The sequence below is a fragment of the Anaeromassilibacillus sp. Marseille-P3371 genome (genome assembly GCF_900169665.1).
GTDB lineage: Bacteria > Bacillota > Clostridia > Oscillospirales > Acutalibacteraceae > Anaeromassilibacillus.
Genome location: NZ_LT835157.1, coordinates 2,438,768 through 2,496,438 on the forward strand (window position 1 = coordinate 2,438,768; position 57,671 = coordinate 2,496,438).

Sequence of the window (57,671 nt, forward strand, 5' to 3'; positions counted from 1 at the left end):
GCTTCCGTTGCCCACTGTGAAGCTCGGTACCAGTCCGTTTCCATTGACCACGGTCATCTTGAAGGTGTACATGCTTCCTCTGTTCAGCGTGATGGCATTTGCCGCATCACTGCGCACACTTGCCGCTGCACTCTGGCTTGCGGAAACCACACCCGCTGCTCCATATGTGTTGCTTACATTTCTCGATGTGGAGCCGCTCTTCTTCGCTGTCGTCGTCTTTGTCTCCAGGTTCTGGATGCTTGCTTCCAGTGCTTCTACGGCACTCTTGACCTCTTCTTCGGTCGCTGCTTCATTGTTCAACACAACCTTTGCGTTGCTCAATGCCTTCTGCATCGCTGCCACGCTCTTTGCTGTGTACTTGCTGGTGTTCACTGCCTCTGCTTTTCCAATCAGGTCTTTCAAAGCGTCCTTGTTCGGAATCATACGCAGTGCTGTAATCGCATTGAGCAGTTCTTCAGCCTTCTCATCCACTGCCTCCTGGGTTGCATTGTCATTTTCCAGTAGATCTTCTGCTTCTCCCAGGACGGTTACAAATACACTCCATTCATTATCCTGGATGTACTTCGAAGCATTCTTTACAATCTCTTTGCCTTCTGCTACCAAAGCTTCCAGATCCGTCCTATCTGCACGGAAGACCAGGTTGTCAAGCGCTTCATACAGTGCTTCTGCCGCTGCCTGGATGTCTGCTTCCAGTACTTCCTCGTCGTCCATCAGGTCCTCTGCCGCCTTGTATGCGTCGTCCAGCGCCTGTACGCTCTCCGGCGTGAAGTTCTCTCGATTGATGCTCTCTGCAATCTCCATCGGGATTTCCAGCTGGCTCTTGTCGCCCGCTGTAAAGCTCAGATACTGCAATGCCTCGATCAGCTCAAACATCGCGTTGTTGATCTCGTCCTGGCTTGCGGTCTTCTTTTCTTCGATCGCTTTCGCTGCCTGCAACGCTTCCTTGTACTTCTTCTGTACCGACGGGACTGCCGCCTCTACCTGCGCTTTCACGTTCTCGCTCTCTGCGATTGTGATCACTTCGCGCAGATTTTCCTTATCCACGATCGTGAAGCCCAGTTCAATCGTGGTGTCTGCATTCGGCATTGCCAGGCTGTAGATATACTCGGCAACGTCAAAGTTCTCTTCTGCTACGGCTTCGCCGTTCACGGTGACGCCTGCGATCTCTCTTCCTTCGACTCTCGGCTCAAAGGTCAGATCGAGCGAAGTTTCTGCCATCACGACGTCTTTATATGCGCCGGTCAGGTTTGCAATCGTCTGCTCTTCTCCATCGATCGACAGCTTCACCGTTGTCGGGTAGCTTACTGTCAGGGTATGTTCGCTCGGAATCACCGGTTCGTCGGGAATATCCTCCGAGTTCGGCGTGGTCATCGCTGCATAGAGGATATTCTTTGCAACCCCTATCGCCATCTGGCTGGCATCTTCCGGAAGCGCTTCTGCATCCGCGATGGCACGTTCCAGGCGTTCCAAACTGGTTTGTGTAAAGTTTGTGGTATCCGTTGCCTTGGCCTGCGCCAAGATTTCTGCTAGTTTCTCACGATCCTCTGTCGTATCGGCCCGGAAATCGGTCCTAATTTCCAACTCTTCGGAAGTTGCGATCACTTGCTCATCCTTGAGAGCAACGAGCTTGACATAATAAGTTCCCGCTTCTGGAACGGTAAAGGCTACCTTATCCTTGGCATGGCTTCCATGATACCGGATATTGGTTTCTTCATGTGTATATATACCGGGTTCTATACCATAGAGCACCTTGTAGCCATTTGCACCGGAATTCAACGGATAATAGGCCAGTAAGGTATTATATGCGGAAGTAATGTCCACTTCCAAAATAATGGGCTTTTGCAGTTCTGTCAGTTCCTCGTCGTTCAAAGGCCGCACAAGAACATTGTCGACGTCAAAACTACGCTGATAACTCCGTACACCAATCTTACCTGTCTGATAACGGCTATCAGCATCAGTCCATTGATGCACCAGTTTTCCGTCAATGTAGAACTGGAAGGTATCATGCCATACAATCACTTGAAGGGTATAAGTTTTCCCAACTTCAAACTGGAAGCCTGCCTCCCTGGCGACTTGATGCCAGCTCCCATCACCATAACCCATGATCCAATAATCATGTCCTATGCCAAAATAATAACCATGGAAATTATCTGCACCGGAACCTTCGTTTGTGCTACGGAAGATGATTCCTGCGTTCTGATCGTTTTCCTGGGTTAAGGTAATGTCCGCCTTGACGACATAATCACTCCATGCATCATCTCCAGCCATTGCTTTGACATCGTCGTCCGTGCCAAAATGCATGACACCGTCTGCAACCTGGATCTTATCGACCGTACCATGTTTGGTCCACACAGCATTGGAGGCATCCGCATCAGAAAAATCATCTGAGAAGTTTGCCTCTATATAAGGTGGATACTCAGATCCTGTTTGGCCGTCACCGTCCTCAAAGTCCGCAAAGACTTTCAGATCTTCTTCCGTCACCGGACGGACGTCAATTCCGTTGGCAGTAAATGCTTCCTTCCAGGAACGGAAGCCGACTGTTCCCACTGCATAACGGCTGTCGCGGAAACGATAGACAAGTTCATTATCGACATAAATCGCAAAATATTCACCGCGGGCAACCACCTTAATGGTATAGACCTGTCCTGCCTGGAAATCATGTGGAATCCCAATCAGCTGGTTCCAGCTTCCATTGGCAAAGCCTACGACGATCCCGTTCTTTCCAATACCTGCATAGTATCCATAGTACTCATCCGCGTTATTACCAAATTGGGTTCCACGGAAAATCAACCCAACATCCCGGAATTCATTTTTATCAATTGTGACCTGTGCTTCAACAACATAGTCAGACCAATCATAGGCTTCTTCTAAGTCCAAAACTGCCTTAACACGTTCTCCCGAGCCAAAGTGAATCTGGGACGCGCTGTCCGACACCTTTTGAATCTCCACCAATCCCTCTGGATCATACAGAAGCCAATCGCGTTCTGTCTCTTCTACTGTTCCAAATCCAGAATACGAAGCCTGAGGCACATTGGGATCTGGCTTTGAAATATCATCCGAACCCGGCTGAATAACGCACTCTTTCGCAGTCTCTTCCCCTTGAATCATCGCAATGACCCGGACATAACAAGCTTTTGACTCATCAATCCCACGCAGGGTAATTGTTCCTGTTTCAAAGCCTGTGACCGTATTGGTATATGCGCCTTCCTGTGTACCATATTCAACGCGGAACGGCGTTTCCTGTGCATCAAGATTGGTGATTACCGTCACAGTATCGTCTGAGCGCTTGGTATGTACAATCCGAATCTCGTCTACAGAGCGGCGAACTGGTACCACTTCCAGCTGATCGGCACGAGCATCCACTAAACGGATGTTGTTGTATTGACCAGCATCGAACCGGAGGTCTCCGGAAATCAAACTCTTCAAATTTTCAACTGTTGCCGAACCGGTCGAGAGATCGATTTCTTGGGAGTACTTTCCATTGATTACCAGAAGTCCCTTTCCCTCCCCGCGAATTTGCAGGGTATAATCGCGCGCTTCAGGTACTACCACATTGTCAAATTCCTGATAGGTTGTTCCATGAACCGTGATTTCCTTTGAATCTACGGCGGCTGTCTTTACGATGGTAGCAGAGGGTTCCCCTATCTTCGGAAAATGTGTGATGCGCAGTCGGCCACATCCATACGGAATCAACTCGATATCCTCCACCAGACTCTCGTCGTACGGGGTCGGTCCAAAGGGTTGTGGTCCAGCCATATTGCCATCCAAGGTCCAAGAGGGGATGATCTGGCCTTTGCCTTTTAAGGTAACCGGAGCATTGTCCACAGAAAAGGGTTGAAGCGCCACTTCATTCGTCTCAACGATTTCAAAACTTTCCTCCGGATTCTCGCGATTGACAACCAGGCCATAATTCCAGCGGCTAGCTGGATAGATTTCGCGCAATGGGGACTGCTCTTGATGCGCCTGTTGGATGTCGCGTGCGTCGTTGCTATCTTCTGTTCGCCAATCTTCTTCGATCTTAAGGCTGAAAATCAGAGGACCTTTTTCCACAGCAACCGAGTCGTTGTACCATGTTGAGGTTTCTAGTTCACTCGGAAGGCGCAAATCCACCTCGTCTCCTGCCTGCCAATCGCGTTTGATTGTATAATATTCACCGGTAATCACGCCTTCTTGTTCTTCTCCATTGACAGAGACTGCCGGGGCCTCACACCACTCTGGAATACGCAGTTTTAATTCAAATTCTGCGGTTTCACCGTTATATGTCAGATGAACAGCATCCTTAAAAGGATAATCTGTTTCCTGAACAAATTTAGCTGTTTTTCCATCCGCTACCTTAGCTGTCACACTGTTCGGTCCATAGGCAACCAGTGCCAGTCCATTGTCCTCGGTCGCCATCCACATATTCTGGACAAATTTAGGCCAACCCATGTGACAATTCGGGAAACAGCATTCAAATCCCGCCGGAGCGCCGTAGGCAATGTCGTCTCCATGGTCACAGTCGAATTCATGATACCCCACCGTGGAGATCACCTGGTTTTGCAGCTGATAGTAACACTGCCCGCTAAAATCGGGAGTAAAACAAGCGGGTAAAGAATTGTAGGCGAGGCGTTCCATATGGTCTGCTGTCCAGACATCCCCAAAGATACGTTCGGAGATTTCCGCAGTCAACAGGCCTTCCACCACGCTACACGTCTCAGTGCCGCGGGTGGAACGGTTGTCCCGTGCCGCTTCATCTGCATTGGGTTGATTGTCAATACGGCCGTGGTCTACGCTGTAGTTAAAAATACCATTGCGATAGGCTGTCTTGTCCGCCTCGTCACGGCTCAGCTGATAGTAGACCGGTGGAGTCTTCATCCCTTGTGTGGTATTTACAACATGTTCACGCACAGTCGTATTATTACATTTATCCTGCCAATCCCAAGACTGTTCATAAAGCATGGTTCCCAAGTCCAACAGCCACTGACTCTCCTCCGGGTTGGACGGGTCATATACCTGGTTGTAGAACCAAAAGACACATTCAAGGTTATCTCCTCCACGTGCATCGCCCCAATCACTAAGCGGACGGTTTGGCAGTTCTTTTTCCTGATACCGATAATACTTTTCAAAAAATGGGAGCACTCGTTCATCCGGATTCCCCTGTTGTACTGTGGCCTCATAGTAGTCACGCATCCCCATCAGAGCAGGCATGCGCGACCACCAATTTTCTAAACTGCTATTCGGGCCAAAGGCACCGGATTCTGTTTGACTGCTGAGAATGGCCTCTACCCATTGCTGCGCTTCCTCTTTCAAGGCCGCATCGTCTAGCGCATAAGCCAAAGCGACAAGCCCCCGGAAGAAATATGTCCCTTTCTCCCAGTTGTCTCCGCTTTGATGGTTGAGCCATTCGCTGGTCTCATAGTTGTAATTGTTGAATTTCTTCATGTTGCCGGTCAGATTATCCTTTTGTAGCAAAAGCTGATTTTCCAACCAATCACGCGCCTTTACTGCCCCCAACGGTAATTGTACCAGTGGGGTTTCCAAAAGCTCTCCCTGGTTGGATACATAGTTTTGATTTCCTCTCCGGGAAGGCTCCTCTTTGGCGGAAACAGGCATCGCCATACTGCACAGCATCGAAACTGCTAAAACACAGGCTGAAACCCGCCGCCAAAGCTTTCCGGTTCGTTTCATAGAATTGACTCCTCCTATCCAGTCTGGCATCCTTTGGCCATTTTTACATTTATCAGTATACCAAACTCATCTATGCAAGTATTTACAATTTTTCGATATAATTTTATATTTTTTTAATATTAATTCTAAAATTTATATTATTATCGCTCGACGATACTTTTGTCGATAGCAATATATTTATAGAATAGTAACACTGTATTTGGTTGCCTTTATTTTTTATAATTTTTAATATCCATCAAAACAAGTATTTTTTAATACCGTTTGATAAACAGCCGATAGCGCAAAAATTTTTATTTTAGCTGCTAACTTCTGTTTTCACAACATCTTGCAGGAAAATAATAGGCTTTTACTTTTGTACGTTGTATCCGTTCAGCCTTTCTAGTGCTTAAACGCAAAAATACCACCTCAGATTTTCTAAGGTGGTGTTTTATTCTCTCTATTTGCTTCTAGCTTTTGTTCGTAACTTTAACGGTATCGATCGATCTGGATTCCACCAAGCATCACCAGAATAATTTTTCCAGTCTATTTTCCAATGGTCCACTTGTTCGTATTGTTCTACTCCACATGTTCATGCCAATCGGATGCAATCCAGGTTTTACCCGATTCTCCTGGCGTCTCACTAGCGGACCCATACGCTTGTGTCTTCCATCCAACATTTTCTCATCTAAAGGTTTCGGTCACGTCACCACAATTCATAAACTTGTCTAGGAAAACCATAATTTTTCCAAATCTCTGCATTCTGCAGAAAGACCCAATCCTATTTCAAACCCTGATTGACTGTATTGCTCCAACCTTTTTCCATAAAAAACTATCCATGATTTAGAATATCACGTTGAAGGCTCATATTCGCTACGAGCATATAATCGTCTTTCCATGCCGTCCCATCTGGAACTCTCCAGGTGACAGACATCTTTGGGATTCTGCTTTTAATTCGTCAGGAATTCAATCGGTTGGTATATCAATCTGATAGGTATTGGTCTACGTTTACTAAACGTTCACTTTTACTGATACAGACAACTCTTATATCAACAGGAATGGGGGCACTACTAGGGAAATTCAATATTTTCTTCTCTTAATAATATATCCTTTTGCTCCACACATTGTACACCCTTTCTGCCTCCCGTGGCTCTCTTCAAGCAGTTTGATAAAGATGCCACTAGTCGAATATATGTAACGAAACATATATGCTATTGCCCAAAATCAATTATCCGAATCTAGTATTATGAAATATATTTCATAACATTTTTTACCTTTTACATATGAAGGATAACAAAATTTTGTTATCGGATTAGAACTTAACCTTGCATTTCAATTTAAACTCTAACTTATTGCATCCTTTGGATATACAATTTAAAACTTACTTTGATATTTAATAGTTTCCACAATATTGGGAATTATATAGAATTACATATAAATTTAAGCACAAACACAACACTTTTACATGTATGGCATGTATTTAACATACTTCAATTAACCATTCGTAGATTCCTTTCCTTGTTTCCAGCCTCCTTCATCAACTGGAATAAAATCATCTATAAATGACGAAACTGTTTCTAAACGATTTGGGCCATGTTGTATCCGTCGTCTTGGTATCCGTCGCATCATTCCTCGGCTGGATTGGAGGATCATTTCGCATGGAGAAACACATTTTGATCCTGGCAACCACCCACGATTTCCTCTGGAAATTCGAACGGGAGGATGTCAATCTGTTACAGCAAATGGGGTTCGTGATTCACTATGCGACGAATATCAAAGAGCCCACTTATGTCTCCTATAAGAAAGACATTCAAAGGATGGGGGTACAAATTCACCACATCGAAATTGCAAGGTCTCCCTTTTTGCTTCGGGATAACTGCAAAGCGCTCCAGCAACTTCTACAGCTGATTGATCGGTATTCTATCCAGGCCATCCACTGCCACACACCCGTCGGTGGATTGTTGGGCCGGCTCGCCGGAAGACTCTGTAGGAATCTTTCTCCCCTGATCCTCTACACTGCACACGGCTTTCATTTTTACCGGGGTTCTCCTTTATTTAACCGCTTGGTCTACTATCAAGTGGAAAAAAAATTGGCGAACGACACGGATGTACTGATCGTCATCAATGGGGAGGACTTTAAAGCCGCTCAAAAATTTCACCTTAAACCGGGAGGCCGTCTCTACCAAATTCCAGGCGTTGGGTTAGATCAGAATGTTTTTCACCCGCTCCCCGATCAACGGCGAAATGTCCTCCGGGATCAACTTGGAATTGGAAATCACGATTTTTTTCTTCTCTCCGTGGGCGAACTCAATGAAAACAAGAACCACCGTGTCGTTTTGGAAGCTCTGGCAGAAATGAAGCGCCAGCATAAGGACTTGTCACACATCCGCTATGGAATTTGTGGAGATGGCTTTCTCCACGGACGCATTCAACAATGGATACAAGAATGGGGCCTTGAGAAGCAAGTTATACTCTTTGGGTATCGTACACAGGTTTCGGAAATTCTCGGTTGTGCCGATGCCTCTGTTCTTTCGTCAAAGCGAGAGGGACTTGGAATGGCAGGACTGGAATCACTGGCCATGGGAGTCCCCGTCCTTGCTGCTGATAACCGCGGAACACGCGAGTACATGGTGCACGGCCAGAATGGTTTTGTTTGCGAGCGTAACGAAGCAGCTGCATTTATCGAAGGCATTGAATTTTTTCTGCGGTTAGGCCCAGAAGAACGCGCAATGATAAGGGACCGTTGCTGTGAATCCGCAAAACCCTTCGCAAAAGCTTATACCAACGCCATCATGCAAGAAATCTACGCCGAGGTGAATCGTAGGATTGAACAACGTATGTATAAGCCGTCCTATAAAAATCAGCATCATCATGGGGGTATTTAATCCACGTGTCAAAGAACGATTTTTTCGTTCGATTCAATCTATGATTGTACAAAGCTTTTCTGCCTGGGAATTGCTCCTGTATGACGACGGATCTTCGGAGCCCTATGCCACTGCGATCCGATCCGCAGCAGACCTGGATTCCCGGATACTGCTCATTCGGGCCCCGCAAAACCATGGGCTCGCTGATGCACTGAACACCTGTATACGGACTGCCAAGGGAGACTATATCGCCCGAATGGACGACGACGATTTTTCCACGCCCGACCGGCTTTACAAGCAATATCGGTTCTTAGAGGAACATCCAGAGTATCAATGGGTGGGAAGCTATGCAGAACTTGTGGATTCACAAGGAAAATGGGGGATTCTGAGAGTTCCAATCGTTCCACAGGCCCGCGATTTTCTCCACAATTCCCCATATATCCATCCATCCGTCCTGTTTCGCAAAGAGGTACTCATCCGCAATGGAGGATACAACCCAGCAAGGGTATTTTTTCAATGTGAGGATTACGAGCTGTTTATGCGTCTGCATCAAAACGGGGAGCGAGGATATAATCTTTCGGAACCGCTTCTAGAATATTGGGAGGATCGGGACTCCTATCGAAAGCGAACGTATCGGCGGCGCATCCGCGAGATGAACCTACGTTACCATGGCTTTCAAGCATTGGGTATTCTCCATACCTCGACATTTTTCTATGTCCTGAAACCGCTACTGGTCGGGGCGCTTCCTGCTTCCCTCCAATATTCCATCAAACGTTGGGAACAGCAAAAGCGCATCAACGGCAAAAAAGGGAGGTAAGCGAAGTCCATGCAGGATGACCGGCTCGCGCTGTATCAGCGCGAATGTCAAAATAGTCCCCAAATTGTGCACGCCCTTCAGGAACTGCCTCTCATAGGAGAGGATGCCATCTCCATCGTTTGCCGGTATGTGTTGGCTCCAGCATTGGGCGGGTTTACTCAGTGGCTTCTCAAGGAAGCCTGTAAAGCACAAAAACAGCGGCTCTACTTCTTGGCGCGGGACGGATATTTGATGTATCGTGCCGCGCTTCTTTTCTGTGAAAAGCAACGGCTTCCCATCGAATGCCGCTATTTGAGCTGCTCTCGTTATTCTCTTCGGATTCCAATTTTTCATTTGGATACAGAGGCCGCCCTTGCATACCTCTGCCGGGGTAGCTTACAAATCAGCCTGGAACGAATTCTCACACGCGCAGGGCTTACAGCCGATGAAAAGGAGGCTGTTTTCCAAGAACTCTCCCTACCCTATGGGCCAACAGTACGTCTCTCTCATACCAGGTTGGCGCAAATTCATGAAAGTCTGCGTCAATGTAGCACATTTCTCGCGGCCATGAACCGCCATTCAGCGGAAGCGATGCCAGCGTTAAAGGGGTATTTGTCCCAGGAAGGGCTTTTGGAGGACAGAACCGACGCCATTGTTGACAGTGGGTGGACAGGTTCTATGCAGATGGTCCTAAACGAAGTTCTTTCCCACATGGGACGAATTCGGCCGTTGAGTGGATACTACTGGGGACTTTATGAGTTACCTGTCCATGCAAATCGCACATTGTACCATTGCTATGATTTTTCCCCCACATCGCCTCTCAAAGCGAAAGTTTTTTTCAATAATTGCTTATTTGAGGCCATTTTTACCGCTCCACACGGTATGACAACCGGATACCGAAAACTTGGGGACCAATATGTCCCCCATTACGGATTCTCAGATGCACGCCGGAATGCATTTGTCGAACGTATAGAAGCGGAGATATTCCCCTATATCGAGCGGTTGGCGGAACATACACAAATATTGGAGCTTTCATCTGAAGACCTATACAAGGACCGAACCATTATACAACGGCTCCTCCAACGGTTCATGGCGGCCCCTTCTCCAGCAGAGGTTGCATGCTTTGGGTCCCTTCCCTTCTCCGATGACGTATTGGAAGGCGAGGAGCAACCTATCGCCTTCCCACTAACCGAGAAAGAATTGACACAAAGTCACCCGCTTCACAAACTCGTTGCCATATCCGGACGCGGGAAGCTCCCTCCCCGCGAAAGCGCATGGTATGAGGGAAGTGTGGTTCGCTGCGGAAAGCATATCCGGTATCATCTGTGGCAGTATACCCTGTATCAATGGATGCGGTATAGTCGAAAACGCCTTATGTATATGAGGGGAAAAAGGAGGGACAGCCGATATGGTTGATACAAAGCAGAGCAAGCAATATGCATTTGTCGTCCAGCAACTGACAGCCAGGGAAATCAAACGAAAATATGCCCGGTCGTATCTTGGAATTCTGTGGAGCGTCCTGAACCCTCTCCTCTCGATGGTGGTTCTTTCCCTGATTTTTTCACAGCTATTCCGGCGTTCCATAGACAATTATCCCATCTACTACCTGACAGGTTATCTCCTATGGCAAACCTTCACAGGGGCAACCACCGCCGCTATGACCGCCCTTGTAGACAACAAGATGCTATTGCTTAAAGTAAAATTCCCCATGGACCTGTTTATCCTCACAAGAGTTTACACCGCCCTAATCAATCTGGGCTATTCTGTCATCGCCTATATCATCATGCTTTTTGTATTCCAGGTTCCTGCGAAGTGGACTATGTTTCTGTCCCCTTTGATTGTTTTCTTTCTCTTTCTCTTTTCACTCGGGATTTCCTATATACTGGCTACTGCTTATGTATTCTTTGGCGATATAAAGCACCTGTACACCGTTTCGCTGACAATATGGATGTACTGTTCTGCCATCTTTTATCCGGTCGAGCAGCTTCAGGGTATGATTCGCGTCATCATTTGGAACAATCCTATTTACACCTACATCCACTGTATGCGAAAAGCGGTGATGGTAGGCGAACTGCCGACTCGCATCGAATGGATACAGATGCTTTTTTGGAGTGTGGGTATCTACTTGATCGGCTATCTGATTTTTAAAAAAAGCCGAAACCGAATCATGCAAAAAATCTGACGGAGGCGTCTGAAATATGCCATGGCAAACGAAAACAGCCACCCCGCACCAAACACCCAATGAACCGTCTCCTGCCATTGTGGTCAGCCATGTGACCATGCAATTTAAACGAGCAAAAGATGAAGCAACCAGTCTCAAAGAACTGCTTGTACGAACGCTGCGCAGGCAACACCGCTACGAAATCTTTCTGGCATTGGACGACATCAGCTTTACCATTCAGCCCGGCGAGGTAGTTGGTATCATTGGCACAAATGGCTCTGGGAAAAGTACCCTTCTCAAGATCATCTCCGGCGCCCTGATTCCGACCTGGGGCAGAGTACAGGTCGATCGAAAAAAGGTTCAACTTTTAACACTGGGAACCGGTTTTGACCCGGAACTGACCGGAAGGGAAAATGTCTATCTAAATGGAGCAATCATTGGATACCCTCAAAAATTCATCGATCAAAACTACTCCGCCATTGTGCGCTTCGCGGAGTTGGAAGGCTTTATGGAGGAAAAGGTGCGAAATTATTCCTCTGGAATGGTTTCGAGGCTTGGCTTTGCGATCGCCACGATCCGGGACACCCCCGAAATCCTCATTTTGGATGAAGTATTAAGCGTAGGAGACATGTTCTTCCGGCAAAAAAGCGAAGCCCGCATTCGAGAAATGATCCATGGCGGTTCCACCGTTCTGCTGGTGTCCCACTCCACCTCCGTCATCGAAAACAATTGTACCCGGGCTATTTGGATTGAAAAAGGCCATCTTCGCGCTTCTGGCGCTCCCAAAGAGGTTTGCCGCGCGTATGAAAAACTGAAGGAGATGTGAGCGTTGAAGGACCGGCTCTATGAACTCTTTGTAAATCGTGTTCCAGGAATCCGTGACCGGTATCGCAAAAGCCGGGAAACAAAGGCAGCACGCTGGAAATCGCTCCTACTCTTGTTGGGACTCAACCTCCAGTATTATGTATTCTTTCGCAGAAGCTTGGCATATCCAGAGCGGAGTCCCATGTATGAAGAAAAACGTCTATACAGCAGCGGAAGTGAGTCGTCCCTCTCACAGCGGGAGGCCCCCGAGGCATTCGCCGCAAGGCTAGCTTCCTTTGATGTTATCTCCTTCGATGTGTTTGACACCCTTCTTTTTCGGCCATTTTCCCACCCAACGGATCTCTTTTATTTGATGGGTATGGCGTTGTCCTATCCAGACTTTCGTCAAATTCGTATTGACGCCGAAAAACAGGCTCGGAAAGAAAAAAAGAATAACGCCAATACGTTCGAAGTATCTCTGTCCGATATTTGGGAGATTATGGAGCGGGAAACTGGCATCCCCCAAAAATATGGGATGCAGGTGGAGGAGGAATGGGAACAACGGTGCTGTTTCGCCAATCCATATATGTTACAAGTGGTCCATGCGCTGCTAAGGCGTGGCAAGGTGGTAATAGCTACCTCGGATATGTATCTACCTGCTGCCTTCATCCAAACGCTTTTGAGCCGCTGTGGTTATCGCTCATTGGTCGGTTGCTTTGTCTCCTGCGAATTTGGAACATCCAAGGGAGATGGCCGCCTTTATGAGGTACTCCGCCGTTCCTTCGGCCAGACAAAGACATATGTGCACGTCGGAGATCACCCCGAGGCCGACTATCAACAGGCTATGCGCCATCACATGCAGGCCATCCTTTACGCCAACGTCCACCATATGGGAAACCTTTACCGTCCGATGGATCTCTCCGCCATTGTTGGCAGCGTGTATCGTGGAATTATTAACACCCATATACACAATGGGCTCCGGACTTACTCACGCGAATACGAATATGGTTTTATTTATGGCGGCCTATTCGTAACCGGTTATTGCCAGTTTATCCATCAATATGTCCAAGCGCACAGTATAGAGAAAATCTTATTTTTATCCAGAGATGGATTTGTCCTTCTCCAAGCATACCGGCAGATGTATCCAAAAGAGACTACTCGAACCACATATGCGCATTGGTCTCGGCTGGCAGCGATCAAGTTATGCGCCAACGATTACCGCTCCGAATACTTTCGAAGGTTTCTTACCCACAAAGTCGATCAAAAGTACACCATCCAGCAGATTATAAAAAGCATGGAACTGGATCGTCTGCTTGATACGCTCTGTCAAACAGTGAAGGTGGAGCCGGATACGGAATTGACGTATAAAAATGTGGGAACCATTCAAAAATATTTGATGAACCACTGGGGGGACATCCAACATCTCTATCAAGAGCAGGTGGAAGCTGGCAAAGTGTATTATTTCCAACTTTTAAAAGGGTGTCACCGTGCTGTGGCCGTGGATATTGGCTGGGCGGGCAGTGGCGCCATCCTGCTCGACCATGCAGTCAATCGCCTTTGGCTTCTAGATTGTCCGATCACCGGGATTCTCGCCGGGACAAATTCCTGTTACAGTCCAGAGATAGATGCGAGCGAACCGTTCTTGTTCGCAGGCAAACTGGTCAGCTATCTTTATTCCCAAGGCGTGAACCGCGACCTTTGGAAGTATCATGATCCCGCACAAGGCCACAATCTTTACTGGGAACTCCTGTTGGGCGCTCCAGAAGGTAGCCTGAAAGGGTTCTATTGGGATCAATCGGGAAACTGCCAATGCCGGTTCAAAGAAAATGTTCCAAATCCAGAACGAATTCACGAGATCCACCGGGGAATTCTGGATTTTGTAAAACAGTTTTTAGCTGTGGAAGACCGCTTTGGTTGTGACATTCCCATTCCTGGAAGGGACGCCTATGCGCCCATGGTGAGTGTCTGTAGCCGAAAGAATAAATCGTTTCGAGAAGGTCTGGAGGGGTTACTGGATGAAACACATATTGCATAACGGGTCCGATAAACCGCTTGTTTTGTATCACGCTATCAGTTCTTATCAGCTTCTGGAAGTGATTCTCCACCGCTTGACCTATCACAAAAAAGAGTGGGCTGTATTGATTCTGCCGGATTTTATCCTACAAAAATATCCACAGTACAAACGATTAGTTACACAGCATCTTTTCGATGAAGTGTATCTCTTTCCCTATCTGCACATCCTGCATCGCACGGAAAAGCAGATTCTCGAGGATGTAAAACAATGCTACGAACAGATCGTCCCCTACCCCATCGCCGACTTTTCCGAGGTTTATGTTGCAGGAGCGCATTTTTACTTTTCCTTGTATCTCATTCAAAACCGGATTCCTTTCTATTTTTTTGAAGATGCTGCCGGGATGTTGAGCAAATCGCAGGAACTATATGAAACTTTGGCGGCCAGCTTTCCTACACATGCAAAAATTGCCCGGAAATATCGACTGTTCAATGGAGAAAATCCCTACATTTACCGGGTAATCTGTTTGAAGAAAGCACAGACCATCGACGTCTCCGACGAACGATACCTGGATTTTTCTGTGGAGGAAGCCTTACAAAATCTTCCGGAACGGGAGCGAAAAAACCTGATTCATTTTTTCTTAAAGCATCGCCTTTGGACAAAAGCTGAAGCCATTTTATTAACCCAACATTTTGCCAATCTCAATATGATGAGCGAAGAAGAGCAAATTCGCTCGTACAAGCTCCTTCGGGTCAGCGCCCTTCAGGATGTACGCCTCATTATTAAAAAGCATCCGGACGATTATTTAAACTACCGGAAGATCTTCCCTGACGCAGAATTGATCAAAGAAATCTTTCCAGCAGAACTTCTCCCCTATGTTTTTTGGCGAAAGCCCACCTCCATCTATACGTTTGATTCCACCAGCTGTGAGAATCTTGGTAAACACTTTTTGATTCAGAAGATCGAGAGGAAATCCTATGCAGAATAATCTGGTTTTGATTGTTGTCAATTCGGTATACCAACTTTTTACTGCAGTACACATGCGAAGAAGCCTTCTTGCAGACAGATTGGTCGACCTTCTGGTCACGGACGTCACTTCCGTTCTGAATGAAACAATACCCCGGCTGCAAGAAACAGGATTGTTTGAACGAGTGATCTCCGGGACTACCAAGGAGCTCAACAAAAAATATGCGGCTGCTCCAGCAGACGTACTCAATGAAGGTTTTCAAAATATTGATCGGACGTTGCGTTGGAATCTAAATGAGGAACTCGCCAGTTATTCGGAAATTTACTTTTCCAATTTTGATCCCTTTATCCGCATGTTGGCCTGCCTATACGAGGCCTCTCCCTGCGAATTCATCTGCTATGAGGATGGCTTCTCCTCCTACGTGATCGACTATCTTCGGGAAAACCGGGCTGCCATCAACCGCCACCCGGAGGGTGGGAAAATTCGAAACAAGGTCCATCGAGTTTTACTCTATGAGCCACACCTTGCCCTGCGTGGAGATTCCCTCACCAATCAGGCCTTGCCTAAAATCGACCGGCGCGATCAGGAGTTGAAACTCCTGCTGAATTATATTTTCGACTATAAAAAGCCGGAGGAATGTATGGACTTCATCTTTTTGGAACAGTCCTTTCGGGCCGAAGGCATTAAAACCAACGATCTTGCACTGATGCAATTATGCCAACAAACGGTTGGGCCCGGCCGATTCCTTGTAAAGCCCCATCCAAGGAATCCGGAAAATCTTCCCTTTCAGCTTGGATTAACCCGCAAATATCCCACAGAAGCGCCGTGGGAACTCTTCCTTCTGAATGAAAGCCCTGATCGCCGCACCATCATCACCGTCTGCTCCAATGCAGCGCTGACAAGCCGCATTGTATTTGGAATGGACATCAACACGTTGATGTTGTACCGCCTTTTTGAAGGAAAAGTCCTTTGGAAGGAAGATGCCATTTTAAAGCAGTATCTGCGTAAGTTCCGGCGGCAGTTTGCCGGAAAAAATTATTATGTGCCACAAACGATCTACGAGCTACAGGATATACTCAAGTATTTAGGAGGCCGCCATGAATCAACCAATCAAAGTTTCCATCATTATCCCTGTTTATCAAGTCGAAAACTATCTTGAGCGGGCTGTCGATTCTGTTTTGGCGCAAACCCTGCAAGAAAAGGAGATTATCCTGGTAGACGACGGCAGTGAAGACGCTTCCCCACAGATTTGCGACCGCTATGCACTGGAATATCCCGATCTTATCCATGTGATCCATAAGGAGAATGAGGGGCTTGGGTTGGCACGCAATACCGGTGTCCGGGCTGCTAAAGGGGAATACATCGCCTTTCTTGATTCAGATGACACCGTTGAACCGGAAATGTATGAGGAGATGTATCAAAAAGCCGTCGAACAGGATTTTGATATCGTGATGTGTGATGTCAAAATCCTTTACGTGGATGAAAATCGAACCAGTACGGTTTCAACTTATCCCCATGAACAGATCGATCTGTCCGACTACATTGCCAACGGCAATAATATCACATACAGCGTCAATAAGCTGTTTCGAAGGACTATCTGGGAAGAGAACCAATATGAGAAAATGCTCTTTGAGGACATCTCGCTCATTCCTTCTCTGATTACAAGATATCCCCGTATCGGTTATATTCCCAAACCTTTCTATCATTACTACCGGCGTGCAAACACCATCTCGACCTCTCTGGTGGGAAACATGGTCGACATCATCCAGGCTTTTCGTAACTTTATCGACACCAGTGACCAAGATTACCGTGATGAGGTGATCTACTGTGTCGCAAAACAATTATATTGGAATATGACACAGTCCAGGATACTTTTTCAAGCGGACTTTATCGATCTTCTAAAAGAGTATCAAAAGGACTTCTTGCTCAATTCCTACATCGCTCATGATGAAAAAATTCGGAGAATCCTAGATTTTCTCAAAGAGGAGATCCTTCCGGATCAAATCATCTGTGTTCATTTTGGGCGCCCGCTCCCCACTGAATTTCTGGAAGAACTCCAGACGAATTTCCCCAAAACGCGCCTGATCGACGCAGACGAGCGTTATTTCGCACAGGAAGAACTTCCCGAAAATGTTCACCAAGCTTGGGACGAAGGATACCTCGCCTATGTAGAGGAATACTGTGCCCTGAAAATCCTCTGTGAAGAAGGAGGAATTGTTCTTACTCCGGAGATGCACACAAATTTACAGTTCAAGAAGCTGCGGCTTCATACAATTTTTTTTGGTTTTGAAAACGAAGAAGAGCTGACAACCGGTTGCTTTGGAGCGGTCAAAGGGCATTATGTCATACAAGCTTTGCTCAGCACCTATGAGATGGATACCATTTTCAACAAGGCATTCCTCCCACTAAAAGACCGCCTGCGCGATTTTCTGGTCCTCCATTTCAATTTGAGGGTCAATGGGAGGAAACAGCTTTTGAAAAAAGAGATTCAGATACACCTGCCCAGTGTTCTGGCCTTCGACATGAAGGACGGCGAAAACTGCTGCAAACTGGGCGGTTATCCGGTTCCAGACGGATACGAAATTGTCAGCGATGCCGTCCTGAAAATGTGGTCAAACCGACTGTTGGAGAACTGGAATCTTTATAAACAAGAACTTAACCGAAAACGCCCTGCTCCTTCAAAACCTGCGCCAGCCCCCAGTAAAACGCGTCCTCCAGAATGGTATGAGCGGGAACTGCACAGGCAAATCGAGGAGGTCGTGGCCACTTATGAAAACTCCACCAGTTGGCGAATCACCAAGCCGGTTCGTGCACTTGGAGAATGGTTTGGAAAGCGAGGTAAAGCATAATGCGAACAGTCGCAATCATTCCCGCGCGGTATGACTCAAGCCGATTGAAGGGAAAACCTTTGGCAGATCTCTGCGGGAAACCGATGATCTGGTGGGTATATACACAGGTATGTAAATCCGAAAAGATCGATGCGGTCTATGTGGCAACGGACCATGAAGCGATTGCACAGGTCTGTGCACAACACAAGATGGCCTATGTTATGACGTCTCCTGATAACCGGACGAGCACCGAACGTATCTACGAGGCTGCACAGACCATTCCCGCGGATCTTTATCTCTGTATCAACGGAGATGAGCCCTTAATCGACCCTCTCCTAATTGAGCAAATCCTCCCAAGCGAAATAGCGGGGTTCTTTGCAGCCAATCTAATGACAAAAATTCATTCTCCAGTGGAAGCGGTTGATGATTCCAATATCAAAGTGGTAACCGATTGTGATGGCTATGCACTTTTTATGTCGCGCAGCCCGATTCCGCATCCAAAGTCCAGTATTCACTTCGACTTTTATAAACACCTTGGGGTTCTCGCCTATTCGATGGAAGCTCTACGTTTTTTTGCAGAAACGCCCAAGGGGGCAATTGAAAAAATCGAAGATATCAACGAACTTCGTTTTATTGAACACGGAAAAAAGTTAAAAATGATACCAGTTGAAGCACACACGCTTTCCGTCGATACACCAAAAGATCTAGACTATGTTCGAGGGATTATTCAACAAAAATTGGAACAGGGGGAAATCCAGCTGTGAGTCTTCAAATATTGGATTGTACACTGCGGGATGGCGGCTATATCAACGATTGGCGTTTTGGTCGTAAGACCATTACTTCGATCCTGGACAAGCTAGAATGTGCTAAAATCGACATCATTGAGTGTGGCTTTTTAACTGGCATGGTACAAGAAAAAGAGTGCTCGCTGTTTAACAGTACAGCAGACATTGAAGAGGTCCTACCGAAGCGGGAACGTTCTTCCATGTACGTTGCCATGATTGCCATCGGAGAAAAGGAATTGCATCCTTCTAAATTGACACCCTATGATGGCAAAAGTATCGAAGGTATCCGGCTGACCTTTCACAAAAATGAGATTGATCTGGCAATTGAATGGGCCCACATTATCATGGAGAAAGGATACCGCGTTTTTATGCAGCCGGTGGGTACCGTATTTTATAGCGATATAGAACTTCTTCAGTTGGTAGAAAAAATGAATCAATTGAAGCCATATGCCTTCTATATTGTAGATACACTGGGAAGCATGTATCGGAATGAGGTCTCGCACCGCTTCTATCTGATTGATGAAAACATGGACCCGCAAATTCACTTGGGGTTCCATGGACACAACAACATGCAGTTAGCTTTCTCAAACGCACAAGTATTGGGAAAAATTCAAACAAAACGTACGTTGATACTAGATTCCTCTGTTTATGGGATGGGGCGTGGAGCTGGCAACCTCCCGACAGAACTTATCACACAGTATATCAACAAAAATATCGCCTCGCGGTATGATGTGACCATGGTCATGGATATTTATGATGAGTACATTGCCGCTATTCGAAAAAAATACGAATGGGGCTACACAATGCCTTATCACATTGCCGCTAACAATGTCTGTCATCCGAATTACGCTGCATATCTCATCAATAAACAAACTTTAACCATGAAAGATATTGAAAAAATAATTCAGTCCATCCCGGATGCATACAAAGTTCTATATGATCGTTCTCTGATCGAGCAGCTTTATATACAGTTTCAAAGTCGGAAGATCGATGATCGTGCAGCTGTCGAGACCATCAAAACCTGGATTCAGGGGAAAAAGCCGCTTCTTCTTGCGCCGGGGAAAAGTCTGCTTTCAAAGTATGATACGATCATGGAGTTTATTGAAAAGGAACATCCGTATGTGATCTCCGTTAACTTTGTCGATCCCCGCTATCATATGGACGCTTGTTTTGTCAGCAATCATAAGCGTATGGATATTATCGGGCAGGAAATCCAACATTTTACAAAGATTCAAACGATCCTGACTTCCAACATTCCAGAGGGTCCATGGAAAGAATGCCTTTATGTAGACTATGACCGCTACACCAACGACGATGAAATGATCTCGGATAATGCCGGGCTGATGCTCTTAAAACTATTGGAGCACTGTGGCGCAACCGAAGTATATCTAGCCGGTTTTGACGGTTTCCATCATCGGTACAATGGCAACTATTACAGCAAAGAATTGAATTTTAAAGTCAATGAGGAGGAAATTCTGGAGAAACAACTTCGAATCCGAGGCCAGCTGGCAGAATTGTCCCAAAATATGAAAATACAGTTCTTAACTCCCTCCGTATATGAATGACTCAAATACCGCAAATTGGAATCGTCAAAGGATGGCCCGTTCCGCATGGAAACAGGCCATCCTTTTTGTTTTTGCAAGATGCATTATAAAAATGTTCAAAAACAAGCAGGCGATATACAATCTCTTTGACTCTTTGAGAACAACACAGAAAACCGATTGCATTCTCTTTAGTCAGGATATGGTGCGAATTGGGCCATAGGGCGTAAATAATAGGCTATATCCGTATATTCCAGTCCGATTCAGAACAAAAACACCTGCAAAACCGCTCCAAGTAAACATGAATGGAAATCGATTTTTCAAGACGCAGACACGCATCTGCTTCAAGGGTACAACAATCGAGCAAGAATGTCTAAAGCTCTTATAACCCCGAAATGGTATCGAAAGACAAGTGTTCCAACTATTCGGGAAGAATTTCGAGGAAACAACCAGAGCCAATCATTAAAATATGTTTTTCCTTATGCTCTAATGCGACAAAAATAGGTAAATTATTTCGACATAATACACAATATGAATTATCATTCGTAGAATCATCGTGCATATTCCAATATTCTTTCTTTCAAGGAGGAATATTTATGTCATTTAAAATGCACTTTGGACACGACATCTATCATCTTCGCACGGATTCTCTCAAACTGACACAACAACAAGTTGCGGATGCTATCCCGATTTCCCTACGAGAATACCAAAAAATTGAAAAAGGTGAGTTGTCTCCTGGTTCTGAGATTTTTCTCCGCCTTGTCTTTTTCTTCAATATTGATATTCAAAAATATAGGGAAGACTTATGAACACAATTCCAGCGCATATTGGCTAAACCCGCGGCGTTCTCTATGTAGGATTCTACGGGTTTCCCCTTCCGGGAGTTCCAGTCGATAGCATTTCCGTTCATCCCTACCACAATCCTATTCTTCTGTCGTTTTGATATGATCTATTTGCTTTATCTGATCGTAAGCCTTCTATACTTTCCAACAGATCCCGATGCTTATCAAAAACGAGTGGAATATCATCTTTTTTAATTCTTGATCGTTTACTTTCATGTCTTTTCCTTATCTATAAAAAATTTCGATATATGCCCATCTTTGTGTGAGTCTGGTTCAAAAAAGTGACTATAAACAAAAAAAGCTACATTTCAAAACCTTGAAATGTAGCTTTTAGCTTGGTTGCGGAGGCAGGATTTGAACCTACGACCTTCGGGTTATGAGCCCGACGAGCTACCGGACTGCTCCACTCCGCGATATTTCTGCACCTTCTTGATGAGTGCAGAATTTATTATACTATACTCGTTTATAAAATGCAAGCCTTTTTTACGATTTTTTTGTTTTTCCTTTTTCAAACAGTAAAACTAGTCCCATTCCCAAAAGAATGCAGAGCACAGCAGCACCCATTCCCGCCAAAAAGGTTAAAAACTGGCTGTTTTCCCTGTATATCGAATTTCGATGTTCTTCTACCATTGCCTCTGAAACAGCGGTCGGTTCTATGAATCCCGAAGAGGCCTCTTCCTCTCCCACCTTCTTTGGTATGTACGCCTCCTCTGCCCCATCGGAATGGAGCATCGCATTTTTCAAGCTGCTGGATGCACTTTTATTCTTGGAAGAATGGGATTGATCCGTTACATCAGTCCCTACTTTTGTAGTGGTAGTCCTCTGTTCCTCCCCTCGCAAAACAGAAACAATGTATCGCTTTGTTTCCTTGCGATCGGAAGAACGCACTGTTACGACGATTTCCGTCGTACTTCCCGATTTATATAACGTTTTCCGATTGACAGAGATTGTTGCGCCTTCCGTAGCATTCGCCTGAAACGTCACAGACGATACCTCTGCATCTACTTGTAACGTATAATCCAAAATATCTGGAGAAAAGGGTGGTTCCAAATTTCCTACAGACGGCTGCAATGCGGTAAGGAAAAAGACTTCTTCAGAAAAATCGATCTCTTCCGCACGATTGACCGTCACCGTGTAGACTTGACGGTTTTTCTTATCTACAGAAACGACTGTGATTTTTATTTCAGTCGACGTCCCAGCGCGGTTTAACTTCTCCCGGCTGATACTTACCGCCCCTTCTTCCCCTGCATCCGCTTGAAACGTCAAATATTGGACTTCCGCATCCACATTCACAATGTACTCTGTAATATCTGGCGAAAAAGCAGGTTGCAATTCCCCAACCGACGGAATCAGTTCTGTTAGATAGGCTTCCCATTCCGGGTCCTCCGGCTCCTCTGCACGATTGACCTCCACGACATATTGCGCCTTTTGTTTTCGATCTTCCGCCGTGACCGTAATGGTGATAGAGGTTGTGGAACCCGCCTTCTGAAGGGTTTTTCGGTTGACACTGACCGTCCCATTTTCACCGGCCAACGTTTCAAATGTGACGCTCGACACTCTGTACGGGACATCCAATGTATAATAAAATGTATCGGGTGAAAAGGTTGGCGAAAGTTTTCCAGAAGAAGGGATCAAGCTTTTTAGAAAAGCTTGATCCGATTTTGGTGGAAGGACTTCTATGGCTACAGACTCTGAACAGGCAATATTCAACTGTTCTCCCTGCCAATTGCAAATCTGATCCACAGTAACATCCAATTCCGTACTTCCGGCCGATGCGCCGTCATTTACTTCAAATACATATGTTAAAATGGTCCCGGACAAAGCGGGCGCATGTCCCAAATCTACATTGCAGACATAGGTACTGCGCACAGGATTATTCGTTCCATCTGTCTGCAAAGTTTTGTTTTTAATCTGATCGGATGGCTCTACACGCAAAAAGGAGAGACGTGTATCGTCATAAGCGATGGAAACACAGAAACCCGCCAGATCCTCCAGCGTTGTCTCTGCATGAATGGTTAGTCTGACCAGATCTCCACCGCCAAAAGAGGCCGCATCCACAGAAAAAGTAAAACTTGGCTCAGATTCCGTTGTACAATTGGCAAAAGTTGTTGCACCCAAACTCCAAAAAATACTCAAACATAAGAGGAGGCCCCATACCTTTTTCAGCATTGCGAACCTCCTCTTCCAAATGTCCTTTATTCTTTTTTGTTCAGGCGGTAACAGCCTCCGTTGCCACTGGATTCCCAGCGCGCAATTCACGAATACGCCGCTTTTTCAATACCTGCAAACGGAATCGATTGTACCGCTGAATCACCGCAAAGGGCAGATTCCCAAGTAAAATCAAGAAGGCAAACACAAGACCAATTCCCAGGGAATTGACAACCAACATAACTATGGCGCACAGGCAATTTGTAAAATGCATCCATTCCCCGCGACAAGTCTCCATAATAAATTCGTCCAGGTATTCAATTGAGACATCGGTAAGGTGTGCTTTAGAAAAGCCTCCCTTCCCAATGTGCTGTGGTAATTTGTCCTTCCACAGTTGAATTTTCAATTTATCGCGATACCAACGTCCGCCTTTTTCCCAATGCTTGGGCAGATAGCGCGGCTTTGCGGCATCAAAGAAGGACGTATGAATCTTTACGCAAGCTAAAAATACCGCCACATGCCATGCGGCAATGATAATTACATTCCAGAGGAACATCTGGAGGCCTGATAAATCTCTGAGCACGAACATTCCTTCCTTCACAAAATCATCACCGACTTAGAAAAGCGGTGGATTCAAAAAACTATTTATGTTACCATGGACGCAGAAGCCCAAAATATACACAAAAATCGATAATCTTATTATAATACAAAGAAAAGGAGCATGCAATATGAAAGCACTTTTTATCGGCGGGACTGGAACAATCAGCGGCGCTGTTTCCGAGTTAGCGATTCAAAACGGAGTAGAACTAACCCTGCTCACGCGCAGTGGAAAAGGGCCAGAAGGCGCTGAGCAAATTGCCTGCGACATCAATGATGAAGACACCGCTTTTTCTATTTTAAAGGACCGCTCCTTTGATGTTGTAGCAGATTTTGTCGCATTTCGGCCGGAGCAGGTGGAACGCGACATCCGCTTGTTTCAAGGAAAAACCGAACAATACATCTTCATCAGTTCTGCTTCCGCCTATCAAAAGCCTCTGGTCCACCCCATTATCACGGAAAGTACGCCTCTATACAATCCCTATTGGCAATATTCGCGCGATAAAATTGCGTGTGAAACCCTTCTCATGGCAGCCTACCGTTCAGAGGGCTTTCCGGTGACGATTGTGCGGCCAAGTCATACCTATGGGGACCGTAGCGTTCCTGTCTCCATCCATGGAGCCAATGGAAGCTGGCAGATTCTCGCCCGTATGCTGGAGGGGAAACCGGTCATCGTTCACGGGGACGGCCTTTCCCTATGGACCTTTACACATAACACAGACTTTGCCAAAGGTTTTTGCGGCTTGATGGGAAACCCACATGCCATCGGAGAAGCGGTTCACATCACAAGCGATGAATCTCTCACCTGGAATGCTGCATTTTCTGCGATTGGACGGGCACTCGGTGTAGAACCTATTTTGCAACATATTTCCTCGGACCTCTTGTCCGCACTCCGTCCCGAGCTTCTAGGAACACTCTTGGGTGACAAAGCAAACTCCGTACAATTTGATAATACCAAAATAAAACGGCTTGTTCCAGACTTCTGTGCTACCGTGCGTTTTGACCAAGGAGTTCGCAGAACCGTGGACTATGTACGAGCTCATCCGGAATGCCAGAAACCAGACCCAGAGTTCGACGCTTGGTGTGACAGGGTAATAAAAGCTTATTCCTCCTGTATCTTCCATTTTTGATAAAAATCTAGGGCGCCTCAGCAGTTCATCTGAGACGCCCTTTTTACTTATCTAACAATCCATATTTTAAAGGCGGAGGGACTTCGTAGAAGTTTTCGGGGAATCTGCGTGCCGCTGTTTTCTCCTTTCCGCTGCACGCCCCACTGCTTTTTCCAATTCTACTACTGCTAAAGGCACCAATGCCAAGACTGCAACAACCAGCCACTGTTGTGCAGACAATGCAACGGTCTTAAAAACTTGGGCCAACGGTGGAATAACGATGACACTTAATTGTAAAGCTACACAGGCAATAGCCGCCAAGACGAGTTTCTTATTGCGGAAAATCCCCGCCCGGAAAACTGACTGCGAAGAGCGCATATTAAAGGTATGGACTACCTGCGAGAAGCTTAGAACGGCAAACGCCATGGTACGTCCGATCACCGGCGCCGTTGGGTCCACATCAAAAAAGATTCGTCCGATACTATAGGCCAAAAGGGCCATGGAACCAATCAGACATCCCTCCACAAGGATGTTGTACCCCAAGCCTCCTGAAAAGATGCTCTGAGTCGGCTTTACTGGCTTGCGCTCCATAATATCGCGGTCAATCGGTTCGACGCCCAACGCCAAGGCCGGAAGAGAGTCCGTGACCAGATTGACCCACAACAGCTGGATTGCTAGAAGAGGTGTGGGCAGGCGCAATAAGAAGCTGACAAACACCGTCAATATCTCGCCTATATTGCAAGAGAGCAGAAAATGAACGGTTTTTTTGATATTTTCAAAGATGCCGCGCCCTTCTCGCACAGCGGAGACGATGGTGGCAAAATTGTCATCCGCTAAAATCATATCTGCCGCGGCCTTGGCCACATCGGTCCCCGATTGCCCCATCGCACATCCGATATCTGCTGTCTTTAAAGCTGGAGCATCATTTACCCCATCCCCAGTCATGGCCACTACCTCGCCGCGCGCCTGAAACGCCTGTACAATGCGCACCTTGTGCTCCGGGGAAACACGCGCAAATACGGTGTATTGATAGATGTCTCGCGTTAATTCCTGCTGGTTGGTCCGATTCAGTTCCTCCCCAGTCATCACCGACGTTCCAGGTGTTAAAATCCCTAAATCTTTTGCAATCGCTGCGGCAGTAGCCGCATGATCTCCTGTAATCATAATTGGACGAATTCCAGCACGGCGGCAAAGGGCCACTGCCTCCTTTGCTTCAGGCCGTGGCGGATCGATCATGCCGATTAAACCACAGAAATTCAAGTTTTTTTCTAGGTCTTCCCGGTCTTTGGGAAGAGCAGGCAAATCCTTATAGGCCACACCGAGTACACGTAAGGCTCGACGAGCCATCGCTTCATTTTGCGAGGACGCTGACCGGCTGGTACAATGCGCCAGCAATACATCTGGTGCGCCCTTGGAGATCACGCGGTATTGACCGTTCGCTAATCTGTGAACCGTGGTCATCATCTTCCGCTCCGATGTAAATGGAATCTCGAGTACCCGGGGATAAAGTGCATCCAGTTCTACCTTTGAAGTGGAAGTAGCATGAACCAACGCCGCTTCCGTTGGGTCTCCATGTACATTCCCTCCGGAAACAGTACAATTGTTGCACAGCACAGCCAACTTCAGCAAATTTTGGCCCTCGGATGAGTCTAGGCGCAGTTTGCCTGAGGCGGTTGCCAGTTCAACCACAGTCATTCGGTTCTGCGTGAGTGTGCCCGTCTTATCGGAACAGATTACACTGGCACTTCCAAGTGTTTCAACCGCGGGCATCCGGCGGACTATCCCGCGCTTTGCCGCCATACGGCGGACACCAATAGCCAATACAATCGTTACCACTGCCGGGAGACCCTCTGGAATAGCCGCAACCGCTAAACTGATGGATATTAGAAACATCTCCAACGGCTGGACATGCTGGAAAAGTCCCATGATAAAAATAACTGCACAAATCACTAAAGCGCCAATTCCCAACCAGCGGCCAGTCTGCTCTAGTTTTCGCTGAAGTGGCGTTTGGGGTGATTCCTGCGAAGAAATCATATGAGCAATTCGCCCTACTTCTGTCTGCATCGCTGTGGCAGTAACAATTCCCATCCCATGCCCAGAGGTGATGGAACTTGTGGAAAACAATAAATTCCGCCGGTCACCCAAGGGAGTTCCGGATGGATAAGTCCCTTCTGCCCGTTTCGAAACCGGAAGGCTTTCACCTGTCAAAGCGCTCTCTTCCGCCTTCAAGTCGTAACTTTCCGTCAAGCGGAGGTCTGCAGGAACCAGATCGCCGGCCTTTAAGAGAACCAAGTCGCCGGGGACTAATTCAGCCGCCGCAACTGTTCGCTCCACTCCGTCACGTATCACATGCGCGTGTGGGCTGCTCATCTTCTTGAGCGCTTCAATTGCCTTTTCCGCGCGGCTCTCTTGTACTAAGCCAGTAATCGCATTGATGACAACAATGGCTAAAATAATGATCGCGTCTATGTAGTCGTCGTCCTTCTGTAAGTAAGAGGTGATAAAGGAAATTCCCGCTGCAATCAAAAGGACAATGACCATGAAATCGGAGAATTGTGCTAGAAAGCGCCGCATGAAACTCTTTTTCTTTGGCGGTTCCAATTCATTTTTCCCATATTCCCGCAACCGGTTACGAGATTCCCTGCTGGAAAGTCCATTATGCGCGTTGGTTCCCAGCCGCTTTTCACATTCTGCCTTTGTTAAGCATTGCCATTCCAATCGCAGTCCCTCCTATCGCCGCCAAGCGGCGGGTTTCTTTTTCTTGTTCTTCTTTTCATTATATGAAAGGGTTACACAAACTATTATCCCACCGTCCTTGCATTTCTCATGGGAATTCACTATCACAACGCAGCAAGGTTATGTTATAATAAGCCTTATTATTTCGAATCATCTGACAACGGATACAGTAGAAAGGCGTGATTCTCTGGAGTTCCACATCCGTTTCAGTATACAAAAAATATCGTATGAAAGGCCCTTTCCACCCAAATAAAAGGAGGATGCCCATTGGATCAAGTAATCATGAATTTCGTGCAACAAAATCTACACAATGCAGTTACAGATATTGTTTTTCCCATCATCACAATGCTTGGAGAAAATGGTTTTATCTGGTTACTCCTCATTTTCATATTGTTGTTGAACAAGAAACACCGCCGTTGTGGGGGGATGTTACTTCTGGCGTTAGCTTTGACCTTCCTGCTTGGTGAGTTTGTTCTCAAACCAATCATTGCACGGCCCCGTCCCTTTATGGATGACCCCAGTGTTGCTCTGTTGATTCCTCCCCCGAATGGCTTCTCCTTCCCGTCGAACCATGCCTCTTCATCCTTTGCGGTAGCTACCATGTTGTGTTTCTATCACAAAAAGGCTGGAATTGCCGCCCTGGTGTTGGCTGCTTTGATCGCATTCAGCCGGGTTTTCTTGTTTGTACATTATCCAACGGATGTGATGGCTGGGGCTGCTTTGGGAATCCTCTGCGCGGTCATTCTTCACGTTCTGTTACAACTTTGGAAACGTAAAAATGAAAAAAAATACAATCAGTAATCCAATTTATACACTCTGTTTTCTTATTCACGAAAATTTTGTACAACTTTCAGTCGTTTTTGAATAAAAATGTCTCTTTTACCATGGAATTTTTATCTTTTTCCCCTCATTTCGACACAAGATATATCATTCAAATTGCCATTTTTAGGAAGATGTTGCGTAAACAATTGTTTTGTTGAATATTTTATTTTTCTTCTATTGCTTTATTCTTCCTTTTTCTCTATCATTATAAATATCTTTCGAGTGAATTGTGGTCACTGACTAGATTTTTAGAACGAAGGAGGATGTATGACATTGACGAAACATATCGGAGATATCCATCTGCCGAACGCCAATCTACATTATTATCTTTTTGGCAACCCAGAAGATGGATACTGTATTGAGATCACGTCTTGTAAGTGTGAACGAGCATGCGGCTTTGTCTCTTCAGACCTACAATATGCAGAACAATGCGTCAATCAGCTCTTTGAGGGCATGGCGTTTCCCAGTAACTTAGACGATTATTTGGAAGATTTCAAATTTGATAATGATTCCTATTGACTTTCGAAACAGGTTTGATTATACTGTAGGAGGCCCCTTCCAAAAAAGCCCATTTTTTGGCGAACGGGTGATGCGCCTGCATAAAAGCGGGTGCAGCGCAAACGATAATAAAGCCACCATTAAGAAAGAAAAACCGATGATGTAAGGAGTCTTGCGTGATGAAAAAGTATGTTTGCACAGCATGTGGTTATGTGTACGATCCCGCAGTGGGAGATCCGGACAGTGGTATCCAGCCTGGCACCGCTTTTGAAGACATTCCGGACGATTGGGTATGCCCTCTCTGCGGCGTAGGCAAAGATATGTTTGAGCCCCAGGACTAAGAACCGGGACCAAATCAAACGAGAAGTGATGTGTTTGCCTGCCCATAAGGATGGGAAAAAGGGAGGAACGGGACTTTGAGGAAGACGGAACGAACGAAATCTTTTCGATCCGGCAGAGGCAAAGCATCCTTCCCCTATCTTCTATCCTTATGGGTGGGCTTCTCTATGTTTTAATCTGGAAAGGAATGATAAATGAATGAGTGCAATCAAACTGAAGGAAAATCTCTATTCGGTCGGTGTTCTGAATCCGTCCCTGCGCGTCTTTGACATCGTGATGGAAGCGCGCTATGGTACAAGCTATAACGCCTATTTGATTACCGGGGAAAAGAATGTTCTTGTGGAGACTGTAGAAGTCAATTTCTTCGATGAATACCTGAACAACATCCAGAGCGTCGTAGATATTTCCAAGATTGACTACCTCATTATGAACCACACCGAGCCGGATCACTCCGGTTCAGTGGCGAAACTGCTGGAAAAGAATCCGAATATCACGATTGTATGCACCACAGCAGCCCAGAAATACCTGCGCGCCATTGCAAACCATGATTTTCCGTGTATCGTAGCAAAGCATGGCGATAAGTTGGACATCGGTGGCCAGGAGCTTGAATTCATTGTCGCTCCGTTACTTCACTGGCCAGATTCCATGTTCACCTGGATGCCGCAGCAAAAAGTTCTGTTTACCTGCGACTTCTTGGGGGCCCACTTCTGCGAACCTACTATGTTGGACAGCAATATTCATTACCCGGAACAGTACCTGGGCGAGGTAAATTACTATTACGCCTGCATTTTCGGTCCATTTAAGCCCTATGTGCTCGCCGGCCTGGATAAGATCAAAGATCTACCGGTCGAGATGGTATGCCCAAGCCATGGTCCCTGCCTTGTGGAAGGTATTTCTCGCATTCAGGGCCTTTATCGCGAATGGAGCACACCCACAGCGCCGACCGGAAAGAAGATCGTAGGGATTCTTCATGCTTCTGCGTATGGTTGCACCACCAAGTTGGCACAGGCAGCCTATGAGGAATTGAAGAAGGACCCCAATTTGGATGTTCGCCTGATGAATGTCGTGTTTACACCTCTTGCGGAAGCAGCGGCGTTGGTCAACGAAGCGGATGCACTGTTGGTCGGTTCTTGCACCATTAACCGCGATGCGCCGAAGGTTGTGTGGGATGTTTTGGCTTCTGTAGATGCCATCAACACCAAGCAAAAGCCTGTCGGTGCCTTTGGTTCTTATGGTTGGAGCGGTGAAGCGGTTCCAATGATGAAATCGCGCATGGAGCATCTCAAATTCAAATTTATCGGCGACGGCCTGCGTGTCTGCTTTATGCCGACCGAAGAGGACTTCGAAGCTATGCGGACTTATGCGAAGGAAGTTGTCTCTAATCTGAAATAACAACGTCGTTTCATACATGTTCAAAAGGGCGGATGCAAATGCATCCGCCCTTTTGAACATGTATGATAAGAATGGTTGTTATTAGAGTCCCTATCCCTAAGGCTGTACGGCAGGGTAAGGGCTGGTATTGGTATTATTCTCCTTTTTATTCGATAAACTTTCGCGTCATCCCTCTGAACGTCCTCTTTTTCGTTTCTTGCAGTTACCAGACAGCGCAAGTTTATTTTACAACAAAAGAAGTTTTTCATTCTACTTCTTCGATATAAGCCCTCTTTTAAACGACGTGACGATCAAGCTGTTTTCTTTATACAAAAGGCGTCCATGTATCGTGACATGGGCGCCTTTCCAATCGGATTCATCATTTCAAATGGTTTCCTTCCCGCCTCCTTTATCGATCGATACTACGGGCAGGTTCATACATTGGCCTGGCCGCTCTCGAAAAGATTGTTGATTGCAGGGGCATCCACTTGGGTGGATACCAACAACTCACCATTTCCCAAACGCAAATAAACTCGATTTCGCTGCAACCAAATCTGGATGCGCTGTGTCTCCTCGCCCTCCTTCGGCTGGATACGCACTTCATAATCGGCATTTGCAGGCAAAAAAGGAGGTTCCGTTGCCGGCCGTGCTGACCCAAGCATCTGGTCAAGGACATCCAAGGGCGCCTCAGCGGTCAACGTCGTCAGAGGGGCTGCCGCTCCACCGCGATACACAATTGCAGAGGGTTCCTGTTTTCCACATCCGCCAAGTATCCCAGCGCAAATCAGCGTTATCAAAGCCATCGCCATCCATTTTTTCATCTGTCGCCGTCCCCGCCGCTCTTGCCCGGGGCGTTCCTCCCTTCCATCAACATGGCTCTCCTCGTACGGGCTTCCCCAAAACCGCCAAGTTCTGTGCCCGTACAAGTGCATCTTCTGTACTATTAGAAGCCTCTATTTGTAATACACATCATACACAAGTTTTCTTTCAAAAAAACTGAAAAAAATCTTACAAAATTCTGTCAATTTTCTGGAGTATACCACCCTAACTTCTTCAGGAACTGTACCACTTGCAAATCGTTTTGCTTCTCTGTTAGAACATATTGATTGACAGGAACCCAAATCTTCCCCTGATACTCTCCGGCCAGTTCCTGTAGGCGACCTCCTTCTTTTGGTTGGAGAAGGCCGTCATTGCCACAAACCAGTGTCAATCCAGTCAACCTCGCACTGTAGTCTTCATGTCCTGTGATGTCCATATTCAAAGTATCCTGACGCAGGGCTTCCAGAAGCTCTTTCTTTTGCATATCGTTCAGGCGGTAAGTCTTTGAGGCCATCTCCGAATGCTCATCATAGTTTTCTACCTCAATCTCACTGATCTCTTCTGGCTCGAGATAGAACAGTAGATTGCCGCTTGTTTTATATTCTTCTGAGTTGACAATACTTGCGCTCTGCTCCTGTAAGTCCTGCACCGCACTATCGGTATCGAACTCCTCGAATCGAGTATTCCGGTATTCCCTGCGGAACGTATCCCCGTTTTTCAAATGATAGACAAATTGATACTGTATGCCGCCCGTTTCACGGTTCATTGAGAAAGGGAACCCCATTTCCTTTTGGAAATCAATCACTGCCTGATGAAAAGTCAACACTTTTTCCAGATTTTCTTTTTGACAGAGCTTCGGATTCTGTTCCGCTAGGGATTCATACTGTTCCCCTTGAATGGTAAAATGGTCGGAACCGAATTCCTGGTAGTACGTATAATCCTCAAAGGTGACGCTTTCAATATCCTCCAAATTGGGCATGCGATCGACATAGCCAAAGGCTCCGGTTGCCACCACTCCATAAAAGATCACAAAAGCGCCCAAAAAGACAGCATACCCCGCAAGGCTTCGCTTCATGCGGGTAAATCCACGGGAATAAATGGCTTCGACCACCATATGTGCTGCGAAGGACCCTAAAAGCATACCGATCAGGAAGTTGGCCGTACTGGAGTAATACCAATACAGCATGTAACCCAAGCTGAAACCACCCACCGCGGTAATCAGGAAGCGAATCAATCCCTTTGGAATTTGAAATGCAAACGTGTTTTCAGCAGTTTCGCTTTTTCTCTTCCTATATAGATAGACGCTTAAGAAAGCCAAAAAGACGGTTAAAATCGCCCACCAGACAAAAAAAGTTGAGGAATTCGTCGTATGAAGGAAAATACCGACAAAAGGAGCTAGGGCGACAAAAAGGGTACTGCCTAAATCGATACTGGGGCTAAAACCCGGCAATAGGCAGCCGATTAAGTAAATACAGGAATAAACCAGAATCGGAAATGACAGATTGACGCCGATAACAGAAAGAACCATGTCAAGCGTAGTACCGCTACAAACAGCCATCAATACACAGAAGAGAAAAGCCGCTGCAAGCACCAGCATAAGGCCCAGTACCTGTAAGAACAAACCGCCAATCTGTACCCCTTTATCCTTTATATCAAAGAACAAGGCAATCAATGCCGTAATCCCCGTATTGAGCAACAGCGGAACATACAGTGCCGTCAACCCAGCTAGGACACGGCCGAGCAGCATAGCGGACCTCTGTACCGGCAATGCATGGAATAGGTCTGTACTCCGCTTATTGTGCATATAGCGGAACAGCTGAACGGCAAACAAAAGCGTAAACAGGACGCATAGGCTGGAAACCGTTAATAACATGGTATATCTCACGATGTCCCCAAACACGTTTGCATATTGTTCCGATATTGGATAGACTTCCAACGTCATGGAATCCGTACGGATATTCGCATTTGCCAAACCAAATAACACCACGGCCGGAAACATTAAAAAAAGCAGGGTCGCGAACAAAGCCATCATTCCCCGGTTCCGTTTGATGGACCAGCGGTATGTCTCTGTGAATGCATGTTTCCAATTAGTTGAGGATGTTCTCGATGTCATAGCCCGCCACCTCCATTTCACTGATAAATACTTCCTCCAAAGTAAGCGGTAAAACCTCCGCAAACACCGGATGCAAGGCATTTATGCGCTCTAAAATTTGTTCTTTTGTCCCCCGCGCTACAAAACTCACCAAGGAACCGCGCACTTCCGTCTTTAAAATGTCAAGCCCTTGGAAAGCATCCGGTTCTGGAAGGGGTTGGAATACAGCCTGAACCTTGTTGATTCCCAGCTTTAGCGCATCCAGCTCTCGCTCGAAGAGCACGCCGCCTCTGTGGAACAGGCCCACGTGATCGCAAAAATCTTCCAACTCCCGCAGGTTATGCGAGGCAATCACCACCGTCATCCCGCGATCTACAACTTCACTTCCGACAATCCGCTTTAAAAGTTGACGCATGACTGGGTCCAATCCATCGAAAATCTCATCCATCAACAGAAGGTCTGGTTGGGCTGCAATCGCACAAATCAGGGCCACCTGACGCTGCATTCCCTTTGACATATTTCCAATCCTAGCCTTACGGTTTATAGGGAACATGCCACAGCACGCTTCGTAACGCTCCTGGTTCCAGTTTGGATATAAGCGGCTATAAAAGGCTGCCATGTCATCCAGGGAGGCCTGTGGGATAAAGTAGGGATAGTCTGGAATAAAAAATATACGCGCCTTTACCGTCGGGTTCTCAAACGGTATTTCTCCATCCAAAGTGATGCGGCCGCCATCGGGCTGGTAGATCCCGGCCAATGTCCGCAGAAAGGTCGATTTTCCTGCACCATTGCTTCCTACCAGGCCAAAGATCGAACCGGACTGAATCTGAAAGGAAATCTGGTCGAGCGCGGTGATCCCACCAAAGCGTTTTGTCAGTTGATTGGCTTCAATCATTCTTGTCACTCCCCTCTTGTCTGTTGGTGGTGGATACCCCACCACGATATACCTCTTCAATGCAGTGTTGCACTTCGTCCAGTGGAAGCCCACAGTCTAAGGCCATACCAGCTGCTTCCTGCAACTTTTGGAGAGCCTGTTCCCTCTGCTGAGAACGTGCATTTACTGTCTCCGCAATAAAAGAACCCTTTCCAGGTACGGAGTAGATGATCCCATCACGTTCTAAGAACTGATACGCTTTCTGTACGGTATTGGGGTTTACACCCAATTCCTGTGCCAATGCCCTTACAGATGGAAGCTGTTCATTCTTTGCAAGTGCTCCGAGCGCAGTCAACCGCGTGATGTTTTGGTATAGCTGTTCATAAATGGGAAGCCGGCTCCGGTAATCCAGCGAAAACAACACATCCTTCACCGTCCTTTCTGTATTATGTGTATTAATACAGTAAAACTATATCATATCTCTGCCTCCCTGTCAATCGGCAGGGAAGCAGTTGGGAAGGATCTCTGCACGGCGCAACGCCTGTACGGTTAGTAGCAAACATACCAAATAAACCAACAACAAAAAGCTATTGGCAGCCAATGCAAAATACAACGCTGCAAGCATTGCCAAGGGATGAATCTGTGTGGAAGCCGCCAATAGTTTTGGTTCCAATATCTGGCGTACTCCACAAACGATGAGCCAGGCCGCCACCAAAAGGACGCCCTTTATTGGATTCCCTTGGACAAAAAATAGAAATGCCACTGGCAAATAGACGGCACCAGGGCCAAACACCGGCAGCAAATCCGCGAATCCAGCAACCAAACTCAAAACTAAAGGATACGGTACACCAAGGGCAAAGAGGATGCATAAAGTCTCTACAAATGTGATACAATACAGCAACAGATAGGACCCTAAATAACGCCCTCCCAAATGAACGCCGTGATGGGATGCCGCACGGAACAATTCACGCCCCCGGACAGAGAGCATGCGGGACAAACGCCTTCGAATCCGGCCCATATCCTTAGAGAAAAAATAAGTTGAGACAACCATCACAAGAAACATGGTCAACACGGCCGGAAGAGAAGTCAGAAACCCTAAGGCCGCGGTCAGTGCGCTAAGCAGAACAGAAGAGGCCGACTGCGCCAGGTTGAGCAGTTGCTTTTGATTTTCCTGGATAAAATCCTGATCCATCCGCTCAACCAGTTCTCCGGCCTGTAAAAACAGACGATTTAGCGGTTCCGTTAGGCGGCCGAGGTCCGCATCCCGAATCGCACGAATCAAGTTGCTGATCTCTCCCACCAACCATATTCCTAGAAGGGACATTGCACCGATCAACAACACATACAGAGCGGCCGTGGTGATGGCCGCAGCACAGCCTGCCGTTACAGGAAGTTTTTGACGCAGAAGACGCACCACTGGCTGTAACACCCACGCCAGGAGAAAGCCTGCCAAAAAAGGAAATGTATAGCGTAGCGTTGCAGTAAACAACCAGAATGCCCCGGTGTATACAAGAAAGAAAGCGGCATAAGCCCTTCCTCTAGCCAATAATTCCCGATCCAGCACAGCAATCCCCCCATTCCATCATCAAATATATGGGAGGACAGCGCCCTTCTATACGTATAAAAAAGAGCGCCCCGCTTCTGGATTCGTACCGTGCCGGGTACTACCGCCCTTGTTCGGTTCTTCACACCTACAGCGTACAAAGCAACCGAAATAGGCAATCCATCTGCGGAGCGCTCATGGTCTTTCGTTCTTATTTTTCCCTCCCCAACAACCAATCCACAGAGACGTTGAGGATGTTTGCCAGCGCAGAGAGTTCAAAATCCGTCACATAACGGATTTGTCCCTCCAGCTTGGACAATCCGGACGCGTTCATATCGACTCCGTTCACCTGAAGCTGAGCCAAAAGCTCCTTCTGCTTCATCCCCTGGCTTTTCCGAGCCATTTCGACACGCGCCCCCACAAGATTGCGGGTTCCCAATGCTTGCTTGCGTAATCTCACCTTAAATTCACTCCCTACATGCTTCAATTTTTTTACCAATATTGCCAACAAAACGATGTGAATTTTGGATAAAGCGATTCATCGAACAGCTAAACCCACACAAATCCACTCGATATTTCTATTATAGTATCTATTTGTGGAAAACGCAACAAAAATATTACATATTTTTAGCTTCTTCGGCACAATTTTTTGCTTCCAATTTCTGGTGTAACCGGAAAGAAAAACATATTTGTGCTTTTCCTGGAATCTTGTTATAATAACCTTGTATAGCTTTGTGCTGGATCGGGTCATTTTCTGGCCCCTTCTTACCACCGGGACACATACTCATTTGCAATGTTCGTTTACCGGTGACTTTAATTGTGGAGATGTTACCATGACAAATGAAAAGAAGCCCACCCGAAATCTCACGATGCTCACGGATTTCTATGAAATCACCATGTCCAATGGCTATTTTTCCAATGGCTATCGGGACACCATTGTATATTTTGACATGTTTTTCCGACATGTCCCGGACGACGGTGGCTTTGCAATTATGGCTGGCGTTCAACAGCTGGTTGAGTATATTGAAAATCTGAACTTTTCGGACGACGACATCGCTTACCTCGAATCCAAGCACATGTTCCGCCAGGAGTTTTTAGAGTATCTGCGTAACTTTCAGTTTACCTGCGATGTTTGGGCTATACCGGAAGGCACCCCCATCTTTCCCGGTGAACCGATTGTCACCGTGCGCGGACCTGTGATTCAAGCGCAGTTGATTGAAACCATGCTGCTGCTCACCATTAACCATCAAAGTATGATCGCCACCAAGGCAAACCGGATTGTCCGTGCAGCCCAGGGGCGCGCCGTCATGGAATTTGGTTCTCGTCGTGCACAGGGACCGGATGGCGCTATTTACGGCGCTCGGGCAGCTTATATCGGGGGATGCTGTGGCACTGCCTGCACCATCTCTGATCCGGACTTTGGCGTACCAGCGCTAGGCACCATGGCCCACAGTTGGGTACAGCTGTTTGACAGTGAATTGGACGCATTCCGCGCTTATGCCCGCGAATATCCCTCCAATTGCACCCTGTTGGTGGATACCTTTAATGTTTTGAAGTCCGGCGTTCCAAATGCGATCAAGGTTTTCCGAGAAGAACTGCTTCCTCGCGGGTATCGTCCTGCCGGCATCCGCATCGACAGCGGCGACATTACGTATCTCTCTCGTAAGGCACGTAAGATGCTGGATGAAGCCGGATTCCCTGATTGTAAAATTTGTGCCTCCAATTCCCTTGATGAATACATTATACGCGATATGCTGATGCAAGGTGCGAAAGTTGACAGCTTTGGAGTGGGGGAACGGCTGATTACCTCAGGCTCTGAACCGGTTTTTGGCGGGGTTTACAAGTTAGCTGGCGTTGAGGACGCCAAGGGGAATATCATTCCCAAGATTAAAATCAGCGAGAATGTCGCAAAGATCACCACACCTTGCTTTAAGGGGCTTTGGCGCCTGTTTGATCGTGACACTGGTAAAGCCATCGCAGATGTCATTACTCTGCACGATGAAGTGATCGACGACACACAGCCATATGAAATTTTTGATCCGGAGCACATCTGGAAGCGCAAAATGGTCACAAATTTCCGCGCTGTAAAACTACGCAAAAAAATCTTTGAACATGGAAAATGCATTGCCAAGGAGTATACTCTGGAAGAAATTAAGCGCTATTGTGCCGAACAGGTGGACACTCTCTGGGAAGAAGTCACCCGCTTTGAAAATCCCCACCAATACTATGTGGATCTGTCCCCCTCCCTTTGGGAAATCAAGAACCGGATGTTGGAGGAAAATACCTTGCACAACAAGAATTAAAGGATTTGTCCGGTTGACATCCACGGAAAAATCGGATAGAATAGTGCCTGCGAGCAGGCTGAACAGCTGCGGGTGAGACCCGAAAGGGTCCACACGAGGAAAGTCCGAGCTCCAAAGGGCAAGAATAACGGCTAACGGCCGCCGGGGGCGACCCTAGGGAAAGTGCAACAGAGATATACCGCCGCTTTGCGGCAAGGGTGGAAAGGCGAGGTAAGAGCTCACCAGCGCGCAGGAGACTGCGCGGCTCTGCAAACCCTATTCGGAGCAACACCGTGGAGGGACATATGCGCCGGCCCGGCGCGTCCTGTGGAGGTGGCATCGAGCTGGAGCGGCAACGCCCAGCCAAGATAGATGGCTGTTCACGACAGAACTCGGCTTACAGGCCTGGTCGCACCTTTTATGTAATCGGAGGTAAACGACGCCTCTTATAATAAAATCCCCACGATCGAGAAAGATCGTGGGGATTTTATTATAACACGAATTCTTGAAACAGCTGTGAAAGGTTCCACCAACCTTTGCGGAATCCCACCTGATTTCTATCGCTCGTTTAGCCATAATATACACCGTATAAATCATTGGAGATTCCTTTCGTCAATATAAAACTGTTACCGCACACTGAACAATAGATCTCCATAGGTGGGATACGGCCAATATTTTTCACCGACATTGTTCTCGATTTCATCCGCGATAGCGCGTGTCTTTTCCATTTGCATCAGCACGGGATTGCGGTAATATTTAGCGCACTCCTCGATATCCTTCAAATGTTCCGCTCCGGCAACCGCCGCCTCCAATGCCTCCATCTCCTTGTAGAGGTCTGCTGTCAGCCGAGAGAGCTTTTTAAGCAGCTTTTCTTCGAGTTCGCAGCAAATATCCGCACATAGCTGCTTTTTATTGATTGCCTCTTTGCTGATGTCTTTCATATAGGCACAGGCCGCTGGAAGGATGTCCTTTTTTATCATGTCCGCCATGGTCAATGCTTCAATGTGAATCTGTTTGCAGTAATTCTCCAGCTGAATTTCACAGCGGGAGATAATCTCTGTCCCAGATAGTACCCCATACTTCTCAAACATTTCAATGTTTTCCGGATGTTTATAGTACGGCAGGGCCTCCGCAGTGGATACCAGATTCAGCAAGCCGCGCCTTTCTGCCTCTTCGACCCATTCAGGAGCATAGTTATTCCCGTTGAATACAATTCGCTTGTGATCCCTATAAGAATGACGAATAATATGATTCAGCTCTTTATTGAAATCCTCTGCCGTCTCCAATCGATCCGCATACCGGCAAAGCGTATCCGCCACAATGGTATTCAAGATCATATTCGGACAAGCGATCGAAACGGTGGAGCCAAGCATGCGGAATTCAAATTTATTGCCGGTGAAGGCAAAGGGGGAGGTCCGGTTACGGTCTGTTGTATCCTTTGGAAACTTGGGCAAAACATCCACGCCGATGTTCATTTCCGCGGCATCTCTTTGGTCGTATTCGCTTTTATGTTCAATGGATTCCAAAATAGCCGTCAACTCATCCCCCAAGAAAACCGAAATAATCGCTGGAGGAGCCTCGCTGGAACCCAAGCGGTGGTCATTTCCTGCACTTGCCACAGACAGACGCAGAAGATCCTGATGTTTATCAACAGCCTCCAAAATGGCTGTCAAAAATAGAAGGAACTGTGCGTTTTCCTCCGGAGATTCCCCCGGCTCCAACAAATTGATCCCTGTATCCGTGCAGATGCTCCAATTGTTATGTTTACCGCTTCCATTGACACCTGCAAACGGCTTTTCATGCAACAGGCACGCCAAACCGTGTTTGGCGGCCACCTTTTTCATGATTTCCATCGTCAGCTGATTGTGGTCTGTGGCCACGTTTCCGGTGGTAAAGATCGGCGCCAACTCATGTTGTGCGGGAGCAGCTTCATTGTGCTTGGTCTTGGCCAGGATCCCCAGTTTCCAAAGCTCTTCATCTAGATCCTTCATGTATGCCGATACACGGGGCTTAATTACACCGAAATAATGGTCCTCCAGCTCCTGCCCTTTGGGCGGCTTTGCCCCAAACAGGGTACGACCCGTATAAACCAAATCTTTGCGCTTTTTGTACATGGCTTCATCGATCAAAAAATACTCTTGCTCTGGCCCTACAGTGGTATTTACACGGTTCGCTGGCGTCCCAAACAGGCGCAGAATCCGCAAAACCTGTTTATTGAGCGCATTCATGGAGCGCAGCAGGGGCGTCTTTTTGTCAAGCGCCTCCCCGCCATAGGAACAAAATGCAGTCGGAATGCACAGCGTACCGTCTTTGATAAAAGCATCCGAGGTCGGGTCCCACGCAGTATAGCCACGTGCCTCAAAGGTCGCCCGGAGACCTCCGGAAGGGAAACTGGACGCATCCGGCTCTCCTTTGATGAGTTCTTTGCCCGAAAATTCCATAATAACCTTTCCATCTTCCACCGGATAGATGAAGCTATCATGTTTTTCCGCTGTAATACCAGTCATTGGTTGAAACCAGTGGGTAAAATGGGTCACACCTTTTTCAACCGCCCATTCCTTCATGGCGTTGGCGACGATATTGGCTACCTGCGGATCGAGGGGTTCCCCCTTCTCTCTGGTCCGTTTCAGCGCCTTATACGTCTCCTTTGGCAGGCGTTCTTTCATCACGGTTTCACTAAAGACCATACTGCCAAACATTTCCGGGACATTCCTAATGCTCATCAAATAGTCACTCCCTCTGTAATTTAAGACCAATTCAAATGATTTCTGCGGATAAGCCCTGTAGTTGACCGCCTGAATAATGCAAAAGGCGCCGCAGGGCGATCCCTACAGCGCCTTCGCGTATGGCGGACTCATTATATCCTAACCGCTTTTAATTGTCAACGGTCGGGGTCGAATTTTATAAGATTTTATCCCCTTTTCCCTATATTTATCAGATAGGATGTTTCCCCTTTGTTCGTCCAGACAAAATAAAAAACCGCTCCAAGAAATGAAACACTTGGAGCGGTAGCCACCTTGATGCATTTATGTAGCACTGCGAAGCCCTGCCGCAAGCAGGTTGGCATTGTGCTGTTCCAACGTCTCCGCAAAATAAGAGGTTCCATTTGCCGAATGGCAGAAATAGTAGTAGTTGGTATTCGCCGGATTCAAAGCCGCCTGAATAGATTCCACGCTGGGATTGCAGATCGGACCAGCCGGCAATCCTGTGATGTTATAGGTATTATAAGAACTCTGGAACCCCGGAAGCTGTGAAGGGACATTGACCTTGGCTCGATATGGATAATACATGGTAGAATCCGCCTGCAAACGATATACATTGACTGAGTTGCCAGATCTTAACCGGTTTATAAACACCGATGCCACATTGGCACGATCGGATGCGGTACTCTCCCGCTGTACCAAAGAGGCCAAAGTCATAACCTGTTCCTTGGTCAAGCCTGCGGTATTCTGCCAGTTGATATTGGCTGTCTTTGTCTGGTAATTGTCCAACATCGTTCTTAAGACGCTCTGCACATTTTGACCTTTCCAGAAATTATAAGTATCCGGATATAGATACCCCTCCAACTTATAATACCGACTGTCTGCATTCGTAATAGAGGCAATAAAAGGATAGCTATCAAATGCACTGCTGTTAGAGGCGTCAAATACTTCTTTCATACTACAAACGCCTGCCTGCTCCAACGCCTGTGCGGTCTCTCGCAGTGTCGCTCCTTCAGGAATCCGCACATTGACCGTTCCGGTTTCGTCCCCTACCTTTACCGACAGCATATTTTCCACATTTGCATAACGCAGATAGATGGTTGCCAGGCCTTCTTTTACACCACTGATCTCATATAAATACCGCCCGTCGGCCTTTTTGACGTATTTCCCTACTGCAACATCCGGATTTGAAGATACTGCATCGGGCGGGGTTCCACGGTCCGGTGTGACTGTAACCGCCAAGTAATACTTCTGTGCGGTAGTCTTCAACTCACAACTCGCTGTATCTAACCGGATGACCGGGGTTGCTGCCGAAACAGAAATGGCGGCTTCTGCTATAACCGGCGCATTTGTCGCAATTGTCCCACCCAAACAACAAGCACAAAGCGCAAAAGCTACACATCGTTTGACGATTTCTCTTTTTCTATTCATCAAAACACTCCTTTGTCATAATCCCAATCGTACTGTCTCATATTATTGAGTATAGACTTCTATGATCGTTCGTTCAAGCCTCTGCATGGAAACAAATTGTAAATTTTTGAACAATCTTATTTACTTGCGCTCTATTCCCACCGCACGGCCCACCAGGTTGGTCAGGCAGCCGAACAGGATATTGGCATAATAGGTTACCAAGCGCCACAGAAGGATCGCTGGAATAATCGTCGGGCCGAAGAAAGTACCAAAAAAGAGGTAAAAGCTTCCTTCTGCGCCACCGGAAGAGCCTGGCAGAGGGATAAATGCTGACACCATAGTAACAAAGGTCTGCGCAGCCAACATGGTAAAGATCGTCGCATCCATATTTAACGGCAGATTGAAGCTTCGGTAAATAAAATAGGGAATTAGTCCCGCCAAGGTGATCTGTACAACGGTGAAAAAACCTGACTTTAAATAAACCTTGAACGAGGTTCCCATCGTCTTTGCACTGTCGTGAAACATCTCCATCTGTCCATGAATCTTTTTATATTTTGCTACTGGATGCCGGCAAAGATGAACACGGTACAGATTCCGCAACAAAAAGCGCAGGAACCGGTCAGTAGCTTTCTCGCTCAGCATAAACAGTGTGACACCCAGAATAAATGATCCATTCGTTACAAGTCCGATGACCGTAACAAAAGAAAAATTACTGACATTCTGCTGAAAATATCCCAAGCGGAATACAACCATCACCATGGCATAAATGACCATGATTGCCTGATAGACCAGCGTTTTCATCGCTACAATCGACCCTGCTTTGCCTGTATCCACACCCATTTTGCTCATTGAATACATTTGCATCGGCTGCCCACCTGTTGCAAACGGCGTCAATGCGCTGTAGAGCAGGCCTGTCATTGCAACATGAAAGGACTGCGAAAATTTCCATTCCGGATACAGATGCTTACAAAAGACCCCCAGCACGTAGGTTTCCAACAGCCAACCACCGACCATGGCTCCCAGTGTAACCAGTAGCCATTCCCAACGAAGGCTGGAAGCGAGATGTCCCAAAGCGGTTATTCCATCCGTGGTAAACAGGAAATAAAGCAAAACCCCCATTGAGATCGCAATGGTGATAATCGCCAATAGATTTTTTTTAAGAATCCTTAAAACTTTGGCCCCCATGGAATCTTCCTCCGTCTTTCATGCGCCGTTAAACCGTCGCCTTCTTTGCCATAAGGCAATTCCTTTTTATTCTATAACAGTTTCCGAAAATATACAAGCGAAAAGTCCGGGGTGGAAGAGCACCCAGTTTCTCTCCTCTGCATACTATGAACATGGATAAGCTCCATAATCCCACGCCCCTGGGCGCAGGACGCAATACCATTACGCGAAAGGAGAGTTCTTATGGCGAACGATATGAATGGGCAAATGTGCGATCTTGCACAGCCTACGCCGTTGCCTTCGGTAACGGTACCCGCCATGGCTTATGTCCCATTTCAACAATTCAGCAGTATCTATCCCCCTGAACAGGGGCTAGACAACGGTACAATTTTTCCCGAATTGAATAAACCGTTCTATGGAAGGAGGGGAGAACCCAGATGAACGAACAGGAAATGTTGATGCGAAAAATCTCTTCTCTGCGTTTTTCGATGTGGGAACTCCATTTGTTCCTGGACTCCCATCCGAATAACTGTGACGCTGCCCGCAAGCTCGAGGAAGCTCGTAAAAAAGCGGATGAACTTACCGCACAATACGAAGCCGCCTATGGCCCTCTGCACGAAACCAGCAACACCACCAGCCGTTGGGCTTGGATTACAGGACCGTGGCCGTGGGAAACCGGAATGGAGGATGATGAATAATGTGGGTCTATGAGAAACGACTGGAATATCCAGTTAAAATTAAAAATCCGAATCCCGCTCTCGCAAAAATTATTATCTCTCAATACGGTGGACCAAATCGCTATTTGAGATGCATGATTTACACTTTTGGGGAAAACTATTCCCGGAGGTGATTGTAATGCAAAACAAATATCCCGATTTATACAGCCTATTGGAAAGTGACGGAGAAGCCCGCCAGTATTTTGACGCACTGCCCGATTACGTGCAGGAATGCATTCGAGATCGTTCCGGTGGTGTCAATTCATTTGAAAGTCTTTGTAATGCAGCGGACAAGTATACCCGCGGCGATGATTAAGTTCTCAAAGGCAGTTTCGCATGAGACGGTCTTTTGCAACATATGATTGCAAAAACAGTTTAACAGAAAGGATGACCACTTTATGAGGCAACAATATCCATTTTCTGTAGAACCTCTTCCCTACGATGCGCACGCATTAGAACCTGTGATCGACGCGGAAACCTTACACTTCCACCATGACAAACATCTACAGGCCTATGTGGACAATTTGAACAAAACGTTGGCCGATTACCCAGAGTACCACGATTGGAGCCTGGAAAAGCTATTGACGCAGGGAGACGCTCTGCCAGAGGCAATTCGAACCCCCGTGCGAAACAACGCTGGCGGTGTGTACAACCATCAGTTGTATTTTCGCAGTATGGGTCCCGAGAATCATTCAGGCCCATCCCCAGCATTGGCGAAAGAAATCGATTGTTATTTTGGTTCCTACGAAGCTTGGAAAGAAAAAATGAAAAATGCAGCAGTGACCCAATTTGGCTCTGGATGGGCTTGGCTTGCGGCCGACGAACAGGGACGATTACATGTGCTCAAAACAGCCAATCAGGATACCCCTCTCGCACTTCACATGTGTCCCTTACTTCCCATCGACGTTTGGGAACACGCCTACTATCTGCAATATCAGAATCGCCGCCCAGAGTATGTAGAGCAATGGTTTTCCATTATCAATTGGGATCAGGTTGAAAAACAATTTGCGATGTGTCGCAAAGGCTGATTGTAACAGTCGGAAGAAGGAGGTTGTTCTATGGAGGAATACGCGGATCTCTATCAACTTCTCTCCAAGGACTACGAAGCCAGTCAATACTATTCACTTCTGCCGTATGATGTCAAGCAGGCATTAGGATTTAAAGCTGACAGCATCCTGAACTTTGACGACCTACACAATTTCGCCATGCACTGTCAAGAAGAGGAATGACAAAAGGAGGCCCAATATGGCAAACAGTCTGGACGATCTTTTCGAGGAAGCCCCGGACGTTTTGCAGTATTTTCTATCACTGCCGCCCGATATGCAGGATGCCATTAGCCTGCGTTCCGAGGAGATTTATACAGTGGACGATTTACAACAGTACGTGGAACTCTTACAAAACGGATAATAAAAAGGGAAGCTCCTGCGGTCAATCCCGTGGAGCTTCCCTTTCTTCAAGGACAATTCCAGACAATGCCTTCTCTAAAGCACGAAGCAGAGCATGTTCTTTAGCGGATTGTTCTGGGCGAGGGACCCAGTCATATCGTTTCATCACTGTAAAATGGTCCATCCCCTTCTGCCCAGATGCCCTGCAAAAGAGATAAGAACTTCTTCGAACCGAACCCATATATACATCTGCGGTAAAATCATCTTTTCTCCCCATAATGCATCCCTCCGATGATTTATATTCGCGGAGACGTTCGTCCTATGCCGCATAATAAGCCTATCTTCCTTCTACAAATAGATCAAGGAGGAATCCACATGAAAATAGCTGCGGCCTACATACGTGTGTCAACCGATGGACAATTGGAATATAGCCCCGACAGCCAACTGAAGGTTGTCCGGGACTACGCGCAAAAAAATGGGATGTTGCTCCCAGAATCCTTTATTTTTCAGGAGGAAGAAGGAATTAGTGGAAAACAGGCAGAAAAGCGTCCCGCTTTTATGCGTATGATTGGAATGGCAAAACAAAAGCCCAAACCCTTTGACTGTATCCTCTTATGGAAATTCAGCCGTTTTGCACGAAGCCGGCGGGATAGCATTGTCTACAAAACCATGTTACGGAAACAATTGGGTATTGATGTTATTTCTGTAACCGAACAGCTTGGCGACGATAAGCTCTCCCTTCTCCTAGAGGCAGTAATCGAAGCTATGGATGAATACTATAGCATCAATCTGGCAGAAGAGGTCAAACGTGGGATGTTGGAAAAAGTGAGCCGGGGTGAACCGGTCACACCCCCTGCATATGGTTATCGTATCCAAGAAAAGCGCTATATCCCGAATTCAGAAACCGCTCCAGTGGTACGATGGATGTTTGAACAACGAGCGCAGGGTATTTCCTGCAAAGAAATCGCCCAGCAGCTCAACGAAATGGGAATTCCTACCGCACGGGGGCTTCGTTGGGAAGCTCGTGCCGTAGAATATCTTTTACAAAACCCCGTCTACATCGGAAAAATCCGTTGGAATCCGCACCGTTCTTCTGGGCGTCAAGAAACACAGCAACCATCCATGCTCACAGAGGGAAACCATAAACCTCTTGTGGACCTCGCTTTGTGGGCCGAAGTTCAAAATCAACAAAATCGTAGAATACGGCGAGAACGTCAGTGCCTCCCCAAAAGGTGTTATCCTTTGCGAGGCCTTGTTTTTTGTTCTTCCTGTGGGGCGCCACTCGTCAAAAGCGCTCGGAATGCATTACAATGTTGCGGATATGCCCATGGCAACTGCACCATCTCCCACTACATTCCCAATCAAAGATTAGAAGAATGGATTTATTGTACTTTAGACGCTGATCTTTCCCTACAAAATCTCCAGATGGCCCCCATCCCCCATGTGAATCCGGAAAGCCTTCTTCATTTGCAAGTGGAACGAGAAAAAAAGAAGCTGGAACGGCTTCGCGATGCCTACGAAGCTGGAGCCGAAACCCTGGAGGATTATTGTCGCGAGAAGGCACGCTTACAAGCACGCCTCACCACGCTTACCGCCGATATGAAACGCCTATCGTTCCCATCTGTGGCTCATAAGCCAATCAACATTTCTTCCTTGCTTCGTTCAAACCAGATTACAGGGCAAGAGAAGAACCGCTTGTTACACACGATTTTTAAGCGTATTGTATTCGATTCTACAAAAAATCATCTGGATTGTTATTATCAAACCGTATAAATCTCTCAACTTACGATCCGGGGGACCGCATGGAGAGCTAGGCGCTTCTCTGCGCTATCTAAGCCAAAGATATAGCATGCCATATCCAGAATTAAAAGCCATATTGACCGATATAGGTACGGAAGAACTGGCACACTTGGAGATGGTCAGCGCAATTGTCTATCAATTAACACGCGGTTTGACTACAGAACAGATCAAAAACGCTGGATTTGATACGTACTTTGTCGATCATACAACAGGTGTCTATCCACAAGCTGCCAGTGGCGAACCCTTTACAGCTAATACTTTTTCAGTAACTGGAGATGTACTGGCTGATCTCCATGAGGATTTGAGTGCAGAACAAAAAGCTCGTTTAACGTATGATAACATTCTTCGTTATGCAGATGATCCGGATGTGCGTGATCCGATCAAATTCTTGCGCGAACGCGAAATTGTGCATTACCAACGTTTTGGCGAGGCACTCCGAATCGCTACTGATAATCTGGACTCCAAAAACTTCTATGCCTTTAATCCATCGTTCGATAAAAAATAAACTTTGGACAATACGTCTTAAAATGTGTTATGTATATTCCAAATTCCTTTCATGATACTCTTCATAACACATACAAAAAAGCCTCCTAGCTTTTATCCCAAATAGCTAGGAGGCTTTTTCTATACGTTCATCAGCATATATCACAAAATTTCTATATTTCTGTTGCCTAAAGCAAACCTTTTCTTACAAGGAGATATAATCGAGAGATTTATGCATCGCATCGATCAACCTTTCATTCCGAAAGTACAGTACATTTCGCTTCACAATACTACAGAAGATGTGCAATATGCAATGAATTTCTCAGATTAACTGAATCAAACCAAATGATTTTCTGGATATTCTATCCTTCCTTTTATCCATCTTCAGAAAGAATATTGGGTGGACTAGGAGCAATAAACATTTTAATTACTGGCACCTGCACTGTTTTCCCTACCAAAAATTCTTTAACCGCTTATCCCTTACCCATATCAAAGATTCCTTTTTTCTCTCCTCAAGTGGAATCGACTAAATATAGGATGCTTTCCTCTATCCCTAAATGATTGCTTTATTTGACTGAAGAGCTTAATAGGTTTTCGATTATCCTTTTAGAAGTTCTTAAATGCCGGAAAAAGCTCACATATACTTTTATAACCCCTCGAGTTTTCCCGGTCAAAAGTAGTAGAAGAAATAGTAAAATACCTGTCTACTACTAAGTGGGAGCTTCGGATTTCTCCGTGTTTACCTCTTTGATTTCCGCCTAGGCTTCCAGTCTGTTCATTTCCTCTTGGGTGAAATGGAATGTGGCGTGGGCGTAATAGTTCAGCGTCATAATGATGTTGGAATGTCCCATGATATATTGTAGTGCTTTAGGGTTCATTCCCTCATTTACCATTCTGGTGCAGAACGTGAGCCGCATAGTGTGAGGCATCATTACCGACGGCAACGGCTCCTTGTGGCACTTGTTATACTTCTTGGCAAAAAAATCAGAAAATTATTCGATTCTATTTAAATACTCTTCCGCCATATGAGAGGCTACAGCACCATCCGAAACAGCCGTCACGACCTGCCGGAGTACTTTTTGGCGTACATCTCCGGCTGCGAAAACCCCAGGCAGATTTGTCTCTGTCGTCTCCCCTGCATCGACATAACCATTGGAAGTAAGTTTTATAGATTCTGCTATAAGAGCTGTATTGGGCACGTTTCCGACGGCGATAAACACACCGTCACACGAGATTTCCCTGGATTCCCCGGTTTTTTTGTTTTTTACTCGAACTCCTGTGACGCTACTATCTGCTAAAATTTCTTCCACAACAGTATCCCAAACAAATTCCACATTTTCACAAGCTTCAAGTGGTTTCAAGTAAGCCTTTGAGGCACGCAACGTATCTCTGCGATGCACCAAATAAATTTTTTGGCATATCTTAGATAAAAAAACGGTATCTGCGGCAGCAGTGTCTCCTCCTCCGACAACAACAACCGTCTTTCCCTTGTAAAACATGCCGTCGCAGGTGGCACAATAAGATACACCACGTCCACGAAGAGCGCGTTCTTCTGGCAAGCCCAGCTCCCTAGGGGAAGCCCCTAAAGCAAGAATCACAGCACGACTGGTAAAGGTATTTCCATCCTCCGTGTGGATCTTTTTTTCCGGCTCCGTCAGTTCCATAGAGGAAACCTGTGCAAAAGTACTCTCTGCGCCAAACCGTTCTGCTTGTTTCTGCATATTCATAGCAAGCTCAAAACCGTTGACTCCGTCAGCAAAGCCCGGATAATTGTCGATTTGATCGGTTGTCCCCATCTGTCCACCGGGCGCCATCGCTTCCAAAACCAATGTAGAGAGCGCTGCACGCGCACAATAAAGGGCCGCCGTATAACCAGCTGGTCCTCCGCCAACGATAATCACATCATATTGAGTCAAAGAAACTCCTCCTTTTTTGAACGGTTTTTACCTATTATCGTCACGATCAGTATACCCCATTATACCGAAGAATAGAAAAAATAGGAAGACATAAAAGCAAAAGCTCCGGCAATCTTAATCACCGGAGCTTCTATATTGAGTTATTGAACAATTTCGATCCTCTTACTATCTAAAAACCCTTTGCTTACCGTACACGATAAACTTGGACTTTTGTATTTAGCACTTGGGAATCACTTTAGAAGCAATAAATCTCACAAAAGAACTTGATGCGTGTTTTAACTATATTTTGGACTCACCTACTATCATTCTGTTCTCTATTGAACCTACTCTTTTATGAAGAGCAAAACAGGCTTCAAACTATAGATCACGCGATTCCCGATAAGATTTGCTTCGTGCTTTCGCACACCATCTTTGATAATCGAAGCGTAATACGAACCGTTTCCTTTCTCAAATAAATGGTTGCTCAAACTAAATTGCCCTTTGGACTCATTCCTTTTCGTTTTATTTTATAAAAACGAGATGCTTGGAACCATTCTTCCATATTCATCAATTAAGTGTTGCAAAAAACACCCGGCCGGGCTTTTCACTTTTCTGAATATCTCAGAATGATTGCCTCACCTTTGGAAGATTTAACGAATTTCTACCCGGCTTACGATCCCTACGTATCTTATCACTTTCGAAATTCTCTTCCCATCGGTTTGGCGACCAACCTTGTAAGCACTTCATTCTTAGGGATTAGCATTGCAGGCTTCTCAGCTCTATGGTTACAACGATTTTTCGATTCAACTGAAATTGCTATCCGCATACTTGTTTTTAGTCTGTATCTGTTTGAAAGTGATCCAGCTTACAGGCATTATCAGCTTTCTCAAAAAACAGTTTGCTCATCATTACTTAGTTGCTTTGCTTTCTCCTGCTTTCGCTCCGGTCGTTTCCGAATCCGGCATTACAGGCTCTCCACGCTGCAAATATAAGCTCTGTCGATCAACTGCTTGTAGGCCTCATCCTGTCTTTCGTTCTGTTCCTTCATCCAGATTTCCAGCGTCACAAGCTTTTTAGGAATCACAATGCAGTGTTCGTCAAAACCACCGGTCCTTTTCGCTCCATCCTGCTGGTCGCTCTGTACCTATCAAATGGTTACTTACTTGGATTTACCAGTTTTTGCAACGTTTCAACTCCTCCGTATTTTCCAACCGACTTGTTTCCGCGTTGTCCCCTGGCATCTCAATTGGTTGCAATAATAAAATCTTTAGGACAGACACTTGATTGTATCAGAAGCTACAATCTCTACTGTTTTAAAGTTTTTATTGATGAGATAGCGGCACGAGCCCGACTGACTGGCCGCTATTCATCTGAACTGGCTCGCTGTTCATTGGACTCACACCCTTTCTGAAGTATCTACATTGGAGACTTTCCATACCTTCCAAATTTTTATAATATCATTTTTGTGATATTACCTTCATCAGATTTCTTTTCTTGGAAGGTGTTTGCTTTTTTCTTTTTCTCTCCCCTGTTTCTGATTCTATTATAGCGCGTTTTCCGTATTTGTCAATACTTTTTTCTAACATTTTTTAAATTTTATAGGTGATTTTTTATAACTGTCCTTTTATAAAACGATCCCCTCCATATGGAAAGCATATTTGCCTTTTATCCCTCTGTCTTCCAGCCTTTCGATCCTTTTTCTGAAAGGAATACCTGTTAACCAAAAGTTTCTGTTGACTTACTGCCATTATAAAGGTAAAATGAGTAACAGAAAGCACATTATTGTGAAGGAGATGAACTTTTTGAACGACGAGTTTGGCGCTGATCTGATTACCTTGATTGATGACGAGGGTGAAGAACACGAGTTTGAAATCCTCGATGTGATTGATAACGATGAAGGATGTTTCTACGCTCTACTTCCTACCTTTGACGATCCACAGGACGAGGTAGATTCAGAAGGGACTTATTACATCTTTGAGGCGATTGAAGAGGATGGCGAGCAACAGCTCGCAGAGGTCGAAGATGAAGAACTTCTCGACCGCCTTGCTGAAATCTTTGAAAAGCACTTCGAGGAGCTTTACGAAGAAGAAGATCCGGAAGAATAAGCTTTTCCCTGCCTGGTGCGTGGACTTGTGTATAAATAACCCTACACTTTTAAATCGGGAGCTTAGCTCCGGCGGCGGACCGCAGACCTCCCGGCTTCGGCTGGAAGAAGGGAGTGGAAACCCGTTGGGCGGGCACCCACCTGTCTTTCGTAGGCAGGTTATTTCGCACATTACGGCCAGGCGGGATTTCCTTTAATCATTCGGCTCCTGTTTCTAAAACAGGGGCCTTTCTTTATACCCATGTATGTGTATTTTGACAGACATTTTCAAATGGTATATAATCAATTCTATCTTTTGGGGTCCTATTGTAGGAAGAATTTGTGAGCAAAAGGAGTTGATCCTATGGATGGCTATCAAATCATCACGGATTCCAACACCGATTTTTCCCCCGCTCTTGCACAAGAGTTAGGTGTTGTGATCATTCCAATGGAATTCACCCTCAGTGGCGCATCGTATCTTCAATACCCCGACGAGCGAGACTTATCCAACAAGTCCTTCTACGAACGCATAGCGGCGGGGGAAACGACCACTACCAATCAAATCAACGCTGCTACCTTTATCGAAACGTTTGAACGGTACCTGCAAGCGGGAATCGATGTACTTTATATCGGATTCTCCTCTGGATTGTCAGGGACATTCAATGGTTCCCGCTTGGTTGCACAGGATCTTTCTCAAAAATATCCTGACCGCCGTATCCTGGCTGTAGACTCTCTGGCGGCTTCCATGGGCGAAGGACTCTTGGTTTATCATGCTGTTATGCAACAACGTGCTGGACGAACAATTGATGAAGTAGCTTCCTGGGTCGAAACAAACCGCAACCGATTGGCGCATTGGTTCACCGTAGATGATCTCAACTTTCTAAAACGCGGCGGACGCGTATCCGGGGCAGCCGCATTATTTGGAACCATGCTGGGAATTAAGCCTGTTTTACATGTGGACGACGAGGGACACTTGATCCCAGTGGAAAAGGTGCGTGGGCGCAAAAACGCATTAGATGCATTGGTCAATCATATGGCAAAGACGGTCGAGCATCCTGAAGAGCAGGTGATCTTTATCAGCCATGGAAACGCCCCTAAGGATGCCGAATATGTCGCCGAACAGGTAAAATCACGTTTTGCTGTGCAAAATATTTACATCAACTATATTGGTCCCGTCATTGGATCGCACTCCGGTCCTGGGACGGTCGCTCTATTTTTCCTGGGAAACAGCAAAAATTAAGCGCATCCAAGGAGGGAAACGAATCGAATGAATGACTATCAAATTATCACAGACGCCTGCGCGGATTTACCTCCCAAATTGGTAGAAGAGTTAGGCATCCATGTGATCCCTATGTCTTTTAACTTTGGGGATGAAAGTTATACCCATTATCCAGATGAGCGTGAGTATTCTGCAAAAGACTTTTTTGACCGCCTGCGCGGTGGCGATATGTCCACAACCAATCAAATTAATCAAGCAGCCTTTACCGAGGTGTTTGAAGGCTATCTGCAAAACGGCGTGGACGTATTGTATATCGGCTTTTCCTCTGCCCTTTCTGGCACATACCACAACTCCGTATTGGTAGCGGAAGAACTATCTGCAAAGTATCCGGATCGAACGCTATTGGTGGCGGATTCTTTGACCGCGACCCTCGGTACTGGACTGCTGGTTTATGCAGCGGTACAAAAGCAGCAGGAAGGAATGTCCATTGAGGACTTATATCAATGGGTGCAAACGGAACGGTTGCTTGTTTCCGGCTGGTTCACTGTTGATGATCTGAATTTTCTCAGGCGTGGTGGACGGTTATCGGGTACAGCGGCACTGGTTGGAACTATGTTAGGGATCAAGCCCATCCTGCGCATTACTGAAGACGGAAAACTGGTTCCCATGGAAAAGGTACGAGGCCGCAAGCAGTCGCTTCGTGTGCTTCTTGAGCATATGGACAAGACCTTCCGGGATACGGGTGACCAGGTCGTATTCATTGTCCATGGCGATTGTATGGATGACGCAGCGTATCTGAAAAAGGAAATTAAAAACCGTTATCATATCAAACGCATCGTTACCAACAATATCGGCCCCATTATTGGGTCCCATACAGGTCCTGGCGCCATTGCGATTTTCTACATGGGAAAAGGACGCAATTGATGGATATGAAAAGAGAGAACCGCCGTCACAACGACATGCGGTTCTCTCTTTTCGATGCTGTGCATCTTTCTTCTTCAAGGATTTCTTCGGTATAAAATATGGTTGGTATGTGGCCTTCTCAGGGCCACCTTGTGATCTCTTTCAAAGCATATTGATTGCACTTGATTTTACCTAGCAATAAAAAATGCCCTACAAAAACAATGTTTGAGCAAATAAATCGACTATCAATGAAAAACAAACAAATGGTTTTTATTCCTGCCCATATAAAAGCTCATATAAACTGCAATCGCGTAAAAGTGCGTCCATCTTCTTTTGCACCTCACCAAGACGGCAATGAAGTGAACAAATTTCTGCATGCCTTTCCTGCCAGGTACAGCGGTACTCCGGTTGCATACAAGCATTCACCAACCGGTCTGCTCCAAGGGCTTCCATTAAGTCGTAAAGGCTCATCGTATGCAAATCCACAATCAGACGGCATCCACCCTCCGCACCGCGCACAATCTTAATAAAGCCGGATTTTTCCAGCTTCTTTGCAATCTTATAGACAAATTTGTCCGGAATCTGCTCCTGCTCACAAATATCCGCCGCTGTCCGCTGCTCTCCGCCCGCTAACGCGCGCAAAATCCGCAACGCATAATCCGCTTCCCGTGTGACCAGCAGTACACTCACCCTCTTTTTTAACTTAATTATAGAATAACAAAGTTGATAAGCTTTGTCAACATTGTTCTTTTAAAACGCTTCGAAATCTCACATTTGAACAAAAAACCGCTATAATTGGGATATAGAACGCACAAAAAGAACCGTATGAGCCTTTGCAACTCTACGGTTCTTTATTTTCTTTCTTCTGGACGTTCTATTCTTGATTGGACAACTGGCGCAATCGGTTCCGGCGGACCATCAAATAGTCCTCCAAAATGATTGTGGCCGCAACCGCATCCACCACAGCCTTTCGTTTTTTTCCGCGCGTATCCGTATCGTTCAAATATCCGTGCGCAGTAATTGTGGTTCCGCGTTCATCCTGCATCCATACGGGCACATGAACCAAGGTTCGCAGGTGTTCAGCAAACAATCGAGCCCCCTGCGCACTCTCCCCTTCACTGCCATCCATATTCCGTGGTAAACCAACCACAATTTCTCCCACACCATACTCTTCGGCCTTTGCAGCGACAACGGCTGCAAGCCGATCCCGATGGTATTCCTGAACAACGCCGGCAGGGGACGCCAGCCGTTCTCCTTCGTCGCACACCGCCAGGCCTGTGCGCACCTTTCCCAAATCAACCGCTAATATCCTCATCTTTTACGCTCCATATTCTCCCGCCGCCACCAAGTTTGCTTTGCAAAAACAGAAACTTCCGGTGTCAGGTGGGAAGCATCGTTGAGTAAAATGATTTTGGGATTCTCCAGCTCTCCAAAGTCAATCACACTGACGGCTGTGTTGTCGCACCAATCCACATCGTTCAGCTGTTCCAAAGGCTTGTTCATGGCATGACAGAGAATATTCCGGATAGCGCATCCATGGGAAGCTACACACACGGTCTTGCCAGGATTCTCGCGTACAATCGAGCGAATCGCCTGCCAAACACGGTCATATACCTGGCGCATACTCTCTCCGTTTGGCGCGCAAAAATCCTGCGGCGCCGTGTACCAATTGGCATCCTGTTCCGGTGCAACTTTGGGCAGGTCCGCCCAGAGAAGCCCCTCATAATCACCGCCATCGATCTCCTGCAAACGCTTGTCTTCGTGGATGGTAAGATGATGATAACGGTTGATCGCTTCTGCGGTCATCCGCGCACGCTTGAGCGGACTGGAATAGATCGAATCCATCCGAATATTCCGCAAACGAAGCGCTAAAAGCTCAAGCTGTTTTTCTCCATTTCCGGAAATTCCACAGTCAGAACTTCCTTGAAACCGTCCGTTCGTATTCCCTTCCGCTTCACAATGGCGAACCAACAAGATACGAGTGGTCCCCTCCGCCTTTGGGGGAATGGCGCTATCGTTCGACGAATGAAGTTGTCCCATTCTTACACAGCCTTCCTTCCGAATTCCTTTAGTAGGCGCATACTCCTCCGGTCAACTCCGTCACAGAGGCAATATGGTTTTCATCCAAATAGCGGCGCAGACCGTCCAGAATTTTTACAGGCGCATATGGGTCCGTAAAGAACACTGTTCCAATCTGTAACGCAGAGGCTCCAGCCAGCAACATTTCTACTGCATCCTGCCATGTGCTGATTCCCCCGAGGCCGATGACCGGAATCTTGACCCTTTGTGCGGCCTGCCACACCATTCGTACAGCTACTGGAAATACGGCTGGGCCAGAAAGCCCTCCTGTGTTATTGCGCAAAATAGGCCTGCGGGTACGGATGTCGATCCGCATACCAGTCAATGTATTGATGAGCGAAATTGCGTCCGCTCCACCCGCTTCCGCAGCCGCTGCAATCTCTCCAATATCCGCCACATTGGGGGACAGTTTGACAATCAAAGGCTTCCGGCAATATTTGCGCACTGCGACGGTAATCTCCTCTACACTCGCACAGGAGGTGCCAAAGGCGACACCGCCGTGCTTCACATTTGGACAGGAGATGTTCAACTCCACCATATCGACGTCGCTTTCTGAGAGCTTCTCTGCCATGCGGCAATAATCTTGCTGCGTATTGCCTGCAATATTTGCAATCACAACCGTCCCTTGCTGTTTGAGCCAAGGGAGGTCCTCTTCGATAAAGTGATCCACACCCGGATTTTGTAGCCCCACCGAATTCAACATTCCAGAGGGTGTCTCCGCGATGCGGGGAGGAGGATTCCCCGGACGCTCCTGAAGGGTAATTCCCTTGCAGGAAATCCCCCCAAGCGTAGAAAGCGGATAGAATTCCTGGTATTCCCGGCCAAAGCCAAAGGTCCCGGAGGCGGCAATCAAGGGATTCTCAAATGTAATCCCTGCAATCTTTACACGTAAATCAGCCATTTTTTCGCCTCCTTAATCCAAAACAACAGTCTGATAAGGAAATACCGGTCCATCCTTACAGACGTGTCCAAAGTATTCCCGTCCATCTGCCAGCAGCTTACAGGCACAACCCAAACAGGCTCCAATTCCACAGGCCATGCGTTCCTCCAAAGAAATCTGGCATTCAACGCCGCGTTGCTTTGCCACTGCACAAACGGCTTTCAGCATTGGCGTCGGTCCACAGGCAAAGATCACATCAAAAGAGAGATCGTTGAGACAATCTGTAACAAGCCCATGGTGCCCTGCACTGCCATCATCGGTCGCAATACGTACCTCGCAACCATTGGCGCGGAAGTCCTCTTCCAAAATCACCGCCTCCCGGTTCCGAAAACCGAGTACCGCAGTCGCACGGCTCCCAAACCCCTTAGAAGCCTCCAAAAGGGGCGGCACGCCGATCCCTCCGCCCACAAATACCGCCTT

General features: G+C 46.6%; 50 protein-coding genes, 1 tRNA gene, 2 other RNA genes and 1 pseudogene (1 of these 54 cut by a window edge). 32 read left to right on the forward strand and 22 right to left on the reverse strand.

The window, feature by feature from the left end:
• Positions 1-5,667 (reverse strand): 3-keto-alpha-glucoside-1,2-lyase-like domain-containing protein (locus tag B9Y59_RS10195; RefSeq protein ID WP_158089001.1); only part of this gene is annotated, 5,667 nt, incomplete at its 3' end.
• A 1,634-nt stretch (positions 5,668-7,301) separates the two neighbouring features.
• Here B9Y59_RS10195 and B9Y59_RS10200 point away from each other — a divergent pair.
• The 12 genes from B9Y59_RS10200 to B9Y59_RS15805 all read left to right on the forward strand — a co-directional run bounded on the left by B9Y59_RS10200 (position 7,302) and on the right by B9Y59_RS15805 (position 21,209).
• Positions 7,302-8,528, forward strand: a complete 1,227-nt coding sequence (locus B9Y59_RS10200; RefSeq protein ID WP_158089002.1) for a glycosyltransferase — start codon at positions 7,302-7,304, stop codon at positions 8,526-8,528.
• Positions 8,470-9,324 carry a glycosyltransferase gene (locus tag B9Y59_RS10205; RefSeq protein WP_143255291.1) on the forward strand — a complete coding sequence of 285 codons (855 nt, stop codon included), beginning with the start codon at positions 8,470-8,472 and terminating at the stop codon, positions 9,322-9,324. The genes B9Y59_RS10200 and B9Y59_RS10205 overlap by 59 nt, the downstream gene beginning before the upstream one ends.
• Positions 9,325-9,333: 9 nt before the next feature.
• Complete coding sequence (locus tag B9Y59_RS10210; RefSeq protein ID WP_085533271.1) at positions 9,334-10,719, forward strand: hypothetical protein; 1,386 nt, start codon at positions 9,334-9,336, stop codon at positions 10,717-10,719.
• Positions 10,712-11,485, forward strand: coding sequence for an ABC transporter permease (locus tag B9Y59_RS10215; RefSeq protein WP_054324540.1), 774 nt, complete (start codon positions 10,712-10,714; stop codon positions 11,483-11,485). Before B9Y59_RS10210 ends, B9Y59_RS10215 begins: the two co-directional genes overlap by 8 nt.
• A 16-nt stretch (positions 11,486-11,501) precedes the next feature.
• Positions 11,502-12,290 (forward strand): ABC transporter ATP-binding protein, encoded by a 789-nt coding sequence (locus B9Y59_RS10220; protein WP_242967286.1) that lies wholly within the window; start codon positions 11,502-11,504, stop codon positions 12,288-12,290.
• 3 nt (positions 12,291-12,293) lie between these two features.
• Positions 12,294-14,303 carry a hypothetical protein gene (locus tag B9Y59_RS10225; RefSeq protein ID WP_085533273.1) on the forward strand — a complete coding sequence of 670 codons (2,010 nt, stop codon included), beginning with the start codon at positions 12,294-12,296 and terminating at the stop codon, positions 14,301-14,303.
• Positions 14,284-15,267, forward strand: a complete 984-nt coding sequence (locus B9Y59_RS10230; RefSeq protein WP_085533275.1) for a hypothetical protein — start codon at positions 14,284-14,286, stop codon at positions 15,265-15,267. The genes B9Y59_RS10225 and B9Y59_RS10230 overlap by 20 nt, the downstream gene beginning before the upstream one ends.
• Positions 15,257-16,405, forward strand: a complete 1,149-nt coding sequence (locus B9Y59_RS10235) for a polysialyltransferase family glycosyltransferase (protein WP_085533277.1) — start codon at positions 15,257-15,259, stop codon at positions 16,403-16,405. The genes B9Y59_RS10230 and B9Y59_RS10235 overlap by 11 nt, the downstream gene beginning before the upstream one ends.
• Complete coding sequence (locus B9Y59_RS10240; RefSeq protein WP_085533279.1) at positions 16,344-18,095, forward strand: glycosyltransferase family 2 protein; 1,752 nt, start codon at positions 16,344-16,346, stop codon at positions 18,093-18,095. The genes B9Y59_RS10235 and B9Y59_RS10240 overlap by 62 nt, the downstream gene beginning before the upstream one ends.
• On the forward strand, positions 18,095-18,838 hold the full coding sequence (locus tag B9Y59_RS10245) for a 3-deoxy-manno-octulosonate cytidylyltransferase (RefSeq protein WP_085533281.1): 744 nt from the start codon (positions 18,095-18,097) through the stop codon (positions 18,836-18,838). The genes B9Y59_RS10240 and B9Y59_RS10245 overlap by 1 nt, the downstream gene beginning before the upstream one ends.
• Positions 18,835-20,424, forward strand: a complete 1,590-nt coding sequence (locus tag B9Y59_RS10250; RefSeq protein ID WP_085533283.1) for an aldolase catalytic domain-containing protein — start codon at positions 18,835-18,837, stop codon at positions 20,422-20,424. The genes B9Y59_RS10245 and B9Y59_RS10250 overlap by 4 nt, the downstream gene beginning before the upstream one ends.
• A gap of 572 nt (positions 20,425-20,996) precedes the next feature.
• Positions 20,997-21,209: a helix-turn-helix domain-containing protein gene (locus tag B9Y59_RS15805; protein ID WP_085533285.1), complete on the forward strand. Its 213-nt coding sequence runs from the start codon at positions 20,997-20,999 to the stop codon at positions 21,207-21,209.
• A 369-nt stretch (positions 21,210-21,578) separates the two neighbouring features.
• Here the strand turns inward: B9Y59_RS15805 and B9Y59_RS10260 are convergent.
• From B9Y59_RS10260 to B9Y59_RS10270, 3 genes are all read right to left on the reverse strand, one after another.
• Positions 21,579-21,655, reverse strand: a tRNA-Met gene (locus B9Y59_RS10260).
• Between the two features lie 70 nt (positions 21,656-21,725).
• Complete coding sequence (locus tag B9Y59_RS10265) at positions 21,726-23,411, reverse strand: cadherin-like beta sandwich domain-containing protein (protein WP_085533287.1); 1,686 nt, start codon at positions 23,409-23,411, stop codon at positions 21,726-21,728.
• A gap of 40 nt (positions 23,412-23,451) precedes the next feature.
• A complete protein-coding gene (locus tag B9Y59_RS10270) occupies positions 23,452-23,973 on the reverse strand; it encodes a glycosyl-4,4'-diaponeurosporenoate acyltransferase CrtO family protein (RefSeq protein ID WP_242967287.1) in 522 nt (173 codons plus the stop codon).
• A 145-nt stretch (positions 23,974-24,118) separates the two neighbouring features.
• On the opposite strand from B9Y59_RS10270, the gene B9Y59_RS10275 reads away from it, so the two are divergent.
• Positions 24,119-25,117, forward strand: coding sequence for an SDR family oxidoreductase (locus B9Y59_RS10275; RefSeq protein ID WP_085533289.1), 999 nt, complete (start codon positions 24,119-24,121; stop codon positions 25,115-25,117).
• A 66-nt stretch (positions 25,118-25,183) separates the two neighbouring features.
• Here the strand turns inward: B9Y59_RS10275 and B9Y59_RS10280 are convergent, their stop codons facing one another.
• On the reverse strand, positions 25,184-27,814 hold the full coding sequence (locus tag B9Y59_RS10280) for a calcium-translocating P-type ATPase, PMCA-type (protein ID WP_085533291.1): 2,631 nt from the start codon (positions 27,812-27,814) through the stop codon (positions 25,184-25,186).
• A 285-nt stretch (positions 27,815-28,099) separates the two neighbouring features.
• Here B9Y59_RS10280 and B9Y59_RS10285 point away from each other — a divergent pair, with 285 nt between their 5' ends.
• From B9Y59_RS10285 to B9Y59_RS10300, 4 genes are all read left to right on the forward strand, one after another.
• On the forward strand, positions 28,100-28,633 hold the full coding sequence (locus B9Y59_RS10285; RefSeq protein ID WP_085533293.1) for a phosphatase PAP2 family protein: 534 nt from the start codon (positions 28,100-28,102) through the stop codon (positions 28,631-28,633).
• 288 nt (positions 28,634-28,921) lie between these two features.
• Complete coding sequence (locus B9Y59_RS10290) at positions 28,922-29,173, forward strand: hypothetical protein (protein WP_054324555.1); 252 nt, start codon at positions 28,922-28,924, stop codon at positions 29,171-29,173.
• Positions 29,174-29,331: 158 nt separating this feature from the next.
• Positions 29,332-29,493, forward strand: coding sequence for a rubredoxin (gene rd, locus B9Y59_RS10295; RefSeq protein WP_082402260.1), 162 nt, complete (start codon positions 29,332-29,334; stop codon positions 29,491-29,493).
• 196 nt (positions 29,494-29,689) lie between these two features.
• On the forward strand, positions 29,690-30,883 hold the full coding sequence (locus tag B9Y59_RS10300) for an FprA family A-type flavoprotein (protein ID WP_054324556.1): 1,194 nt from the start codon (positions 29,690-29,692) through the stop codon (positions 30,881-30,883).
• A 413-nt stretch (positions 30,884-31,296) separates the two neighbouring features.
• Here B9Y59_RS10300 and B9Y59_RS10305 read toward each other — a convergent pair whose 3' ends face one another.
• The 6 genes from B9Y59_RS10305 to B9Y59_RS10330 all read right to left on the reverse strand — a co-directional run bounded on the left by B9Y59_RS10305 (position 31,297) and on the right by B9Y59_RS10330 (position 36,650).
• Positions 31,297-31,683 carry a hypothetical protein gene (locus B9Y59_RS10305; protein WP_054324557.1) on the reverse strand — a complete coding sequence of 129 codons (387 nt, stop codon included), beginning with the start codon at positions 31,681-31,683 and terminating at the stop codon, positions 31,297-31,299.
• Between the two features lie 200 nt (positions 31,684-31,883).
• Positions 31,884-33,794 (reverse strand): hypothetical protein, encoded by a 1,911-nt coding sequence (locus B9Y59_RS10310; RefSeq protein WP_085533295.1) that lies wholly within the window; start codon positions 33,792-33,794, stop codon positions 31,884-31,886.
• Entirely contained in the window at positions 33,769-34,668 is a 900-nt protein-coding gene (locus B9Y59_RS10315; protein ID WP_085533297.1) for an ABC transporter ATP-binding protein, read from the reverse strand. The genes B9Y59_RS10310 and B9Y59_RS10315 overlap by 26 nt, the downstream gene beginning before the upstream one ends.
• Positions 34,661-35,071, reverse strand: coding sequence for a GntR family transcriptional regulator (locus tag B9Y59_RS10320; protein WP_242967288.1), 411 nt, complete (start codon positions 35,069-35,071; stop codon positions 34,661-34,663). The genes B9Y59_RS10315 and B9Y59_RS10320 overlap by 8 nt, the downstream gene beginning before the upstream one ends.
• Positions 35,072-35,140: 69 nt before the next feature.
• Positions 35,141-36,211, reverse strand: a complete 1,071-nt coding sequence (locus B9Y59_RS10325; RefSeq protein ID WP_158089003.1) for an AI-2E family transporter — start codon at positions 36,209-36,211, stop codon at positions 35,141-35,143.
• A gap of 190 nt (positions 36,212-36,401) precedes the next feature.
• Positions 36,402-36,650 (reverse strand): helix-turn-helix domain-containing protein, encoded by a 249-nt coding sequence (locus B9Y59_RS10330; protein ID WP_054324560.1) that lies wholly within the window; start codon positions 36,648-36,650, stop codon positions 36,402-36,404.
• 373 nt (positions 36,651-37,023) lie between these two features.
• On the opposite strand from B9Y59_RS10330, the gene B9Y59_RS10340 reads away from it, so the two are divergent.
• Both B9Y59_RS10340 and rnpB read left to right on the forward strand, forming a co-directional pair.
• On the forward strand, positions 37,024-38,493 hold the full coding sequence (locus B9Y59_RS10340) for a nicotinate phosphoribosyltransferase (protein ID WP_242967289.1): 1,470 nt from the start codon (positions 37,024-37,026) through the stop codon (positions 38,491-38,493).
• 50 nt (positions 38,494-38,543) lie between these two features.
• Positions 38,544-38,888: RNase P RNA component class A (rnpB, locus tag B9Y59_RS10345), an RNA gene on the forward strand.
• A 210-nt stretch (positions 38,889-39,098) separates the two neighbouring features.
• Here rnpB and B9Y59_RS10350 read toward each other — a convergent pair.
• The 3 genes from B9Y59_RS10350 to B9Y59_RS10360 form a co-directional block, all read right to left on the reverse strand.
• The gene (locus tag B9Y59_RS10350) at positions 39,099-41,189 is read right to left on the reverse strand and encodes a glutamine synthetase III family protein (protein ID WP_143255381.1); all 2,091 of its coding nucleotides are present in this window, start codon (positions 41,187-41,189) and stop codon (positions 39,099-39,101) included.
• 309 nt (positions 41,190-41,498) lie between these two features.
• Positions 41,499-42,605 (reverse strand): endolytic transglycosylase MltG, encoded by a 1,107-nt coding sequence (mltG, locus tag B9Y59_RS10355; protein ID WP_085533303.1) that lies wholly within the window; start codon positions 42,603-42,605, stop codon positions 41,499-41,501.
• Between the two features lie 120 nt (positions 42,606-42,725).
• Positions 42,726-43,769 carry a lysylphosphatidylglycerol synthase transmembrane domain-containing protein gene (locus B9Y59_RS10360; RefSeq protein WP_085533305.1) on the reverse strand — a complete coding sequence of 348 codons (1,044 nt, stop codon included), beginning with the start codon at positions 43,767-43,769 and terminating at the stop codon, positions 42,726-42,728.
• A gap of 222 nt (positions 43,770-43,991) precedes the next feature.
• Here B9Y59_RS10360 and B9Y59_RS10365 point away from each other — a divergent pair, with 222 nt between their 5' ends.
• From B9Y59_RS10365 to B9Y59_RS15815, 7 genes are all read left to right on the forward strand, one after another.
• On the forward strand, positions 43,992-44,189 hold the full coding sequence (locus tag B9Y59_RS10365; protein WP_054324564.1) for a spore coat associated protein CotJA: 198 nt from the start codon (positions 43,992-43,994) through the stop codon (positions 44,187-44,189).
• Positions 44,186-44,446 (forward strand): spore coat protein CotJB, encoded by a 261-nt coding sequence (locus tag B9Y59_RS10370; protein WP_054324565.1) that lies wholly within the window; start codon positions 44,186-44,188, stop codon positions 44,444-44,446. The genes B9Y59_RS10365 and B9Y59_RS10370 overlap by 4 nt, the downstream gene beginning before the upstream one ends.
• Positions 44,446-44,598: a manganese catalase family protein gene (locus B9Y59_RS16810; RefSeq protein WP_082402263.1), complete on the forward strand. Its 153-nt coding sequence runs from the start codon at positions 44,446-44,448 to the stop codon at positions 44,596-44,598. The genes B9Y59_RS10370 and B9Y59_RS16810 overlap by 1 nt, the downstream gene beginning before the upstream one ends.
• A 5-nt stretch (positions 44,599-44,603) precedes the next feature.
• Positions 44,604-44,780: a hypothetical protein gene (locus B9Y59_RS16015; RefSeq protein WP_162838204.1), complete on the forward strand. Its 177-nt coding sequence runs from the start codon at positions 44,604-44,606 to the stop codon at positions 44,778-44,780.
• 82 nt (positions 44,781-44,862) lie between these two features.
• The gene (locus B9Y59_RS10380; protein ID WP_054324566.1) at positions 44,863-45,492 is read left to right on the forward strand and encodes a superoxide dismutase; all 630 of its coding nucleotides are present in this window, start codon (positions 44,863-44,865) and stop codon (positions 45,490-45,492) included.
• Positions 45,493-45,522: 30 nt separating this feature from the next.
• Positions 45,523-45,693: a hypothetical protein gene (locus tag B9Y59_RS15810; protein ID WP_153802353.1), complete on the forward strand. Its 171-nt coding sequence runs from the start codon at positions 45,523-45,525 to the stop codon at positions 45,691-45,693.
• A 16-nt stretch (positions 45,694-45,709) separates the two neighbouring features.
• Complete coding sequence (locus tag B9Y59_RS15815) at positions 45,710-45,871, forward strand: hypothetical protein (protein ID WP_153802354.1); 162 nt, start codon at positions 45,710-45,712, stop codon at positions 45,869-45,871.
• Between the two features lie 21 nt (positions 45,872-45,892).
• Here the strand turns inward: B9Y59_RS15815 and B9Y59_RS10385 are convergent, their stop codons facing one another.
• Positions 45,893-46,126, reverse strand: coding sequence for a hypothetical protein (locus B9Y59_RS10385; RefSeq protein ID WP_054324567.1), 234 nt, complete (start codon positions 46,124-46,126; stop codon positions 45,893-45,895).
• 98 nt (positions 46,127-46,224) lie between these two features.
• Here B9Y59_RS10385 and B9Y59_RS10390 point away from each other — a divergent pair, with 98 nt between their 5' ends.
• Both B9Y59_RS10390 and B9Y59_RS10395 read left to right on the forward strand, forming a co-directional pair.
• A complete protein-coding gene (locus B9Y59_RS10390) occupies positions 46,225-47,622 on the forward strand; it encodes a recombinase family protein (protein ID WP_158089004.1) in 1,398 nt (465 codons plus the stop codon).
• On the forward strand, positions 47,591-48,154 hold the full coding sequence (locus B9Y59_RS10395; protein ID WP_242967368.1) for a manganese catalase family protein: 564 nt from the start codon (positions 47,591-47,593) through the stop codon (positions 48,152-48,154). The genes B9Y59_RS10390 and B9Y59_RS10395 overlap by 32 nt, the downstream gene beginning before the upstream one ends.
• Positions 48,155-48,890: 736 nt before the next feature.
• On the opposite strand, the pseudogene B9Y59_RS10400 reads toward B9Y59_RS10395, so the two are convergent.
• Together B9Y59_RS10400 and trxB are read right to left on the reverse strand one after the other, a co-directional pair.
• Positions 48,891-49,106, reverse strand: a pseudogene (locus B9Y59_RS10400) (tyrosine-type recombinase/integrase); the annotation flags it as partial.
• Positions 49,107-49,124: 18 nt separating this feature from the next.
• Entirely contained in the window at positions 49,125-50,048 is a 924-nt protein-coding gene (gene trxB / locus B9Y59_RS10405) for a thioredoxin-disulfide reductase (protein ID WP_085533310.1), read from the reverse strand.
• Positions 50,049-51,829: 1,781 nt separating this feature from the next.
• Between trxB and B9Y59_RS10410 the strand changes: the two genes are divergently transcribed.
• The 4 genes from B9Y59_RS10410 to B9Y59_RS10425 all read left to right on the forward strand — a co-directional run bounded on the left by B9Y59_RS10410 (position 51,830) and on the right by B9Y59_RS10425 (position 54,253).
• Complete coding sequence (locus tag B9Y59_RS10410; protein ID WP_054324595.1) at positions 51,830-52,132, forward strand: DUF1292 domain-containing protein; 303 nt, start codon at positions 51,830-51,832, stop codon at positions 52,130-52,132.
• Between the two features lie 2 nt (positions 52,133-52,134).
• Positions 52,135-52,323: non-coding RNA, 6S RNA (ssrS, locus tag B9Y59_RS10415), on the forward strand.
• A 151-nt stretch (positions 52,324-52,474) separates the two neighbouring features.
• Positions 52,475-53,350 (forward strand): DegV family protein, encoded by an 876-nt coding sequence (locus B9Y59_RS10420; protein ID WP_054324571.1) that lies wholly within the window; start codon positions 52,475-52,477, stop codon positions 53,348-53,350.
• A 27-nt stretch (positions 53,351-53,377) separates the two neighbouring features.
• Entirely contained in the window at positions 53,378-54,253 is an 876-nt protein-coding gene (locus B9Y59_RS10425; RefSeq protein ID WP_085533312.1) for a DegV family protein, read from the forward strand.
• Positions 54,254-54,502: 249 nt separating this feature from the next.
• On the opposite strand, the gene B9Y59_RS10430 is transcribed toward B9Y59_RS10425, so the two are convergent.
• From B9Y59_RS10430 to B9Y59_RS10450, 5 genes are all read right to left on the reverse strand, one after another.
• The gene (locus B9Y59_RS10430) at positions 54,503-54,922 is read right to left on the reverse strand and encodes an RrF2 family transcriptional regulator (RefSeq protein ID WP_242967290.1); all 420 of its coding nucleotides are present in this window, start codon (positions 54,920-54,922) and stop codon (positions 54,503-54,505) included.
• 184 nt (positions 54,923-55,106) lie between these two features.
• Positions 55,107-55,547, reverse strand: a complete 441-nt coding sequence (gene ruvX / locus B9Y59_RS10435; protein WP_085533314.1) for a Holliday junction resolvase RuvX — start codon at positions 55,545-55,547, stop codon at positions 55,107-55,109.
• Entirely contained in the window at positions 55,544-56,272 is a 729-nt protein-coding gene (locus tag B9Y59_RS10440) for a histidine phosphatase family protein (RefSeq protein ID WP_085533316.1), read from the reverse strand. Before B9Y59_RS10440 ends, ruvX begins: the two co-directional genes overlap by 4 nt.
• A 28-nt stretch (positions 56,273-56,300) precedes the next feature.
• Positions 56,301-57,212 carry a dihydroorotate dehydrogenase gene (locus B9Y59_RS10445; RefSeq protein ID WP_085533318.1) on the reverse strand — a complete coding sequence of 304 codons (912 nt, stop codon included), beginning with the start codon at positions 57,210-57,212 and terminating at the stop codon, positions 56,301-56,303.
• A gap of 12 nt (positions 57,213-57,224) precedes the next feature.
• Positions 57,225-57,671, reverse strand: partial view of a dihydroorotate dehydrogenase electron transfer subunit gene (locus tag B9Y59_RS10450; protein ID WP_411655553.1) — the 3' portion only. Its footprint extends 318 nt past the window's final position; the window shows 447 of its 765 coding nt (coding positions 319-765); its start codon lies beyond the right edge, outside the window; its stop codon occupies positions 57,225-57,227.

What these genes read in the sequence shown, in the direction of transcription:
- B9Y59_RS10425 (WP_085533312.1), top strand. Translation starts at nt 53,378, where the DNA reads ATGAATGACTATCAAATTATCACAGACGCCTGCGCGGATTTACCTCCC.
- B9Y59_RS10200 (WP_158089002.1), top strand. Translation starts at nt 7,302, where the DNA reads ATGGAGAAACACATTTTGATCCTGGCAACCACCCACGATTTCCTCTGG.
- B9Y59_RS10210 (WP_085533271.1), top strand. Translation starts at nt 9,334, where the DNA reads ATGCAGGATGACCGGCTCGCGCTGTATCAGCGCGAATGTCAAAATAGT.
- B9Y59_RS15810 (WP_153802353.1), top strand. Translation starts at nt 45,523, where the DNA reads ATGGAGGAATACGCGGATCTCTATCAACTTCTCTCCAAGGACTACGAA.
- B9Y59_RS16015 (WP_162838204.1), top strand. Translation starts at nt 44,604, where the DNA reads ATGCAAAACAAATATCCCGATTTATACAGCCTATTGGAAAGTGACGGA.
- B9Y59_RS10245 (WP_085533281.1), top strand. Translation starts at nt 18,095, where the DNA reads ATGCGAACAGTCGCAATCATTCCCGCGCGGTATGACTCAAGCCGATTG.
- B9Y59_RS10365 (WP_054324564.1), top strand. Translation starts at nt 43,992, where the DNA reads ATGGCGAACGATATGAATGGGCAAATGTGCGATCTTGCACAGCCTACG.
- B9Y59_RS10310 (WP_085533295.1), bottom strand. Translation starts at nt 33,794, where the DNA reads ATGACATCGAGAACATCCTCAACTAATTGGAAACATGCATTCACAGAG.
- B9Y59_RS10385 (WP_054324567.1), bottom strand. Translation starts at nt 46,126, where the DNA reads ATGGGGAGAAAAGATGATTTTACCGCAGATGTATATATGGGTTCGGTT.
- B9Y59_RS10340 (WP_242967289.1), top strand. Translation starts at nt 37,024, where the DNA reads ATGACAAATGAAAAGAAGCCCACCCGAAATCTCACGATGCTCACGGAT.
- B9Y59_RS10235 (WP_085533277.1), top strand. Translation starts at nt 15,257, where the DNA reads ATGCAGAATAATCTGGTTTTGATTGTTGTCAATTCGGTATACCAACTT.
- B9Y59_RS10265 (WP_085533287.1), bottom strand. Translation starts at nt 23,411, where the DNA reads ATGCTGAAAAAGGTATGGGGCCTCCTCTTATGTTTGAGTATTTTTTGG.
- B9Y59_RS10420 (WP_054324571.1), top strand. Translation starts at nt 52,475, where the DNA reads ATGGATGGCTATCAAATCATCACGGATTCCAACACCGATTTTTCCCCC.
- B9Y59_RS10220 (WP_242967286.1), top strand. Translation starts at nt 11,502, where the DNA reads ATGCCATGGCAAACGAAAACAGCCACCCCGCACCAAACACCCAATGAA.
- B9Y59_RS10230 (WP_085533275.1), top strand. Translation starts at nt 14,284, where the DNA reads ATGAAACACATATTGCATAACGGGTCCGATAAACCGCTTGTTTTGTAT.
- B9Y59_RS15815 (WP_153802354.1), top strand. Translation starts at nt 45,710, where the DNA reads ATGGCAAACAGTCTGGACGATCTTTTCGAGGAAGCCCCGGACGTTTTG.
- rd (WP_082402260.1), top strand. Translation starts at nt 29,332, where the DNA reads ATGAAAAAGTATGTTTGCACAGCATGTGGTTATGTGTACGATCCCGCA.
- B9Y59_RS10215 (WP_054324540.1), top strand. Translation starts at nt 10,712, where the DNA reads ATGGTTGATACAAAGCAGAGCAAGCAATATGCATTTGTCGTCCAGCAA.
- B9Y59_RS10440 (WP_085533316.1), bottom strand. Translation starts at nt 56,272, where the DNA reads ATGGGACAACTTCATTCGTCGAACGATAGCGCCATTCCCCCAAAGGCG.
- B9Y59_RS10380 (WP_054324566.1), top strand. Translation starts at nt 44,863, where the DNA reads ATGAGGCAACAATATCCATTTTCTGTAGAACCTCTTCCCTACGATGCG.
- B9Y59_RS10390 (WP_158089004.1), top strand. Translation starts at nt 46,225, where the DNA reads ATGAAAATAGCTGCGGCCTACATACGTGTGTCAACCGATGGACAATTG.
- B9Y59_RS10290 (WP_054324555.1), top strand. Translation starts at nt 28,922, where the DNA reads ATGACATTGACGAAACATATCGGAGATATCCATCTGCCGAACGCCAAT.
- B9Y59_RS15805 (WP_085533285.1), top strand. Translation starts at nt 20,997, where the DNA reads ATGTCATTTAAAATGCACTTTGGACACGACATCTATCATCTTCGCACG.
- B9Y59_RS16810 (WP_082402263.1), top strand. Translation starts at nt 44,446, where the DNA reads ATGTGGGTCTATGAGAAACGACTGGAATATCCAGTTAAAATTAAAAAT.
- B9Y59_RS10360 (WP_085533305.1), bottom strand. Translation starts at nt 43,769, where the DNA reads ATGGGGGCCAAAGTTTTAAGGATTCTTAAAAAAAATCTATTGGCGATT.
- B9Y59_RS10445 (WP_085533318.1), bottom strand. Translation starts at nt 57,212, where the DNA reads ATGGCTGATTTACGTGTAAAGATTGCAGGGATTACATTTGAGAATCCC.
- mltG (WP_085533303.1), bottom strand. Translation starts at nt 42,605, where the DNA reads ATGAATAGAAAAAGAGAAATCGTCAAACGATGTGTAGCTTTTGCGCTT.
- B9Y59_RS10305 (WP_054324557.1), bottom strand. Translation starts at nt 31,683, where the DNA reads ATGAAAAAATGGATGGCGATGGCTTTGATAACGCTGATTTGCGCTGGG.
- B9Y59_RS10275 (WP_085533289.1), top strand. Translation starts at nt 24,119, where the DNA reads ATGAAAGCACTTTTTATCGGCGGGACTGGAACAATCAGCGGCGCTGTT.
- ruvX (WP_085533314.1), bottom strand. Translation starts at nt 55,547, where the DNA reads ATGAGGATATTAGCGGTTGATTTGGGAAAGGTGCGCACAGGCCTGGCG.
- B9Y59_RS10315 (WP_085533297.1), bottom strand. Translation starts at nt 34,668, where the DNA reads ATGATTGAAGCCAATCAACTGACAAAACGCTTTGGTGGGATCACCGCG.
- B9Y59_RS10240 (WP_085533279.1), top strand. Translation starts at nt 16,344, where the DNA reads ATGAATCAACCAATCAAAGTTTCCATCATTATCCCTGTTTATCAAGTC.
- B9Y59_RS10300 (WP_054324556.1), top strand. Translation starts at nt 29,690, where the DNA reads ATGAGTGCAATCAAACTGAAGGAAAATCTCTATTCGGTCGGTGTTCTG.
- B9Y59_RS10370 (WP_054324565.1), top strand. Translation starts at nt 44,186, where the DNA reads ATGAACGAACAGGAAATGTTGATGCGAAAAATCTCTTCTCTGCGTTTT.